The organism is Pseudomonas brassicacearum (genome assembly GCF_918698105.1).
Lineage (GTDB): Bacteria > Pseudomonadota > Gammaproteobacteria > Pseudomonadales > Pseudomonadaceae > Aquipseudomonas > Aquipseudomonas brassicacearum_F.
Map to the genome: position 1 here is coordinate 1 of NZ_CAKKMI010000028.1, position 57,671 is coordinate 57,671.

50 protein-coding genes, 2 tRNA genes and 1 other RNA gene (1 of these 53 running past the window's edge) are annotated in these 57,671 nt (G+C 57.9%); 39 read left to right on the forward strand and 14 right to left on the reverse strand.

Annotated features, from left to right (window positions below):
* The first annotated feature begins 180 nt into the window (after window positions 1-180).
* On the forward strand, window positions 181-1,662 hold the full coding sequence (locus LQ215_RS13290) for a leucine-rich repeat domain-containing protein (protein ID WP_230150397.1): 1,482 nt from the start codon (window positions 181-183) through the stop codon (window positions 1,660-1,662).
* A gap of 84 nt (window positions 1,663-1,746) precedes the next feature.
* On the opposite strand, the gene LQ215_RS13295 is transcribed toward LQ215_RS13290, so the two are convergent.
* Window positions 1,747-2,073 carry a DUF2388 domain-containing protein gene (locus LQ215_RS13295; protein WP_230150472.1) on the reverse strand — a complete coding sequence of 109 codons (327 nt, stop codon included), beginning with the start codon at window positions 2,071-2,073 and terminating at the stop codon, window positions 1,747-1,749.
* 432 nt (window positions 2,074-2,505) lie between these two features.
* Here LQ215_RS13295 and LQ215_RS13300 point away from each other — a divergent pair, with 432 nt between their 5' ends.
* The 5 genes from LQ215_RS13300 (at window position 2,506) to LQ215_RS13320 (ending at window position 9,811) form a co-directional block, all read left to right on the forward strand.
* Entirely contained in the window at window positions 2,506-2,649 is a 144-nt protein-coding gene (locus LQ215_RS13300) for a hypothetical protein (RefSeq protein ID WP_436839572.1), read from the forward strand.
* Window positions 2,650-2,843: 194 nt separating this feature from the next.
* Window positions 2,844-5,852 carry a type I restriction endonuclease subunit R gene (locus LQ215_RS13305; RefSeq protein ID WP_230150399.1) on the forward strand — a complete coding sequence of 1,003 codons (3,009 nt, stop codon included), beginning with the start codon at window positions 2,844-2,846 and terminating at the stop codon, window positions 5,850-5,852.
* Window positions 5,842-7,062, forward strand: coding sequence for a restriction endonuclease subunit S (locus tag LQ215_RS13310; RefSeq protein WP_230150401.1), 1,221 nt, complete (start codon window positions 5,842-5,844; stop codon window positions 7,060-7,062). Before LQ215_RS13305 ends, LQ215_RS13310 begins: the two co-directional genes overlap by 11 nt.
* Entirely contained in the window at window positions 7,062-8,186 is a 1,125-nt protein-coding gene (locus LQ215_RS13315) for an AAA family ATPase (protein ID WP_290369111.1), read from the forward strand. Before LQ215_RS13310 ends, LQ215_RS13315 begins: the two co-directional genes overlap by 1 nt.
* Before the next feature lie 5 nt (window positions 8,187-8,191).
* The gene (locus LQ215_RS13320; protein WP_230150403.1) at window positions 8,192-9,811 is read left to right on the forward strand and encodes a type I restriction-modification system subunit M; all 1,620 of its coding nucleotides are present in this window, start codon (window positions 8,192-8,194) and stop codon (window positions 9,809-9,811) included.
* Between the two features lie 323 nt (window positions 9,812-10,134).
* Here LQ215_RS13320 and LQ215_RS13325 read toward each other — a convergent pair whose 3' ends face one another.
* On the reverse strand, window positions 10,135-10,473 hold the full coding sequence (locus LQ215_RS13325; protein WP_230150477.1) for a hypothetical protein: 339 nt from the start codon (window positions 10,471-10,473) through the stop codon (window positions 10,135-10,137).
* A 535-nt stretch (window positions 10,474-11,008) separates the two neighbouring features.
* Between LQ215_RS13325 and LQ215_RS13330 the strand changes: the two genes are divergently transcribed.
* The 5 genes from LQ215_RS13330 (at window position 11,009) to LQ215_RS13350 (ending at window position 15,593) form a co-directional block, all read left to right on the forward strand.
* Entirely contained in the window at window positions 11,009-11,545 is a 537-nt protein-coding gene (locus LQ215_RS13330; RefSeq protein ID WP_230150405.1) for a LasR-specific antiactivator QslA, read from the forward strand.
* Window positions 11,546-12,616: 1,071 nt separating this feature from the next.
* Window positions 12,617-14,023: a YfjI family protein gene (locus LQ215_RS13335; RefSeq protein WP_230150407.1), complete on the forward strand. Its 1,407-nt coding sequence runs from the start codon at window positions 12,617-12,619 to the stop codon at window positions 14,021-14,023.
* Window positions 14,010-14,363, forward strand: a complete 354-nt coding sequence (locus LQ215_RS13340) for a hypothetical protein (protein WP_230150409.1) — start codon at window positions 14,010-14,012, stop codon at window positions 14,361-14,363. Before LQ215_RS13335 ends, LQ215_RS13340 begins: the two co-directional genes overlap by 14 nt.
* Entirely contained in the window at window positions 14,347-15,327 is a 981-nt protein-coding gene (locus tag LQ215_RS13345; protein WP_230150479.1) for an integrase domain-containing protein, read from the forward strand. Before LQ215_RS13340 ends, LQ215_RS13345 begins: the two co-directional genes overlap by 17 nt.
* Window positions 15,324-15,593 carry a hypothetical protein gene (locus tag LQ215_RS13350; protein ID WP_230150411.1) on the forward strand — a complete coding sequence of 90 codons (270 nt, stop codon included), beginning with the start codon at window positions 15,324-15,326 and terminating at the stop codon, window positions 15,591-15,593. The genes LQ215_RS13345 and LQ215_RS13350 overlap by 4 nt, the downstream gene beginning before the upstream one ends.
* A gap of 146 nt (window positions 15,594-15,739) precedes the next feature.
* Here LQ215_RS13350 and LQ215_RS13355 read toward each other — a convergent pair whose 3' ends face one another.
* The 8 genes from LQ215_RS13355 to LQ215_RS13390 form a co-directional block, all read right to left on the reverse strand.
* Window positions 15,740-16,996, reverse strand: a complete 1,257-nt coding sequence (locus LQ215_RS13355) for an integrase domain-containing protein (RefSeq protein WP_230150412.1) — start codon at window positions 16,994-16,996, stop codon at window positions 15,740-15,742.
* 187 nt (window positions 16,997-17,183) lie between these two features.
* Window positions 17,184-17,577, reverse strand: a transfer-messenger RNA (tmRNA) gene (ssrA, locus tag LQ215_RS13360).
* A 96-nt stretch (window positions 17,578-17,673) separates the two neighbouring features.
* Window positions 17,674-17,964, reverse strand: a complete 291-nt coding sequence (locus LQ215_RS13365) for a hypothetical protein (protein WP_230150414.1) — start codon at window positions 17,962-17,964, stop codon at window positions 17,674-17,676.
* A 99-nt stretch (window positions 17,965-18,063) separates the two neighbouring features.
* The gene (locus tag LQ215_RS13370) at window positions 18,064-20,931 is read right to left on the reverse strand and encodes an FAD-binding and (Fe-S)-binding domain-containing protein (RefSeq protein WP_230150416.1); all 2,868 of its coding nucleotides are present in this window, start codon (window positions 20,929-20,931) and stop codon (window positions 18,064-18,066) included.
* Window positions 20,928-21,599: a LutC/YkgG family protein gene (locus tag LQ215_RS13375; RefSeq protein WP_230150418.1), complete on the reverse strand. Its 672-nt coding sequence runs from the start codon at window positions 21,597-21,599 to the stop codon at window positions 20,928-20,930. Before LQ215_RS13375 ends, LQ215_RS13370 begins: the two co-directional genes overlap by 4 nt.
* The gene (locus LQ215_RS13380; protein WP_230150420.1) at window positions 21,596-23,050 is read right to left on the reverse strand and encodes a LutB/LldF family L-lactate oxidation iron-sulfur protein; all 1,455 of its coding nucleotides are present in this window, start codon (window positions 23,048-23,050) and stop codon (window positions 21,596-21,598) included. Before LQ215_RS13380 ends, LQ215_RS13375 begins: the two co-directional genes overlap by 4 nt.
* Window positions 23,047-23,871: a (Fe-S)-binding protein gene (locus LQ215_RS13385; protein WP_230150422.1), complete on the reverse strand. Its 825-nt coding sequence runs from the start codon at window positions 23,869-23,871 to the stop codon at window positions 23,047-23,049. The genes LQ215_RS13380 and LQ215_RS13385 overlap by 4 nt, the downstream gene beginning before the upstream one ends.
* A gap of 150 nt (window positions 23,872-24,021) precedes the next feature.
* Window positions 24,022-25,716 (reverse strand): lactate permease LctP family transporter, encoded by a 1,695-nt coding sequence (locus tag LQ215_RS13390; protein WP_060743082.1) that lies wholly within the window; start codon window positions 25,714-25,716, stop codon window positions 24,022-24,024.
* 262 nt (window positions 25,717-25,978) lie between these two features.
* Here LQ215_RS13390 and LQ215_RS13395 point away from each other — a divergent pair, with 262 nt between their 5' ends.
* Window positions 25,979-26,746, forward strand: coding sequence for an FCD domain-containing protein (locus tag LQ215_RS13395; RefSeq protein ID WP_230150424.1), 768 nt, complete (start codon window positions 25,979-25,981; stop codon window positions 26,744-26,746).
* Window positions 26,747-26,859: 113 nt separating this feature from the next.
* Here the strand turns inward: LQ215_RS13395 and smpB are convergent, their stop codons facing one another.
* Window positions 26,860-27,342 carry an SsrA-binding protein SmpB gene (gene smpB, locus LQ215_RS13400; RefSeq protein ID WP_025211771.1) on the reverse strand — a complete coding sequence of 161 codons (483 nt, stop codon included), beginning with the start codon at window positions 27,340-27,342 and terminating at the stop codon, window positions 26,860-26,862.
* A gap of 117 nt (window positions 27,343-27,459) precedes the next feature.
* Here smpB and LQ215_RS13405 point away from each other — a divergent pair, with 117 nt between their 5' ends.
* From LQ215_RS13405 to LQ215_RS13415, 3 genes are read left to right on the forward strand one after another with little or no spacing between them, the layout of a single operon-like run.
* Window positions 27,460-28,863: a sodium-dependent transporter gene (locus tag LQ215_RS13405; protein WP_230150425.1), complete on the forward strand. Its 1,404-nt coding sequence runs from the start codon at window positions 27,460-27,462 to the stop codon at window positions 28,861-28,863.
* 7 nt (window positions 28,864-28,870) lie between these two features.
* Window positions 28,871-29,314: a type II toxin-antitoxin system RatA family toxin gene (locus LQ215_RS13410; RefSeq protein ID WP_003197666.1), complete on the forward strand. Its 444-nt coding sequence runs from the start codon at window positions 28,871-28,873 to the stop codon at window positions 29,312-29,314.
* Entirely contained in the window at window positions 29,311-29,613 is a 303-nt protein-coding gene (locus tag LQ215_RS13415) for an RnfH family protein (RefSeq protein WP_230150436.1), read from the forward strand. Before LQ215_RS13410 ends, LQ215_RS13415 begins: the two co-directional genes overlap by 4 nt.
* A gap of 59 nt (window positions 29,614-29,672) precedes the next feature.
* Here the strand turns inward: LQ215_RS13415 and LQ215_RS13420 are convergent, their stop codons facing one another.
* On the reverse strand, window positions 29,673-30,200 hold the full coding sequence (locus LQ215_RS13420; protein ID WP_230150438.1) for an outer membrane protein assembly factor BamE: 528 nt from the start codon (window positions 30,198-30,200) through the stop codon (window positions 29,673-29,675).
* Window positions 30,201-30,297: 97 nt separating this feature from the next.
* Between LQ215_RS13420 and fur the strand changes: the two genes are divergently transcribed.
* Window positions 30,298-30,702: a ferric iron uptake transcriptional regulator gene (gene fur, locus LQ215_RS13425; RefSeq protein WP_230150441.1), complete on the forward strand. Its 405-nt coding sequence runs from the start codon at window positions 30,298-30,300 to the stop codon at window positions 30,700-30,702.
* A 75-nt stretch (window positions 30,703-30,777) separates the two neighbouring features.
* On the opposite strand, the gene recN is transcribed toward fur, so the two are convergent.
* Complete coding sequence (recN, locus tag LQ215_RS13430) at window positions 30,778-32,451, reverse strand: DNA repair protein RecN (protein WP_230150443.1); 1,674 nt, start codon at window positions 32,449-32,451, stop codon at window positions 30,778-30,780.
* 240 nt (window positions 32,452-32,691) lie between these two features.
* On the opposite strand from recN, the gene grpE reads away from it, so the two are divergent.
* The 8 genes from grpE to LQ215_RS13470 all read left to right on the forward strand — a co-directional run bounded on the left by grpE (window position 32,692) and on the right by LQ215_RS13470 (window position 43,171).
* Entirely contained in the window at window positions 32,692-33,258 is a 567-nt protein-coding gene (gene grpE / locus LQ215_RS13435) for a nucleotide exchange factor GrpE (RefSeq protein ID WP_013692249.1), read from the forward strand.
* A 101-nt stretch (window positions 33,259-33,359) separates the two neighbouring features.
* Window positions 33,360-35,276: a molecular chaperone DnaK gene (gene dnaK, locus LQ215_RS13440; protein ID WP_014336568.1), complete on the forward strand. Its 1,917-nt coding sequence runs from the start codon at window positions 33,360-33,362 to the stop codon at window positions 35,274-35,276.
* 323 nt (window positions 35,277-35,599) lie between these two features.
* Window positions 35,600-36,724 carry a molecular chaperone DnaJ gene (gene dnaJ, locus LQ215_RS13445; RefSeq protein ID WP_003197693.1) on the forward strand — a complete coding sequence of 375 codons (1,125 nt, stop codon included), beginning with the start codon at window positions 35,600-35,602 and terminating at the stop codon, window positions 36,722-36,724.
* 9 nt (window positions 36,725-36,733) lie between these two features.
* Window positions 36,734-37,540, forward strand: coding sequence for a 4-hydroxy-tetrahydrodipicolinate reductase (dapB, locus tag LQ215_RS13450; RefSeq protein WP_230150445.1), 807 nt, complete (start codon window positions 36,734-36,736; stop codon window positions 37,538-37,540).
* A gap of 255 nt (window positions 37,541-37,795) precedes the next feature.
* Window positions 37,796-38,932 (forward strand): glutamine-hydrolyzing carbamoyl-phosphate synthase small subunit, encoded by a 1,137-nt coding sequence (carA, locus tag LQ215_RS13455; protein ID WP_230150446.1) that lies wholly within the window; start codon window positions 37,796-37,798, stop codon window positions 38,930-38,932.
* Between the two features lie 105 nt (window positions 38,933-39,037).
* Window positions 39,038-42,259 (forward strand): carbamoyl-phosphate synthase large subunit, encoded by a 3,222-nt coding sequence (gene carB / locus LQ215_RS13460; protein WP_230150448.1) that lies wholly within the window; start codon window positions 39,038-39,040, stop codon window positions 42,257-42,259.
* Window positions 42,260-42,261: 2 nt separating this feature from the next.
* Window positions 42,262-42,738, forward strand: a complete 477-nt coding sequence (greA, locus tag LQ215_RS13465) for a transcription elongation factor GreA (protein WP_027911987.1) — start codon at window positions 42,262-42,264, stop codon at window positions 42,736-42,738.
* A gap of 28 nt (window positions 42,739-42,766) precedes the next feature.
* Window positions 42,767-43,171, forward strand: a complete 405-nt coding sequence (locus tag LQ215_RS13470) for an MFS transporter (RefSeq protein ID WP_230150450.1) — start codon at window positions 42,767-42,769, stop codon at window positions 43,169-43,171.
* A gap of 10 nt (window positions 43,172-43,181) precedes the next feature.
* On the opposite strand, the gene LQ215_RS13475 is transcribed toward LQ215_RS13470, so the two are convergent.
* Window positions 43,182-43,490, reverse strand: coding sequence for a YhbY family RNA-binding protein (locus LQ215_RS13475; protein WP_003197704.1), 309 nt, complete (start codon window positions 43,488-43,490; stop codon window positions 43,182-43,184).
* A gap of 105 nt (window positions 43,491-43,595) precedes the next feature.
* Here LQ215_RS13475 and rlmE point away from each other — a divergent pair, with 105 nt between their 5' ends.
* The 15 genes from rlmE to pnp all read left to right on the forward strand — a co-directional run.
* Window positions 43,596-44,228, forward strand: a complete 633-nt coding sequence (gene rlmE / locus LQ215_RS13480; protein ID WP_003177853.1) for a 23S rRNA (uridine(2552)-2'-O)-methyltransferase RlmE — start codon at window positions 43,596-43,598, stop codon at window positions 44,226-44,228.
* Window positions 44,229-44,428: 200 nt separating this feature from the next.
* Entirely contained in the window at window positions 44,429-46,339 is a 1,911-nt protein-coding gene (gene ftsH, locus LQ215_RS13485; RefSeq protein WP_013692252.1) for an ATP-dependent zinc metalloprotease FtsH, read from the forward strand.
* An 8-nt stretch (window positions 46,340-46,347) separates the two neighbouring features.
* On the forward strand, window positions 46,348-47,199 hold the full coding sequence (gene folP / locus LQ215_RS13490) for a dihydropteroate synthase (protein ID WP_230150452.1): 852 nt from the start codon (window positions 46,348-46,350) through the stop codon (window positions 47,197-47,199).
* A gap of 16 nt (window positions 47,200-47,215) precedes the next feature.
* Window positions 47,216-48,553 carry a phosphoglucosamine mutase gene (glmM, locus tag LQ215_RS13495; protein ID WP_230150454.1) on the forward strand — a complete coding sequence of 446 codons (1,338 nt, stop codon included), beginning with the start codon at window positions 47,216-47,218 and terminating at the stop codon, window positions 48,551-48,553.
* A gap of 66 nt (window positions 48,554-48,619) precedes the next feature.
* Entirely contained in the window at window positions 48,620-49,375 is a 756-nt protein-coding gene (gene tpiA, locus LQ215_RS13500) for a triose-phosphate isomerase (RefSeq protein ID WP_018612860.1), read from the forward strand.
* A 4-nt stretch (window positions 49,376-49,379) separates the two neighbouring features.
* On the forward strand, window positions 49,380-49,763 hold the full coding sequence (gene secG, locus LQ215_RS13505; protein WP_003197714.1) for a preprotein translocase subunit SecG: 384 nt from the start codon (window positions 49,380-49,382) through the stop codon (window positions 49,761-49,763).
* Window positions 49,764-49,784: 21 nt separating this feature from the next.
* Window positions 49,785-49,870: transfer RNA gene (locus tag LQ215_RS13510), tRNA-Leu, on the forward strand.
* 97 nt (window positions 49,871-49,967) lie between these two features.
* A tRNA-Met gene (locus tag LQ215_RS13515) sits at window positions 49,968-50,044 on the forward strand.
* Between the two features lie 140 nt (window positions 50,045-50,184).
* The gene (gene rimP / locus LQ215_RS13520) at window positions 50,185-50,643 is read left to right on the forward strand and encodes a ribosome maturation factor RimP (protein WP_013692254.1); all 459 of its coding nucleotides are present in this window, start codon (window positions 50,185-50,187) and stop codon (window positions 50,641-50,643) included.
* Between the two features lie 59 nt (window positions 50,644-50,702).
* Window positions 50,703-52,184: a transcription termination factor NusA gene (gene nusA, locus LQ215_RS13525; RefSeq protein ID WP_003177868.1), complete on the forward strand. Its 1,482-nt coding sequence runs from the start codon at window positions 50,703-50,705 to the stop codon at window positions 52,182-52,184.
* A gap of 27 nt (window positions 52,185-52,211) precedes the next feature.
* Window positions 52,212-54,731, forward strand: a complete 2,520-nt coding sequence (infB, locus tag LQ215_RS13530) for a translation initiation factor IF-2 (protein ID WP_230150455.1) — start codon at window positions 52,212-52,214, stop codon at window positions 54,729-54,731.
* 159 nt (window positions 54,732-54,890) lie between these two features.
* Complete coding sequence (gene rbfA / locus LQ215_RS13535) at window positions 54,891-55,292, forward strand: 30S ribosome-binding factor RbfA (protein ID WP_181287552.1); 402 nt, start codon at window positions 54,891-54,893, stop codon at window positions 55,290-55,292.
* A gap of 3 nt (window positions 55,293-55,295) precedes the next feature.
* A complete protein-coding gene (gene truB / locus LQ215_RS13540; protein WP_014336577.1) occupies window positions 55,296-56,213 on the forward strand; it encodes a tRNA pseudouridine(55) synthase TruB in 918 nt (305 codons plus the stop codon).
* Window positions 56,214-56,356: 143 nt separating this feature from the next.
* Complete coding sequence (rpsO, locus tag LQ215_RS13545) at window positions 56,357-56,626, forward strand: 30S ribosomal protein S15 (protein WP_003197723.1); 270 nt, start codon at window positions 56,357-56,359, stop codon at window positions 56,624-56,626.
* Between the two features lie 194 nt (window positions 56,627-56,820).
* Window positions 56,821-57,671 carry the 5' end (the start) of a polyribonucleotide nucleotidyltransferase gene (pnp, locus tag LQ215_RS13550; protein ID WP_003197725.1) on the forward strand. The gene runs 1,255 nt beyond the window's last position, so 851 of the gene's 2,106 nt are visible here — the first part of the coding sequence; it begins with the start codon at window positions 56,821-56,823; its stop codon lies beyond the right edge, outside the window.

A 57,671-nucleotide genomic window follows, 5' to 3' on the forward strand; every position in this document is an offset into this window, starting at 1 on the left:
GCTGCGCAGCGGCCCCGAGATTTTGCGGTCGCTGCGCAACCGAGCGGGAGCAAGCTCCCTCGCCACAGGGTGAAAGCGATATGGCGCTACCCAGCCCTGACAACCTCTTCAGCAAGACTCCTTTTTATGCTTCCCTAACGCTCATATTCCCCTTCAATCCCTTTCGCAGACTCCTAGATCGTGCCAACCCCCAACCGCACCGCTCTAATCACCCAACTCACCGCCAACCCCGATGACACCACCGCACGCGCATCGCTCTATCGCGATCTGCTCGATACCGGTGAGGCATCACTGGAAGGTTTGCGCATCGCGGCAGGCCTGTGCGATCCGGCTGCCAACGTGCTGATGGCTCAACTGAACACCACGCCCCATACAAACCGCCCCGGCCCTTTGCTGTCGCAACTGCGTGGCCTGCCGGTCGACCATTTGGAGTTGAACAACGCCGAGCCGCAGTGGTGTGACGCCCTAACCGGGCTGCCCTTGCGCACGCTGGTGCTCAACAGCCCGAGGTTTATCTGCGGCCCGCAGATGTGGCAACGTTTGCCCGCCAATGCCCTCGAAACCTTGGAGGTCAGTAATTTTTCCCGCGACGATAACGCCAATTGCCTCCCGTCGCCCGCACGCTTGCGTCGGCTGAAGTTGCAAACCTACGGCGAGGACTTCGACGACCGTTTCCTCCACCAACTGAGTGGCAGCCCGTTGCAGGAACTGTCGTTGAACCGTTGCGATGAGATGACCGACGACGGTCTTAAAGCACTGTCACACCTCAAGCTGCGCTCCCTGACCTTGCAACGCGTGGGCGAGCTGACGTCTCGTGGCATGGCGCACTTGGCAAGTCATCCCCTTGAGCAGTTGTCGCTCAGTGGCAGCGGCGCGATCCTCGACGATCCTTCCTGGCTTCGCGACCTGACGGGATTGCGCTCGCTGAGTCTGGATGACTGTTATGCAAGCGAGAGCGTGTTGCAGGCGATTCGGGGTCTGCCCCTGGAAAAGCTTGCGCTGCACTCTGCGTTCATCTGCGAAGACGATCTTGAAGTGCTGGAGGGAATGCCGCTCGCGGACTTGGACCTCAAGTGCCTACGGCAGGTGATCGAGCGGCTCGATGTGCTGCACGAGTTTCCGCTCAAGCGATTGGGGCTCTCCGACGTGCAAGGTGTCTGCGCCAGTACGTTGAGTGATCTGCGCGGGTTGGCGTTGGAGTCCCTGGACCTGTGCTTGAACGACATCACGTGGAAGGAGCTGAAACAACTGGCTGGCCTGCCGCTGAAGCGGCTCAATTTGAGCTTTTGCCAGGGCGTCGACGGTAAGGTCTTGCGCAAGCTCGTCGAGTTGGGATTGCCATTGGAGGAGCTTGAAATAAGCGGCTTGAACCTGCGCGATGCCGACCTGGCTTGTTTGCGGGACCTGCCCCTGCAGCGCCTGGGTCTGTATGACAGCCCTTGGCTGACTGACGCCGGGGTGGCCCATCTCGCGGGCATGCCGCTGCGGGACCTGACACTCGGCGCTGATCCAGGGGAATCGCGGATCACGTCGGCCGTGGTGCCGGTGTTGGAGCAACTGCCGCTGCAAACACTGTGGTTGCCCAACTGCGCGGGGATCGATGCAAACGGTTGGGACCGCTTGGCCAGGTTGCCAGCCTACGTGACAGGTCCGGGAATCTAACGCGCTGATGGGCAGTGCCCTAAACAACCAATCGGATTCGGTACAGGAAAAGGCATCGGCGATCACCGCCAAATGCCTTTTTTCTCATTCGCAAATCGCAATGGCCAAAGCCAGCTGCCTGTCCGACATCAGGGGCGGGCTGTAGGTCGCACGATAATACAAGACCGCCTGCTCGAACTGCGCACCACGAATCTCACCGTCAGAACCAATGAATGCAAGAGCATCAGTCTTGGCCGATTTGAAGAATTCGGGAATGTGGGATGTCAGTGCTGTCGTCCCTCCGATGAGCAGTAAAGGCGACAACGTAGCAACCGAGAGCGCTCTTTCCACCGGGTTGTCGATTTGACGGGCCGCGCTTTCCATACTGATCGAGGCCATCAAGCCGATAGCCAGCACCTTCCATGAGTCCATATTGTGCAGCTTCCTTTTTGCATCGTCAGTGCTTTTCCAGCGACGTAAATCAAACTCCAAACACAAACCTTCTGCTGAAATGATCGGAGTCCCGCCGTGTGGCATCGAGCTTTTTCGATGCCAAAGAAAAACCCCTGAAATTTTGATTTCAGGGGTTTTGTGTTGGTGGGCCGGGGTAATTTGAATTCGCTAAGTAAGCTATTGATTTATAAAATTAAGATCGATTATTATTTTTGGCTGGAATACCACTTGGAATACCACCTGGAATGCCGTGCGAAATTGGCCACCCGTTTGCATTCGATCTGACCATCGATTGCATCGCAGTTGACCAGCACACTTCGTAACCATGGTTGGCAGTTAACTGCGTATAGCTGCCGGTGACGACAGGCAGAAATCGGCCAGAAGTGGACGGTAGTCGTCCGCGACGAAGCCGTGCCTAACCGCTGCCTGGGCAGCGACATTCCCGCGGTAGGGCTGATCGACGGCTACGACAAAGACCGCACAGCCCTGCCCGAGCGCCACGGGATACTGCATCACAGCGTAGCGCGAGTCTGGACGGAGCGAGGCTTGGGCTAAACGTGCGCCCTAGGATGTGTTGAGCGAAGCGATACCCATCGGCAGCGATCGCGGCACAGCAAAAACAATGATGGGTATCACGCAGCTCAAATGATCCTACGAACTACGAACGCAGGCCCTTTCCAGCTAACATGTGGCGAATCACAATAGTCATGTTTTACTACGGGCCATATGAAGATCGCAGAGCACCATCAATGAGTGAGCAAAGAATCGAACAAGGCTTTATCGACAAGCTAGTTGAGCTCAAATACACCTACCGCCCAGATATCAGAGACCGCACCTCACTGGAGCGCAACTTTCGCGATAAATTCGAGGCACTCAACCGCGTTCGCCTCACTGATGGCGAATTCGCACGCCTGCTCGACGAGATCGTCACCCCTGATGTGTTTGCGGCGGCGCGCACCTTGCGCGAGCGTAATGCGTTCACCCGCGAAGACGGCACTCCTCTGAACTACACACTGGTCAACATCAAAGACTGGTGCAAAAACACCTTTGAGGTGGTTAACCAGCTACGCATCAACACCGACAACAGCCACCACCGCTTCGACGTCCTAATCCTTATCAATGGTGTTCCGTGCGTTCAAGTGGAACTCAAAACGCTGGGTATCAACCCGCGGCGCGCCATGGAGCAGATCGTCGAATACAAAAACGACCCCGGCAACGGCTACACCAAAACGCTGCTGTGCTTCCTGCAATTATTCATCGTCAGCAACCGCGACAACACCTACTACTTCGCCAATAATAGCGCCCGTCATTTCTCGTTTAACGCTGATGAGCGCTTCTTGCCCATATATCAGTTTGCTGACGAGGCAAATAAAAAGATCACCTACCTCGACAGCTTCGCCGAGACCTTCCTCGTCAAATGTACGCTTGGCCAAACACTTAGCCGCTACATGGTGCTCATTGCCAGCGAGCAAAAGCTCATGATGATGCGCCCGTACCAAGTCTATGCAGTCAAAGCCATCGTCGAGTGCATCCAGCAAAACTGCGGCAATGGCTATATCTGGCACACCACCGGCAGCGGCAAAACGCTCACGTCCTTCAAAGCCTCTACCTTGCTCAAGGACACCCCAGAGATCGAGAAATGTCTCTTTGTGGTGGACCGCAAAGACCTCGACCGCCAGACCCGTGAAGAATTCAACAAGTTCCAGGAAGGCTGCGTCGAAGAAAACACCAACACTGCTGCGCTGGTGCGCCGGCTGCTGTCCGAGGACTACGCTGACAAAGTTATCGTCACCACCATCCAGAAGCTCGGCCTCGCTTTGGATGAAAACAGTAGACGTAACAAGCAGCGCAAACGGAACGACCAGCTCACCTACAAAGAGCAGTTGGCCCCACTGCGCGACAAACGCATTGTGTTCATCTTCGATGAATGCCATCGCTCCCAGTTTGGCGAGAACCACAAAGCCATCAAGGAGTTCTTCCCCAAAGCCCAGCTCTTTGGCTTTACCGGCACGCCCATCTTCGAAGAAAACGCCTCACGCGTAAAAGTGGAAGACCAGCAGGCCTATTACCAAACCACAGAAGAGCTTTTTCAGAAGCAGTTGCACGCTTACACCATCACCCACGCTATTGAAGATGCCAACGTGCTCCGCTTCCATATCGATTACTTTAAACCAGAGGGCAAAAAAATGCCCAAGCCTGGGGAAGGTTTGGCCAAGCGAGCCGTAATCGAAGCCATCCTCGCTAAGCACGACATGGCCACCTCCCAGCGTCGTTTCAATGCCATTTTGGCTACGGCCAGCATCAACGACGCCATCGAATACCATAGCCTGTTTGCCGAGTTGCAACATGCCAAACAACTGGCCGAACCTGACTACCCGCTGCTGAATATCGCCTGTGTATTCTCGCCGCCAGCTGAAGGCAATGCGGACGTAAAGCAGATTCAGGAAGACCTGCCGCAAGAAAAGCAGGACAACGAAGAAGACCCAGAAAGCAAAAAAGCAGCGCTCAAAGCCATCCTGGGTAGCTACAACGCCCGTTATGGCAGCAACCACAGCATCAGCGAGTTCGACCTCTATTACCAAGACGTGCAAAAGCGCATCAAAGACCAACAGTGGCCCAATGCTGACCACCCACATACGCAGAAAATCGACATCACCATTGTGGTTGACATGCTGCTCACTGGCTTCGATTCCAAATACTTGAACACGCTCTACGTGGACAAAAAACTCAAGTACCACGGTTTGATCCAGGCGTTCTCGCGTACCAACCGCGTACTTAACAGCACCAAGCCCTATGGCAACATTCTTGACTTCCGCCAGCAGCAAGATGCTGTAGATATCGCGATTACCCGGTTCTCCGGCGAACAATCCGGCAAACAGGCCCGCGAAATCTGGCTAGTTGACAAGGCCCCCGCAGTTATTGAAAAACTACAGGCTGCCGTGCAAAAGCTTGATGACTTTATGCAATCGCAGGGCGTGGCCTGCGCACCGGAGGCCGTGAATAACCTAAAAGGAGACGATGCCCGCGCTGCTTTTATTAGCCACTTCAAGGAAGTGCAGCGTCTCAAAACCCAGCTTGACCAATATACCGACCTCACTGAAGACAACGCCGCTGCCATTGAGCACATCCTGCCCAAGGAAAACCTGCTTGGCTTTCGCGGTGCTTATTTGGAAACAGCCCAGCGCCTCAAGGCTCAGCAAGATAAGCACAGCAAAGACAAAGATGGCAAAGCCAATGCAGTTGACCAGCTCGATTTCGAGTTCGTGCTCTTCGCCTCCACCGTTATTGACTACGACTACATCGTGGGGCTGATGTCACGCTTCTCGCAGCAAGAGCCCAGCAAGCAGAAAATGAGCCGCGAACAGCTGATTGGCCTGATTCAGGCTGATGCCAAGTTTATCAACGAGCGCGAGGACATTGCCGCCTATATCGCTACTCTTAAGGCCGGTGAGGGGCTGAGCGAAACCGCTATCCGCGACGGCTATAGCCGCTTCAAGCAACACAAAGACACCGCCGAACTCGCTGCTATCGCAAACAAACACAACCTGGCCCCGGCAGCCTTACAAGGTTTTGTGGATGGAATTCTGCAACGCATGATCTTCGACGGTGACCAGCTAAGTGACCTGATGGCCCCGCTCGACCTCGGCTGGAAAGCACGCGCCCAAGCAGAGCTGGCGTTGATGAAAGAACTCCACGACCTACTTATTAAACGCGCCCAAGGCCGCGAAATATCAGGACTTAGCGCGTATGAGCAGTAAGACAAATACAACCAGTTCGATGGAAGACAGCACCCCCACGCTCGTGCCGAAACTGCGGTTTCCGGAGTTTCGGCAGGCAGAGGGCTGGAAGTTTATCCCTCTAAATCGCTTGGCGATTCGTGCTAAACAGAAAAATCGAGACGAAAAAATTGATCGTGTGCTAACCAATTCTGCTGAATTTGGTGTAGTAGATCAGAGAGATTTTTTTGATAAGGACATCGCTACGCAAGGAAAACTTGAGGGCTATTTTGTTGTTGGGCTGGGCTGCTACGTCTACAACCCTCGCATATCGTCAACAGCGCCAGTAGGCCCCATATCAAAGAACAAAATTGGCACAGGAGTGATGTCGCCGCTGTATACAGTCTTTAAATTCAAAGACGATAGGAACGATTTTTACGAACATTTTTTCAAGACTACCGGCTGGCACACCTATATGCGGCAGGCATCTAGCACTGGTGCACGCCACGATAGGATGGCCATATCAAGCAACGACTTTATGGCAATGCCTTTGCCTGTGTCGTCACCAGACGAACAACAAAAAATCGCTGATTGTCTGAATTCACTGGACGCATTGATAGTCGCTCAACGCAGCAAAGTGGACGTGCTCAAGACCCATAAAGAAGGGCTGCTGCAGAAGCTTTTCCCACGCGAAGGCGAAACCCAACCTAATCTGCGCTTTTCCGGCTTCCGAGAATCATGGATCGTAAATAAACTCGATAGTCTTTGCATCAGTATTTCATCGGGTCGAGATAAGCTCAATCCTGAAGGAGCTTTTGATCTTTACGGATCGACTAGTATCATCGGAAAAACGACAAGCCCAAGCTTTAGCGGCGAACGAATACTAATCGCCAGAGTTGGAGCAAATGCTGGTCTATTAACCAAAGCAAAAGGTTCGTTTGGCGTAACTGACAATACTATTGTGGTCAGCCTAAAACCTTCAATCAATATTGATTTTATCTTTTACTACCTGGAAAGCATCAATATAAACAGACTCATCTTCGGTTCGGGTCAGCCACTAATAACTGGAAGTATCTTAAAAAAACTGCCAATTCTGGTGCCGTCCGATCTGGAGCAACGAAAGATCTCTGCCTGCCTGTCATCACTTGGTGACCTGATCGTTACCCAAAGTCTTAAGCTTGAAGCCATAAAGGCCCACAAAATGGGCTTGATGCAGCAGCTCTTCCCATTATTTGCAGAGATCGACGTCTGATGCCTTCTTCTTTTGCTAATTTAACGAATTTAGCACTCCACTTACGAGATGCATTGAATACTAAAAAAATTGTTATTCTCTACGCTTTTAATGGCACTGGAAAAACACGTCTTTCTACAACATTCAAAGACCTTGGCAAGATTGATGGCGAGCCTGACACACTTTATTTCAACGCATTCACCGAGGACCTGTTTTACTGGGATAATGACCTTGAGGAAGACCGAGAGCGGAAGCTTAAAATAAACCGCAACTCGCGGTTCATCACCGCACTGTGGGAGCTGGAGATGGAAACGCGAATTCGCCCGTTTCTTGCTCGCTATGCGGACTTCGACTTCCGAATTGACACCGAAAATTGGGAAGTTGTCTTTTCTCGAAAAATACTTAATCCAAACTTCGATGAGAACGCAACCAACCCTCTAGAAGAACGCAACAAGATGGAAACTCATATTAAAATTTCCCGAGGTGAAGAAAATATCTTCATCTGGTGCTTCTTTCTCGCCGTTGTTCAGTTAGTGCTGGATGACACAGAATCTTATAGCTGGGTAAAGTACATTTATATCGACGATCCAATCTCCTCTCTCGACGAGCATAACGCAATAACCGTTGCCAATCATCTGGCGCAATTGTTAACCAAAACAGACAAGATGCCTAGAACAGTTATTTCATCGCACCATGTTCTCTTTTTTAACGTCCTAAGCAACGAACTGAAGAAGAAGGCCTATCGTCACTTTGTCAAAAAGGGGGCGGCACCAGAAAACTATATCCTTGAGGACACAACTAGCAAGCCATTTCTACACCACCTTGCGACACTGGCTGAACTTAATGAGTCAATTGCCACAGGTGCCATATATACGCACCACTTCAACATGCTGCGCCGCGTAATGGAGCAAACAGCGAATTTTTTCGACTTGAATAGCTGGGATGACTGCATCAAAATTGAGAATGATGACCAAGATAAAACTTTACACAAAAGAATCATTGATCTAATGAGTCATGGCGATTATTCGATATACGAGCCGAGGGAAATGATGGGCGAAAACAAAGAGCACTTCCAAAAAATCTTCAGAAACTTTATTGCCACTTACCCTTTTAACGAAGCGCTATTTTCCAGCGAAACGAATTAATCACTATGACCGAAAACCAAAAGAAACTCGGAAAAACCCTATGGGCCATTGCCGATCAATTGCGCGGAGCTATGGATGCGGATGATTTTCGCGACTATATGCTGTCCTTCCTTTTCCTTCGTTACCTCTCCGACAACTATGAAATAGCGGCGAAGAAGGAACTTGGAAAAGACTATCCAGAGTTGCCCACTGACGCCTTGCTAAAAACGGGGGCTGCGACTCCTCTTCAAGTCTGGTATGAGGAGAACAAGGCGGACATCCCTGCCTTCGAGAAGCAGATGCGCCGCAAAGTGCATTACGTCATAGAGCCGGCACATCTATGGAACAGCATCGCCAATATGGCACGCACTCAGGACGATGATCTGCTCACTACGCTGCAAGCGGGCTTTAAATACATCGAAACCGAGTCCTTTGAGAGCACCTTCCAAGGCCTTTTCTCGGAAATCGATCTGGGGTCCCCCAAGCTGGGCAGGAGCTATACGGACCGCAACACTAAGCTCTGCACCATCATCCAAAAGATCGCCGAGGGCCTAGCAGACTTTTCCACAGATAGTGATGCACTGGGCGATGCTTACGAATACCTGATCGGCCAGTTTGCCGCTGGTTCAGGCAAGAAGGCGGGCGAGTTCTACACCCCCCAACAAATTTCCGACATCCTTTCCGCCATAGTCACCCTTGACAGCCAAAACCCCAAAACCGGGCCCAAAAAGCGCTTGGAAAGTGTGTTGGACTTCGCCTGCGGTTCCGGCTCGCTGCTGCTTAACGTGCGCAAGCGCATGGGGCAGCATGGCATTGGCAAGATTTATGGCCAGGAAAAGAACATTACCACCTATAACTTGGCCCGCATGAACATGCTGCTGCACGGGGTGAAGGACACCGAGTTCGCGATTTACCATGGCGACACTTTGAGCAACGACTGGGGCATTTTACGCGAGCTAAACCCTGCTAAAAAACCCACGTTTGATGCCATTGTCGCTAACCCGCCCTTCAGCTACCGCTGGGACCCCACGGAAGCTCTGGCCGATGACGTGCGCTTCAAAAACCACGGACTAGCACCTAAATCGGCTGCCGACTTTGCCTTTCTGCTGCATGGCTTTCACTTTTTGAAAGACGAAGGCGTGATGGCCATCATCCTGCCCCACGGTGTGTTATTCCGTGGCGGTGCTGAAGAGCGCATCCGCACCAAACTGCTAAAAGACGGCCACATCGATACCGTGATCGGCTTGCCATCTAACCTGTTTTATTCCACAGGCATCCCTGTCTGCATTCTTGTGCTCAAGAAGTGCAAGCAACCGGACGACGTGTTGTTTATCAACGGCGCTGAACACTTCATCAAAGGTAAGCGCCAGAACCAACTGACCGATGAGAACATCGCCAAGATCATCGATACTTACCAGTTCCGTAAAGAGGAGCCCCGCTATGCTCGTAGGGTGGAGATGGGGGAGATTGAAAAGAACGGCTACAACCTGAATATTTCCCGCTACATCACTACCGCGAACGCAGAGACAGACATTAACCTACAAGCTGTGAATGACAAACTGGCTACATTAGAAGAAACCATTCAAGCGGCACGGGACAAACACAATGTGTTTCTGAAAGAGCTGGGCCTGCCATGCTTAATGTGAACCGCGAGACGACTCAACGAATTAGCACAACAAGGCACTAAATAGAGAATAATGCCTCGTTATGCGTCTACAAAGAACTGAAAGATTAAAAGGGGACGATTTATTTTTAGGGGCGACCGGCCGCTTTTGGCCGGTTTATGCCTATCGGTATTCTCGGCATCGGGGGAACGTTCAGTTAGGGACTATACTGCGAATCATACGGTACTGTAAAACTAGTGATAGCATCACCGTAACTGAGGTTTAAGTGATCAAGCGACACGAACTTGCCGGTTGGGCGACTCGCGGTAACAGCAAGCGATTCAATGCCAAATTAGAATGGCCGCTTACATCGACTTGACCGAAATAACCTCCACAAACTTGAATTTTTTTCTAGCCGTCATTTTAGCTTCTTGCTCCGCAACTAGGGTGCTCAGCGTATCGACCTCATGTACTTCCTCGTGCATTTTGTCTTCAAACTCATTTCCCACCCGCAGCGTGACTCTCAGCCTGGGCGTAAAGGCTTTTGAAGCTTTCTTTTTCTTCGCTGCCTTTACCGGTTGCACGGTCACGACATCCGGAACGGTGTCTTGCACGTGTGAGTTAATTGCCGGTGCCGGTGCCGGCGACTTAGACTCACTGAATAGCGCCCGGCGCATCTCTTCTTCCGTCAACTCTATATTCATATCATTTCTCAGAAGGGTGTTATGTACAGCCTGATCGATTCTATCAGTGTGGCCGGACTCGGCGGTAAATCGTCGTTGGGTCAGATCTGAGGTGATAGAAGGCCGCCAGATACCTGCGGGCATCAGCTTCTGACCGGCAGCCTTCGTTCGGACGCATATCTTATTGATACTGCATGCTTGTGTTGTCGCTGCTTCACATTTACGCTTTGTCCGTCGCGGTCAGTCCCGTGACCGGGTGTCAGAACCTGAATTGTTCGAGGCGCATGGCGCCATAGCCAGCAATTAAGTGCTTACAGAGGCTTAGCTGCCGCTTTTCTATGGCGGTCCGTGCGGGGCAGGCTTCGGCCTGGCCGGTTCCCTCGGACGCCGGTTTCTGACCCCCGTACGGTCCGCCACCCATTTCGTGTCAGAACGGCTGGGTGGACGGTTCCTTAACTGTCCGAGGAGATAAGGAAAATGCCCTGTCCCCCTTTTAAGCTCGTGCGCCACCCCGGCCGTTTGTTTTGTACTTCAAACTATCTCGGAGGATTCCGTGATGTTTGATCTCTCGCTTCTAATCGGCCTTCCCAAACCCAACACCATCGATACTGCATCGCTTACCCCTGAAGATGCCGCAGTTAAACTACGGCAGGCCGCCACGCTTCGGCTAAATGGAGCGCAGAGTATTCTGCTTCATTTTCCGCAGGACGTTGAGCTGGCTGTAGAACTGCTGGATGACGCGGCAGTGCTTTTCGACAAGGCCTTTCGATATTTGACTGGCATCCCGGCTCAGCGCGTTCATCAACAGATCGGTGAGTACGTCTCTGTTCCGTCCGTAGAAGGTTCGCCCGCGATTCAAACCCCCTGGGGTGATGAGTTCGCTCCGGCGATTAAGGATGGCGTTCGGTGTGCTGAGACCTGGCTTGAAGGCTCATCATTACCATTATGGTGGGCGCTGTCGCAGAATCGAAAACGTCATCGTCCAGGTGATTTTCAGGAAGCGTTCGAGGCCGGTTTTCTGCTGCGTTTGCAGCAGGCGCTGATCAACCTTCGTGAAGTCGCGGCATCCCGACCAATAAGTTTCGATGCTTGAGGCTGTATTTGACGTTTGAGACTTTGCTTTTCCCGCCAAACCCTCCGATCCAGCGATCTTTGATCGCGCCGATCGGAGGGTTCACCCGCTCTTTTTTGAAGCCACCTCGTCCCACCCTTCCATTTCAAATATGATTAGCGCCACGCCGTTGTTTATCCGTCATTAATTGCCCGTGATCTCTATCGAGTATCGCGTAGTGCCAGAGCGTCAGAACGGGGGTTGTCGTGGGGCTATGCTCGAGAGTTGGCGACAGCGGCGACAGCGGCGACAACACACATAGAACGTGACCTGGAGCATGGCGACAAAAGTGGCGACAGTCGCCAATTTTTTCACGCCTTGGTCGCGACGCTTGACCGCCTTTTCGAGTGGGTATAAAAATTGGCGCACGGATCGCTGTCGTTGACAGCACCTGCCCAGGTAGTCAGAACCTTTAAGGCTACGCCACTTGTGTGGTGGTTCTCCCGAAGTGCGATTAGCGTCCGGCGGCTCGCACGGTCACTCCCCAAGAGTGAAGGATGCCTACTCGACTTATCTGTCCACTGCGGCAGACGATAGACCCTCCTCGCTGCGCTGCAGCAACCTGACCTCTCGACGCACTTCGCTGCGCCAGACTGCGCCCGTCTCTTTCTTCCGGAAAGAGACGGACGCTCCTACCGCTGCTGCAGCCCAACTCGTACAAGGCTTTGCGGCATTCCCCCTCGTGACAGTCGGCCAGACAAATCCGATTCGTCGCAATCCGCAACGACACAGGCGCCGGTGCCGCAGCCTATGGAAAGACTGCACCTGACTGACAGTCAGGCATGCCCCAGGTGTCGATGTTGTTGCCTTCTCCCGCTCAGGATCTCCAGGTGTCGAACTCGTCAGTCGGCACAGCCTCCACCCGCCCGCATCTTCGGATGCGTCTAAGGAGGTCAGATTCATGGGGTCATGCCCTTGCTCCCGGTCGTAAGGAGCCGTTCGTTCCACGTCAGTGAACACCTCACAGGCTGCAGGGGCCTTGATCCCTGATAACACTCAACTTCCGTGGCGGGACTACGTGAGGACAACCAGCAATGAACGAGGAGAGGGCCCATGCAGCAGTTAGATCCGAAGCTTGAACTACCGCAACCACCTCGACCGCTGATTGAGTCGAATCCCGTGGCCCAGCCTTATCCGGTGCAGGCACTGGGTGGGATTCTTGGGCCTGCGGTAGAGCGAATGGCCGAGGTCATCGGCGTGCCCCAGGCACTGGCCGCGCAATCAGTGTTGGGTGCCTCGGCGCTGGCCACTCAAGGTCATGCGGGCTTACAGCATGACGGGAGAAATTACCCCCTGTCGCTGTACCTGATCACGGTGGCCGCGTCAGGTGATCGCAAGACCGCCGCAGACCGATGTGCATTGCTGCCGGCACGGCAATGGGAGCGTGAACAGTGGCAGCACTATCGCGAACAACTTGCCCGGTACCGTGCCGCACAGCGACAGGCGCAGCGTATCAAGCCTGGCGATCCTGAGCCCGCAAACGGAATGTCGCTCGAAGCGGAGCCCTCAGCCCCTAGACTGATCACCACGGACCCGACTATCGAGGCCCTGATCAAGGGGCTCTGTCATGACCTGCCTAGCATGGGTCTGTTCTGTGATGAGGGTGGACAATTCCTCGGCAGCAGCACCATGAGTCGGGATAACCGTTTGAAAGCGGTCACGACCTTGTCGTCACTCTGGGATGGCAGCCCGATAGATCGCGCGCGTTCCATGGTTGGTGAAAGCTTGCGAGCCTATGACCGACGCTTGAGCCTGCACCTGATGCTGCAACCGTATTTGGCCATGCAGTTACTCAGTGACCCGTTGCTGCAGGGGCAAGGCATTCTAGGGCGCTGCTTGATGACCTGGCCCACCAGTCTAGCCGGGCAACGTAGCTACCAGGCTGTCGACTTGTCCAAAGACGCTGTCCTCAAGCGATATCATCACCGCCTTTCGGCTCTGTTTTATCAGCCTTGGTCACTTTCCGCTGACGGAGCCTTGCAACTGTCAAAGCTGAGCCTCAGTCCGCTCGCGCGTCGTCGCTGGATTGATTTGCATGATGCTATCGAAGCTCAACTGGGTGAGTTTGGCGAGCTGGCCAGCGTGCGGCCCAGCGGTTCGAAGGCCGCCGACAACCTTTTGCGCGTCGCCGGCATTTTGGCCGTTGTGGAGGAGAGCAGTGTCGTGGAGGTCGACCATATCCAGCGGGCCTCGGCCTTAGTTGGCTACTACCTCACCGAGATCCAGCGCCTGACCGAGCAGGAGCCGGTGTGCAGGGTAAAGGAAGAGGCGGACCGGCTGTTGCGCTGGCTGCAGGTCAAGGATTGGAAGCGCTTCAGTATTCGAGATCTGAATCGCAACGGTCCCCGCTTTGCCCGCAAGAGCAGTCGTCATGCCGCAAAGCTGCTGGTCGAGTTGATTGATCATCAGTGGTTGATCTCCGACGGCCACACCTTCGAGGTGCGCCATGTTCAATCTTGATGAAGCGCTGCGCAACCATCTGGCTCAACGCGAAAAGGAGCCGAAAGGGCGATTTGTCGCCGGTACTGTCGCCACTTTGTCGCCACGCTCAAAGGCAGGCAAGGCAGGGGTTGTCGCCGGTGTCGCCGGTGTCGCCACCCTCCATAGAACTATCACCTCGACGACCTCCATTATCCAATGGTTGGAAGAGCAGGGCGCGCATCTTTACGTCACCGACAACACGCTGTGTTTTCGCCCGACTGATTGGGCTCAGTTCGCGATCGTAAGTGCGCACTGGCGAGCTTTTTTGCATGATCTCGCAGCAGCCGATCAGGAACAGAAAAATGGCTCGGGTCGGTAAGCGAGCAGGGCGCAATTTCGGCTTCGGTCGCCAGCTCAGCTATGCCGGACCGCAAGCACTGAAAGACCTGTTTGGCGACGGCCATTTTGCTACCGTCAAAGCCCATAGTGATCGCTGGCAGGCTTTCGTGCGTTGGTGTCTATCCGAGGAAGGGCCGAGGCTCAATGATGCGCGACAGATCGACCGCGAAGTCCTAATGCGGTACGCCGTCCACGTGCGGGAGCAGGTTGATCAGGGCAACGTCGGCATCGCTACCGCGCAGAACCGACTGTCCAGCGTGAACCGAACGATGGCTGCGCTGCGCGGTGATCAATACGTCAAAATCCCGAGTCCAAGCAAGGCGCTTGGCTTGCAACGCTCAAGCGTGCGTAGTGAGGCGCCACAAGGCCAAGACCGTGTGAAGGTCAGGCTGATTGCGCAAGCGCTGTCAGAGCGACAGCAACTGAGGGTGAGTGCCATTGTGCTCCTCGCTCGGGAGACCGGCATGCGCCTGCGTGAAGCGATCTTGGCGGACTTGCCCCGGCTGCAACTTGAGGCTCGGCAACTGGGCAAGATCAATATCCAGGACGGCACCAAAGGCGGTCGATCAGGCGCATCGGCACCGCGTTGGATTGCGGTCACGGATCAAGTTCGTGGCGCCCTCGACAGGGCCAGCGAGGCCTCACCCAAGGGCAGTCGGAATCTGCTAACACCTGATGAAAGCTACAAAGATTTCTTACAGACAATCGTACGACCGGCGCGGGACATCATGCATGAGCATGGATTGAAAGGCTTTCATGAACTGCGGGCGGCTTACGCCTGTGAGCGCTATGAACAACTGACCGGCTTCTCCGCGCCCATCAATGGCGGTCGTGGTCAACGAGAGGATCGAGCACTCGATCAGCGTGCACGTCAGCAGATCAGCCACGAGTTGGGGCATAACCGCATCGACGTGGTGAGTGCCTACATCGGAGGTCGTCGATGAAGTCCGAGTTCGATATGGCGTTGTTTCTGAGCCCCGTGCTCAAAGGTGCGCATGCCACGCGGCAGCGGCATATCAGGCAGGCAGAAAGGATGCACGAGGCGATTCGTGAACGTTGGAGTTGTGCGACCCCTTGGTCCTGGAAGAAAAAGCACGCCAGGTGGTTTTTTGAGCACTACCTGCGTAGCTCAGCACCAGCGACCATCTATTACTATCAGTTAACAGCAGGGCTGATCCGCCGCAGAAAGGCGCAACTCGTGGTTGTCTGATAGATCTTTAAGCGTGAGCCCCTAAGTATGGGAATGCGGAGCCTTCCCATACTTAGGGGCTTGCCCGAAGAAGCGCAGGCATGCGGCTGATTTAGCGACAGTCGCCACTTCAGTCGCCCTGCTGCACGGCACGAATTGTCGCCTGCTCAGCGTATCGGCACGACGTTACGGTCCCTGGTTTGATTGATGGCGGATGCCGACAGGCTGCCGGTGGCTGCCTTCTGGATATGTTCACTCCACCAGGCCATCATCGGACGCCGGCGTTCGATGTAATCCGCCCGGTTGTAGGCGCTTCGAACTTCGTCTTTATCGACATGCGCCAGCGCGACTTCGATTAGCTCCGGATCCCATCCATGCTCATTCAAAATTGTGCTGGCCATGGAGCGCATGCCGTGGCTGACTAAGCGGTCCTGAAAGCCCATTCGTTTCAATGCCATGTTGGCTGTCTGGCTATTCGCGTGGGTGCGCGGATTTCTATCTGACGGGAACACATATTCCCTGTGGCCGCTATGGGGCTTAAGCGTCTCCAATAACGAGAGTGCATGTTCGGTCAGCGGGATTGTGTGCGGACGACGCTTTTTCATTCGCTCCGGAGGGATGGTCCAGATGCGTTTTTCGAAGTCTATGTCTTCCCATCGGGTACTCGCCGCTTCGGCAGGGCGGGTCATAGTGTGTAGCTGCCATTCGATCAGGCAGCGGGTTGTCCGCTTTATGCTGGCGTTCGCGATTTCCATCATGAGCTCCGGAAGCTCATCTGGTGGTAGCGCTGCCATGTTCTCTTTCTTAGGTTTCTTGAACACCGCTCGAATGCCGCTGAGAGGGTTGGCAAAAATCATTCCGGAATTGACCCCGTAGGTCATGATCTCGTTAAGGCGCTGGCTCACTCGCTTAACTGTCTCGAGGCTACCTTTGGCCTCAATCGGACGAAGGAGCTTGATGACCATTGGGGCGCTGACTTCGGAGAGAGGCGTTGATTTCATGCTCGGAAAAACATGCAGTGTGAGGGAGCGCCAAATGTCTTCGGCATACGCCGGCGTGACGGAGTCCTTCTTCAGCTCGAACCAGGCGGTGGCCACGTTCTCGAAGGTGTGTTCCGTTTCCGCTCGTTTGGCTTCCTGTAGCTCATTGCGCTGAGCTTTTGGATCGATGCCCTGTGCAAGCAGCTCTCTGGCCTCAACGGTTTTCTTCCTCGCTTGCGCAAGAGAAACCTCGGGATAAGAGCCGAGTGCCATGTTGATTCGATTTTTGGTGACGGGATGCCGGTAGTTGAAATTCCACTGCATCGAGCGATTGACCCTGACTCGCAGTTGGAGCCCGTCGCCATCCGTGAGGACGTAATCCTTGTCTTTCGGTTTGACCGCCTTGAGTTGGCGGTCGGAGAGGCGGGTGGTTTGAGCGCACATGAGAAGTACTCCATGACACCTTTTGGTATTCCCAAGATTAGCGCCGGGGAGCCGGGAATACCATTGGGAATACCAAACTGCCTGGAACTCAAAAAGCCTGGAAAGCCTCCCGTGGCCCTGAAACCCCCGTATTTACTGGATTTCAGGCACAAAAAAAGACGTCCGTGGACGTCTTTAGATGATCAAATGGTGGAGCCGGGGGGATTTGAACCCCCGTCCGCCAGTACTCCGCTGTCGGTACTACATGCTTAGCCGTGTCTATTAAGTTAACCCTCAGCGACCCGACGGGCAGGGTGCTTTGGGCGAGTTGTGTAAGTTTTAGCCGCTTCGTCCACAACGTACTGCACGGCGATTCTGTTCTATATGACAATCACTTTGGGTTTACAGACATCCCCTGATGATTGCTGGACCCGAAGGTACCAGAAGGGAAGGGCTAAGGCTGCTTACGCAGCGAGAGCGTATTCCCCGTAGGTTTCGTCATTGGCAACTATAGGAAGTTGCAACAGTGGATTTACGAGTTCTGTTACCAACTCGGCATGCACCTAAAGTTTCGCAACCGGCGTCGAATCCTAAACGGCCCCGAACCTGTCGCTCCGTGAAGCTGGAGGAGCGGCAGGCATTTGCAGTGTACGCCAATCCGCGTCAGAGGCCAACCCGAAGGTTGGCCGGACGCGACATTACTGCTGATCGCCTTTGGTGTTGTTCTGCACTTTCTGAAGAGCTTGGGTGGTCAGCGAGATGCATTCCTTCGTGCCTTGCTCGGTACCTTTGGCCTTGGCAGCGGTGGCCTGTTGGACAGTGGCATCGATGTCAGATTTCATGCTTTCACTCATTTGCTCGCTGCTGACCTTGGCGTCCTTGATTTTTTGCAGGTTGACTTGGCAAAGGTCTGCCTGGTCATTTGCAAACACCGGAGAGGCCAACATCGCAGCGGAAATGAACAAGCCAGCAAGTGCGGTGTGCTTCATGTGAATCTCCTTTAACGTCTGGTCTCGGTGCTGGCCGTAGGGTCACAGACAGGGCCGAGCATAAGGGAGGACCCAGCGGAGCTGGGCCTATCCAAGTGACTACAGCGACGCGCAGGAATTCGATTTTTCTTCGAGCCCCGTGGCTAGGTCTTCACCGTTGACGGGTTTGGGGCGGGTGACACGGTCTACCAGATACACCAGCCCGTGGTAGTCAATTGCGCCGTGTTGGGTAAGACCGATCTCACAGGTGCGGCTGGTGGAAATCCCTTCGCTGCAATGCTGTACCGCGTCCTTCAGTGAGCGCAACGAGTGGGCGTTCAGCTCTGGCGTGGAGAAGCCCTTGTCGCCGGCGAAACCGCAACAATGGATGCCTTCCGGGATGACCACGTGTTTACTGCACTTGCGCGCCAGGTCGATCAGCGCCTGGCTTTCGCCAAGGTGCTGCGTGCTGCACGTGACGTGCACCGCGATGGGAGCCTCCTGGGGAATGAAGTCGAGCCGATCCATCAAGTGGGTACGGATGAAGCGCACCGGGTCATACAGGTCCAGGCGCACGTCGCCGAGGTCCTGGACCAGCCGCAATGTGCAGGGGCTGGTGTCACAGTAGATAGGGTCGAGCCCGCCGCGACTGGCGTGCAGCAGGGCGCCGATCAGTTCCTGGCGCTTGTGCTCGGCCTGTTCGGTGTAGCCTTTGGAAGCAAAGGGTTGGCCGCAGCAGAGGCTGTCCACATTGTCTGGAAAAACCACCTGATAACCGGCTTTTTCCAGCAGCCGTTGGGTTTTTTCGTACAACGACATCTGCTCTTTATCCGCTGCCGCCGGGCCCATGACCCGCGACACGCACGCCGCCAGGTACACGACTCTCGGCCGTTCGTCCGACACGGCGGGACTGAACCGGATGGCTTTTTCCGGCTGGGGCATGGCGTTGGTCCACTGTGGCACCTGGCCCTTGGACAGGCGCGTCAATGAGGCCGACAGTTTCGCCAGGCGGGGCGCGCCCAGCAGCATGCGTGCACCTTTGGCGACGTGCAGGGCGAAGCGGGCGCCTTGCAATGTGGTGGCGAAATTTCCTTCAATCCAGCTGGCGGTTTTCGTCTTCGTCGCGTCACGGCTGCGCAATTTTTTCACCAGTTCGCCGGTATTGATGCCTACCGGGCAACGTTGTGCACACAGGCCCGTGGCGGCGCAGGTATCGATGCCCTGATATTGGTAGGCACGTTCCAGTTCGGTGGTGTCCGTGCCGGCGCGTTTTTTCGCTTGGATATCCCGCCAGATCACGATGCGCTGGCGCGGGCTCAAGGTCAGGTCCTTGGACGGACACACCGGCTCGCAGAAACCGCACTCGATGCACTTATCCACAATCTCATCGGCGGCCGGCAGCGGTTTGAGGTGCTTGAGGTGGATCTGCGGGTCTTCGCTGAGCACCACGTCCGGGTTGAGAATGCCGTTGGGATCGAGCAGGCGCTTGAGCTGCCACATCAACTGATAGGCGTCACTGCCCCATTCCAGCTCGACGAACGGCGCCATGTTGCGCCCGGTGCCGTGTTCGGCTTTGAGCGAGCCGCCGAATTCCACCGCCACCAACTGCGCCACGTCGTCCATGAACGCCTGGTAGCGTGCGACTTCTTCAGGGTTGTTGAAGCCTTGGGTGAAGACAAAGTGCAGATTGCCTTCCAGCGCGTGTCCGAAAAGGATCGCTTCGTCGTAGTGATGTTTGTCGAACAGCTCGATCAGGCGGTTCACACCAATGGCCAGTTGCTCCACCGGAAAGGTCACGTCTTCGATGATCACCGTGGTCCCGGTCTTGCGTACCGCACCGACGGCTGGAAAGGTGTCTTTGCGGATCGCCCAGAGCCGGGCGTTTTCCCGTGGGTCCTCGGTAAAGTCGACCTGTTTTTCAACTCGGAAGCCGGCCAGCGAGGCCATGATCCGGGCCAGTTGCTCTTGCAGTAAAGATGAAGAGGCAGCGCGGGATTCGATGAGCAAGGCGCAGGCATTGATCGACAAATGCTGTACGAAATCCGGCATGCCCGGTTTGTCCTGCACCGAGCGCAGGCTGCGGCGGTCCAGCAGCTCCACGGCCGAGACGGGCTGGCTTTTCAGCACGGTGACGGCGTTGCAGCAGGTTTCCACATCGGGGAAGACGATCAGGGCCGAGGCTTTGTTCGGGTGGTCGATGACGGTGTTGTAGGTCACCGCACTGATGAAGCCGAGGGTGCCTTCGGAGCCGACCAGCAGGTGGCTCAAGATATCCACAGGCTCATCGAAGTCCACCAGGGCATTGAGTGACAGGCCGGTGGTATTTTTCAGACGGTATTTATGCCGGATTCGCGCAGCCAGTTCAGTGTTGGCGCGGGTCTCGCGGCCCAGAGTTGCCAGGCGTTCCAGCAGTTCGCCATGGCTTGTACGAAAAGCCGCAACGCTGCTGTCGTCTTCGGTATCCAGGCGCGTGCCGTCGGCCAGTACCAAACGGATGCCGGCCAGGGTGTGATAGGTGTTCTGCGCGGTACCGCAGCACATGCCGCTGGCATTGTTGGCGACGATGCCGCCGATTTTGCAGGCGTTGATCGACGCCGGATCTGGGCCGATCTTGCGCCCGAACGGCGCCAGCCAGGCGTTGGCCTGGGCGCCGATCACGCCGGGCTGCAAACGAATCTGCGTACCTTGATCGCGAATTTCGCGCCCGTTCCAGTTATCCCCCAGCACAATCAGCACCGAGTCGCTGATGGCTTGCCCGGACAGGCTGGTGCCAGCGGCGCGGAACGTGACCGGAACCTGGTCGCGCTGGGCCAGTTTCAGCAGGGCAATCACTTCATCTTCGGATTCGACGCGCACCACCAGTTTCGGAATCAGCCGATAGAAACTGGCGTCGGTACCGAAGGCCAAAGTCGACAGCGGATCGTCGAAACGGCGTTTCTGCGGGATCAGTTGTTGGACGTCGTGTAGGAAAGGAGCTGGAAGGGTCATTGGTCCTCCAGAATCAAGACCACCAGATCCTTCGGACCATGGGCGCCGTAGGCCAGGACTTGTTCGATGTCGGCGGTTTTCGACGGGCCCGATACCAGCAGGGCGTTGGTGGGCATGCCTTGGGCCCATTTGAATTCCTGCTGCACTTCATAGAAGTTGTCACGGATTTCGCTGGCCTTGAGCAGGGCGAAATGCACCGGTGGCACCAGGCTCATCAGTCGCGGCTCTTCCCGGGTTGGCCAGAGAATCAGGCTACCGGTGGCGGCGATGGCGCCAAGGGTTCCGGTCAGGCTGGCGGGGGTGTCGTTGAACAACTCGGCCTTCCACTCTTCTACCGGGCGGTCGTAGGCCTTGAGGGTTGGTAGGTCCGGATTGTTCGCCCAGAACTGTGTGATTTTTTCCCCGTGTGCGGTGGTCGGGGCGATGAGCAGGCTCGGCAATTGACGGTCGCGCAGCAATTGCGCGAGCAGGGCCGGCCAGCCTTCGTCGGACGTCAGGTGGATTTCGGTGTGCACCGCCTCCATCAGCTTGCGCAATTGCGCGATACGTTCTTCGGGCGCATAGCGGTAGGTCTGCGTCACCAGCTCGACGTCGAAGTTGTCGGCAACGGGCGTGGCGCCGGTTAGGCTTTTACGCAGCTTGGCGAGGATATTGTCCTTGGCGCTCATCGGCGGTCTCCCTGGTTCAGGTGTTCGCGGGCCAGGTCATGCAATGAGCGGGCGGCGGGTTTGGGGGCGCTGTGGTTCTGGGTCCATGGGCCGACGTTGTTGGGCGTCAGGGCGCGCAGGCGCGTGGCGAGGAACCCGAACAGCCGATACAACCGTGGCGAACTGTTGAGCCGAGCCCAGGCATTCCAGATGAAGCGTTCCTTGGGCGAGTATTTGCTGCCCTGGCCGCGCATCACCTGATGGGGGCTGTCCGGCGCCTTGACGTTTTCTTCCCGTAGCCGCCGCAGCAAGGCCGGGATCGGAATCTTCACCGGACACACTTCACCGCAGGCGCCGCACAGCGAAGACGCGCTGGGGTGGTCCGGCACTTTGGCCAGGCCGACCATGTGCGGCGTGATGATTTTTCCGATAGGTCCCGGGTAAACCTCGCCGTAGGCATGGCCGCCGATTCGGGTATAGACCGGGCAATGATTCATACAGGCGCCGCAGCGAATGCAGTTCAGCGTCTGGCGCAGTTCGCTGTCGGCAAACGCCTGGCTGCGACCGTTGTCGAGCAGGACCAGGTGGACTTCCTGGGGGCCGTCCAGTTCCTCAGCCTTGCGCGGGCCGGAGATCATGTTGACGTAGGTGGTGATCGGCTGGCCCAGGGCCGAGCGGGTCAGCAGCGACAGCAGCGGCACGACGTCGCGCAGGTTCTCGACGACTTTTTCGATGCCGGTCACGGCAATGTGCACCGGCGGCACGGTGGTGGACATCCGCCCGTTGCCTTCGTTTTCCACCAGCAGCAGCGTGCCGGTTTCAGCGACGGCGAAGTTGACGCCGGAGACACCGATATCGGCCTCGAAGAATTTCTGCCGCAATACCTTGCGACCGATCTGAATGAGTTGGTCAACGTCCTTGGTGTACTCCACGCCGAGTTTGTCGTGGAACAAGGACGCGACCTGACCGGCATTCTTGTGGATCGCCGGCATAATGATGTGTGAAGGCTTCTCGTGGTCGAGCTGGACGATGTATTCCCCCATGTCGGACTCAAGACATTCAATGTCCCGAGCCTCGAGGAAATGGTTCATCTCCATCTCTTCGCTGACCATCGATTTGCCCTTGATCACTTGCCGCGCCTCGTGAGCGCGGATGATCGAGAGGACGATGCCATTGGCTTCGTCCACCGTTTCCGCCCAGTGCACATGCACACCGTTGCGGGTCAGGTTGCTTTCAAGTTGCTCGAGCAGGTCGGGCAACTTCGATAACGCACGGGCGCGGACGGCATTGCCCAGCACACGCAGGTGTTCTCTTTCGTGGGCATCGCTGAAGGACGCTGCCCGCTTGGTCATCAGTGAATCCATCGCTGTGCGAAAGTTGTTTCGCAGTTGCGTGTCGTCCAGGGCCTTGTGGGCGCGGGCGCGAAAATCTTCCTGCACCTCAACGGTCGGAATCAGCGTCGGCGTGCTCATGCGACACCTCCGCTACGCTGCCAGAGGAAGCTCGCCAGGTGCTGGCCGCGCAGCGTCTCCTGCTGTTTTTCCAGTGCGCCATTGATGTTCATCAGGCAGCCACAATCGGCACTGATGACCTTGTGCGCGCCGGATTCCTTCAGCGCTCGGGTCTTGTCGGCCACCATCGCGCCGGAAATATCCGGCATGCGAACGCTGAACGTCCCACCAAAACCACAGCATTCGCTTTCGTGGCTGTGGTCGACTCGTTCCACATTGCGCAACTGCGCCAACAACGCGCGGCCGTGCAGGTGGGTGTTCATTTCACGCCGTGCCGAGCAGGACGTGTGCAGCGCGACTTTCACCGGCTCGCCGCTGTCGTTCAACTGCACCTTGCAGACAAACAGCAGGAATTCGGCCAGTTCATAGGTCCGGGCCGCCAGGGCCTGGACCTGTTTGAGCGTCTCGGGCTCGTCCTTGAACAGGTCGGCGTAATGCTCGCGCAGCATGCCGGCGCAGGAGCCCGAGGGCACCACCACCGGATAGTTTTCGGCAAACAAGGCCAACTGCGCCCGCGCCACCGTCCGCGCCTGCTCGGTGTAGCCCGAGGTGTAGGCCGGTTGGCCGCAGCAACTTTGCCCTTGCGGGTAGTCCACCCGGATTCCTTCGCGCTCCAGCAGATGAATCGCATCCATCCCGGCTTCGGGATAGAACAGGTCCACCACGCACGTGCCGAACAGGTAGACCCTTTGCGGTTTCTCGCTGGGGTACTGCCGAGGCTCGGGCAATGGCGGGGCGACACGGGTCGCGTTCGGCACGGCGTTGTAAAAAAGCTCGCTCATCAGGCGTGTCTCCGGGTGGTCCCGGTTATCCGTCTGCTGAGGCTGCTGAATATAGACAAGAAATCTTTCAGCAGCCTTGCAGACCCGGTGGTGAATAGCAGACGCCGAATCACGGTTCGGCGTCGGTTTTTTCAGTGTTGCGTGTAGGACTTAATGAACCAGCATGCCGGTAAACCAGTAGGCCTGGGCCAACGTGATCAGGCCGACAATCGTTGCAAAGAATAGGCTGTGTTTGAGGGTGAAACGGAACAGATCCGATTCCTTGCCCACCAGGCCGGTCGCGGCGCAGGCCACTGCGATCGATTGTGGCGAGATCATTTTGCCGGTCACGCCGCCGCTGGTGTTGGCCGCGACGAGCAAGGTGTCGTTGACGCCGATCTGGTGCGCGGTGGTGGCTTGCAGCGAGCTGAACAGCGCATTGGACGACGTATCGGAACCGGTCAGGAACACCCCCAGCCAACCCAGGAACGGCGAGAAGAACGGGAACGCCGCGCCCGTGCCGGCCAGCACCAGGGCCATGGTCGACGACATGCCCGAGTAGTTGGTGACGAAGGCGAATGCCAGCACCATGCCGATGGACAGGATCGGCCAGCGCAGCTCGAAAAGGGTCTCTTTAAAAGTGGTAAGACCAGTTTTGATGTTGATCTTCAGCACCAGCATCGAGATCAATGCGGAGAAGAAAATCGCCGTGCCGGTGGCGGAGATCGGATCAAGCTTGAACACGGCCGGAATGGCAGTGGGGTTGATCACGATGGGCGCGACCTTGATCACCATCTGGTCCAGGTGCGGGATGGCGAAGTTGAACACCCAGCCATACATCGAGCCGCCAGCGGCGAACATCGCCTTGAACGGCTTGAGGGTCCAGATCGTCACCAATACGGTCAGGATCAGGAACGGCGACCAGGCCTTGATGATTTCCCCCAGGCTGTAGGGCGAAGCCACGGTGCTGCGCGGTTGGCCGAAACCGCCGACGCTGGCGGTGACCGTTGCGCTGGAGGTGGCGCCGGCAATCTGGGCGCCAGCGGTGCGCTTGGGCTGCCAGACTTTCAGGAACAGCGTCAGGGAAATCAGGCTGGCCAGGGCGGAGGTGATGTCCGGCAGTTCCGGGCCAATGAAGTTGGAGGTGAAGTACTGGGTGATGGCGAAGCTCAGGCCTGCCACCAGTGCTGCTGGCCAGGTTTCCCGCACGCCGCGCAGGCCGTCCATCATGAACACCAGCCAGAACGGTACGAACAACGACAGCAGTGGCAGCTGGCGACCGGTCATGGCGCCAATCTTGAAGGCGTCGATCCCGGTGACCTGACCGGCCACGATGATCGGAATGCCCAGCGCGCCGAACGCGACCGGAGCGGTGTTGGCGATCAGGCACAGGCCGGCGGCGTACAGGGGGTTGAAGCCCAGGCCGACCAGCAGGGCGGCAGTGATCGCCACCGGAGCACCGAAACCGGCGGCACCTTCCAGGAATGCGCCGAAGCAAAAGCCGATCAACAGCACTTGCAGGCGTTGGTCATCGGTAATCGACAGCACCGAACTGCGAATCACCTCGAACTGGCCGCTCTTGACCGTCAGTTTGTAGAGGAAGACGGCGGCGACGATGATCCAGGCGATGGGCCACAGGCCGTAGGCAAAGCCATAGCCGGCGGCAGCAAAGGCCATGTCAGCGGGCATATTGAACGCGAAAATTGCCACGGCAATCGCCAGCGCCAAGGTGATGCTGCCGGCCACATGCCCCTTGAGGCGAAACACCGCCAGGGCCAGGAAGAAAAATACGATGGGAATAACGGCCGCGAGTGCGGACAAGCCGAGGCTGCCGAGCGGACTGTAGAGCTGTTGCCAGGTTTGCATAATGGGTGGGCCCCTAATTGTTGTTGGTCAGGCACTGCCAGCGGTCTTGGTTAATTGGTAATACCAATTTACAATCGCTGTTGGCTAGGGTAAAAGCCTTGGCTGTCATGTGTCAATTTGCCGCCCTGAAACTTTCGTCGAATGAGCGGTGCAGAGGGCATCTGATCCGGTGGTGCAAACGGCTTTTGATGGGTGTAGACAAGACCCGGATGGGCCAGAATAGAGAGCCCGGCGAGCCGTCGGGATCGTGGAGAATTGAGTTATGGGGTTTGATCAGATTCGTCAGCGCCGTTTGTCTGACGATATTGTCGAGCGGCTTGAAGGCATGATCCTTGAGGGCACGCTCAAGTCCGGTGAGCGGCTGCCGGCCGAACGGACCCTGGCCGAACAGTTCGGTGTGTCACGCCCTTCGTTGCGCGAGGCAATCCAGAAACTGGCGGCCAAAGGCTTGTTGGTCAGTCGCCAGGGCGGCGGCAACTATGTGGTGGAGTCGCTGGGCTCGACGTTCAGTGATCCGCTGCTGCAGCTTCTGGAAAGCAATCCCGAAGCGCAGCGTGACTTGCTGGAGTTCCGTCACACCTTGGAAGCGTCCTGTGCTTATTACGCGGCGCAGCGGGCCACGGATGTAGATCGCGAGCGGCTGACGGCGGCCTTCGACGAGCTGCAGGACTGTTACTCGCGCCACGACGAGGTGAGCCGGGCGGAGGAGGGCGCGGCGGATGCCCGGTTTCACCTGGCGATCGCCGAGGCCAGTCATAACGCGGTGTTGCTGCACACCATCCGCGGCTTGTTCGACCTGCTCAAGCGCAACGTGGTGACCAACATCGGCGGCATGTACAAGCAGCGCAGTGAAACCCGCGACATGCTGATCAGCCAGCACCGGGAGTTGTACCAGGCCATCATGGGCGGGCACGCGGAACAGGCGCGGGAAGTGTCCAGCCGGCATATCTTGTATGTGCAGGAGGTTCTGGAGGAGGTGCGTCAGGAAGTGCAGCGCGTGGCGCGGGCGGAGCGGCGTAAAGGCAAGTAGCGCACGAACCCTGTGGGGGCGAGCCTGCTCGCGATGGCGGCCTGTCTGACACATCAATGTCGCATGTGTCATCGTCATCGCGAGCAAGCTCGGCTCCCACAGTCGATCCCGGGCTAGTCTTCCTTGCCCTTGTTGCGCACCGCGCGCTGCAGCTCGCGGCCGGCATCACGTTCGCGCTCGGTATCGCGCTTGTCGTACTCCTTCTTGCCCTTGCCCAGGGCAATCTCGCACTTGATCAAATGCTTGCTCCAGTACAACGACGTGCAGACGCAGGCGTAGCCCTTCTGCTGAACGGAGGCGAAGAGCTTTTCCAGCTCGCGTCTGTTGAGCAGCAGTTTGCGCGAACGCGTCGGGTCGGCAATCACGTGGGTGCTGGCGGTGGTCAGCGGCGTGATATGGCTGCCCAGCAGCCAGGCCTCGCCGTCCTTGAGCAGCACGTAGCTGTCGACCAGTTGTGCCTTGCCGGCACGCAAGCTCTTTACTTCCCAGCCGGCCAGGACCATGCCAGCCTCGAAACGCTGTTCGATGAAGTAATCGTGTCGCGCCTTTTTGTTTTGCGCGATGGTCCCTGTGGGGTGTTTCTTCTGTTTAGCCATAGGGGCGGCATTATAGGCAGTTGCGTGCGTGTCGGCTACGGTGAAGCTGCGTGCTTGAGCACGTTGAGTGAATCCCGGACAATGCGGCCTCTTTTTTAACGCTTGGGCGTGATCACGATGTCGACAGACAAGGTTTCTGTCCACGGCAGTTGGGCTAGCCGGTGGGTCTTTATATTCGCTGCAACCGGCTCCGCGGTGGGACTGGGCAGTATCTGGAAATTCCCTTACATGGTTGGCGTCTACGGTGGCGGTGCCTTCGTACTGATGTTCCTGGCGTGCATTGCACTGATCGGCGCGCCGGTGATGTTGGCCGAAACCCTGATCGGTCGTCGGGCCCGGCAAAGCCCGGCCAATGCCTTGAAAGTGTTGGCCGTGACGGCGGGGCACTCGCCCAAATGGTCGTGGGGTGCCTTCGCCGGAATGATCACGGCGCTGTTGATCCTGTCTTTCTATAGCGTGGTCGGCGGCTGGTCCCTGGACTACATCATCGACATGGGGCGTGGGGATTTTCAGGGTGTGACGCCTGATCAGGTGGGCGCCTACTTCGGCAATGTGATTGCCGATCCTTGGAGGCTGACCCTCTGGCACACGATTTTCATGGTGCTTTCAGCGGTGGTGATTGCCCGGGGCGTGGTCGCCGGGCTTGAGCGCAGCCTGCGGATCATGATGCCGTTGCTGTTCGTGATGATCCTGGTGCTGCTGGGCTACAGCATGACTACCGGGCATTTCATGGCAGGCGTGCATTTCATGTTCGACTTCCAGCCGGAGAAAGTCCTGGATGGCTTGCTGCCGGCCATGGGGCATGCGTTTTTCTCCCTGAGCGTCGGGGTCGGCTCGATCATGATCTATGGCGCCTACATGCCCAAGAATGCCTCCCTGACCCGGACCGTTGTCGGCGTCGCGCTGTTGGATACCTTCGTGTCGCTGTTGGCGGGGTTGGCATTGTTTCCGATTGTGTTCGCCGCCGGCCTGAACCCCAGTGAGGGGCCGGGGCTGATGTTTGTCAGCCTGCCTTTTGCATTTGGCAACATGGCGTTCGGCCAGGTGATGGGCGTGGTGTTTTTCCTTCTGGTGGCCATCGCAGCCTGGAGTTCGGCCATCTCCCTGTTGGAGCCCATGGTGGCTTACCTGGTTGAACGGACCCGGCTCAGTCGTGCCTGGGTGACCTTTTGGCTAGCCTTTACCTGCTGGTTTGTCGGTTTGGGGACGGTGTTTTCCTTCAATATATGGAAGCAGGCGAAGTTTTTCGTGAACGAAGACGGGCTGTTCCATCTCTACCAGTGGGGCGCAACCGGAGGGCTGGATTTCTTCGGCGTGATTGATTTCTTCACCTCACGGATCATGCTGCCATTGGGTGGTTTGTGTTTCGTAGTGTTTGCAGGGTGGATCATGGGACGTGAAGCGGTGCGTGATGAGTTGTCGCTGCGCAGCCCGGTATTGTTTGGTTTGAGCCTGTTCTTGATGCGCTACGTGGCGCCCATTGGCATTCTTGTAGTGTTTGCCGCCCAGCTGTGGAAGTGACGCTCACATGACGACACATATTCAACGCTCGGCCTTGCTGCCCTACCCGGCGCAGGCGCTGTACGACCTGGTCAACGACGTGGCGAGCTACCCGCAGTTCTTGCCGTGGTGCTCGTCGGCCGAGGTGCTGGAGAGTTCTGAAACCCACATGCGCGCCAGCCTCAACATTGCCAAGAGCGGTTTGAGCCAACGCTTCGTCACGCGCAATACGTTGGTGCCGGGACAGTCCATCGAGATGAACCTGGAAGAAGGGCCTTTCAACCAGCTCCACGGTGTCTGGGTGTTCAAGCCTCTGGGTGAAAAGGCCTGCAAGATCAGCCTGGACCTGTCGTTCGACTACGCCGGCCCTCTGGTGCGAGCGACGCTGGGGCCGCTGTTCAATCAGGCCGCCAATACCCTGGTCGACGCGTTCTGCCAGCGGGCCAAGCAGAATGCAGAGCTCAAGCGTTGATTGAGATAGAAGTGGTGTATGCCTCGGCGGAGCGTCAAATCCTGCGCACCTGCGTCGTGCAGGAAGGCGTCAGTGTTCGCGCCGCGCTGGTGGCTTCGGGCATTGCCGATGTGTTTCCAGAGCTGGATCTGGCGACTTGCCCGGTGGGGATTTTTGGCAAGCTGGTCGCCGATCCAGAGCGCCAGGTGGTGCAGGCGGCTGATCGACTGGAGATTTATCGCCCGTTGCTGGCCGATCCGAAAGAGATTCGGCGACTGCGCGCGGCCAAGGCTGCCCAGGCGCGCCAATCGGAGCCATGACCTGGCTTGAATCACAGGCAATAAAAAACCCGGCACGCCGGGTTTTTTTATGTCGCGATTTATTGCGGCGAGGTATCCAGGGGCTCTGGCGTCGGGACGGGTACGGTCTCGACCTGGTCCACGTCCTTCTGGATCTGGTCCAGCAACGAACCTGGCTTGACCGGTTTCTCCGGTTTCGGCTTTTCGGCATTCTGGGCCGGGTCGGTAACGGTGGTGTCGCTATCCTTGCCCAGGATGGCTTCGTCACGGCTCACGCCCGGCATGAAATCGCCTGACAGGCTGACGAGTTGGTCATTGGGGCTAAAGATAACGCTGATGCGTTCCTGTTGGCGCTCACCGCCGCCTGGCTGCAAGCTGTACAGGTAATCCCAGCGATCGGCATGGAACGTGTCGGTCAGCAGGGGGTTACCCATGATAAACCGTACTTGCCGGCGGGTCATTCCCGGGCGCAACTGGTCTATCATGTCCTGCGTGACGACATTGCCCTGCTGGATGTCGATTTTGTAAACCCCGGGGAATGAACAACCGGCGAGTGCGAGCAGTCCCACAAAGGTGAAACTGGTTAGCAAGAGCTTGGTGTTTTGCATCGGTGGGCGACTTCCACTATCTTGGCTGGGACAACGTAAACGCCGATCATACCCGCATTAAGAGAAGCTGCGAAGCAGCATCGCGAGAAAGCTGACCATGGTTGAAAATAGCGAACTACGCAAAGCCGGCCTCAAAGTGACCCTGCCACGGGTCAAGATTCTACAAATGCTCGATTCCGCCGAGCAGCGTCATATGAGTGCCGAAGACGTCTACAAGGCGCTTATGGAGGCTGGCGAGGACGTTGGTCTGGCCACGGTTTACCGTGTCCTGACTCAGTTCGAGGCTGCGGGTCTTGTGGCTCGTCATAATTTCGATGGCGGTCATGCGGTCTTTGAATTGGCTGACGGGGAGCACCACGATCACATGGTGGACGTGGATACCCGTGAGGTCATTGAGTTCATCAGTCCGGAAATCGAAGCACTGCAAAAAGAAATTGCTGAAAAGTATGGCTTCGAGCTGATCGATCACCATCTCGTCTTGCATGTACGCAAGAGGAAGTAAGCTCGTTGTGTGAGCCCACAGCTCCCAAACGAAAGAAGGCGACCCTAGGGTCGCCTTCTTGCTATGCGGCTTTTGTCAGGTTTTTACGGTGACGACCATTTTTTTCGCGTGGGCCAGCGACTCCTTGGTCAGGTCGATGCCTCCGAGCATCCGGGCCACTTCTTCCACGCGCTCGTTTTTGTTGAGCTTGGACACGGCAGTACGAGTGGCATCCTCGCCGCGTACCTTGTGCACAAATAGGTGCTGGTGTCCCTGGGCGGCGACCTGGGGCAGGTGAGTCACCGTCAGCACCTGGCCACGCTCCCCCAGCCGGCGCAGCAATTGGCCGACAATTTCCGCGGTTGGGCCACCGATGCCCACGTCCACTTCGTCGAATACCAGCGTCGGTACACGAGAGGTCTGCGCGGTGATGACCTGGATGGCCAGGCTGATCCGTGACAGTTCACCGCCGGACGCGACTTTGGCCAGGGCCTTGAGCGGTTGCCCGGGGTTGGCACTGACCAGCAGTTCCACTTGCTCCAGGCCATTGGGTTGGAGCTCGTCGCCGGCGTTGGGGCGCAATTCGATGGTGAAGCGCCCGCCGGGCATGCCCAAGCGCTGGATTTCCTGCTCCACGGCGCTGGCCAGCCCTGTTGCGGCGTGCTGCCGCAGTTCACTGAGTTCCTTGGCCTTCTCCTGATAATGACGGGCATAAGAGGCCAGTTCATCCCCGAGGCGTTCGATGGATTCATCGTTGGCGTTCAGGGTTTCCAGTTCTTCCAGCAGGCGCTGCTGGAGTTCGGCAACATCGGTCGGTTGGATGCGATGCTTGCGCGCCAGTGTATAGATGGTGTCCAGACGCTCTTCCAGGTACTGCAGGCGAGCCGGGTCGGCATCGAAATGATCGAGGAACCGGTTCAGCTCACCGACGGCTTCTTCGACCTGGATCTGCGCGCTGGTCAGCAGGTTGGTCGCCTCGTTCAGGGCGCCCACCGAATTGTTCACGCTGGAGAGTCGATTCAAGCTCGCGGTCAGTGCATTGAGCACATTGCCTGAATCGCTCTCGCTGCATTGTTCGACCACTTGCCGGCAAATACTCAGCAGGGTTTCGGCGTTGGTCAGGTTCTTGTGTTCCTGCTCCAGTTCTTCCAGTTCATTTTCACCCAGGGCCAGGTTCTCGAGTTCTTCGAGCTGGTAGCTCAATAACTGGTGACGGGCACGTTGTTCGTCGCCGGAATTGGAGAGTCGATCCAGTTCCTGGCGGGTCTGGCGCCAGCGTTGGGCCGCCAGTTGGACCTGTCGGGCCAGGTCGGTGGCGCCGGCGTATTCATCCAGCAAGCGGCGATGGGTGTCGGTCTTGAGCAGGGATTGGTGTTCATGCTGGCTGTGAATGTCGATCAGCAGCTCGCCGAGGGCCTTGAGGTCGCCCAGGGGGCAGGGCGTGCCGTTGATGTAGCCTCGGGAGCGGCCTTCGGCGGTGATGACGCGGCGCAGGATGCACAGGCCGTCGGTGTCCAGGTCGCGTTCGGCCAGCCAGGCGCTGGCCTCGGGAATGTCGACCAGGTCGAAGGTCGCCAGGATGTCGGCCTTGTCCGCTCCGGGGCGTACCACGCCACTGTCGGCGCGGTCGCCCAGCGTCAGGCCCAGGGCATCGAGCATGATCGACTTGCCTGCGCCGGTTTCACCGGTGATCACACTCATGCCTCGATCGAGTTCGAGGTCGAGGTGTTCGACGATGGCGTAGTTGTGTACGGACAGGTGCACCAGCATAAGGCCGCTCCCAGGCTTTAGGTCTGGTTATTTATACAGTGTTTTGTTTCGGCCTGACAATGCCCTCGCTTAGCTCGATTTGCTTGGATAAAGGATTTTCTTAGCGCTGGGGGGAATGGTTATGCAGCTGTTTTTTGTAAGGTTAATTCGTCGGATGGCCCTTGAAGCTGCAAAACCCGACCCCATATACCGGGCAGAAGCGCGAGTTGAGCTCGCGGACGAAGTTGAGAGGAGAAATCTATGGCTGACGAACAGACGCAGGACACGCAAAATCTAGACGCCAATCAGGCTTCCCAGGATTCCGGTGAAGACCTGGCGGCGCGTGTACAAGTGCTCGAGGAGCAACTGGCCGGTGCGCAGGATCAGGCGTTGCGTGTAGCAGCCGACCTGCAGAATGTCCGCCGTCGCGCCGAGCAAGATGTAGAGAAGGCTCATAAATTCGCCCTGGAGCGTTTCGCCGGCGACCTGCTGCCGATCATCGACAGCCTGGAGCGTGGCCTGGAGCTGTCCAACCCGGATGACGAGAACATCCGTCCGATGCGTGAAGGCATCGAGCTGACGCTGAAGATGTTCCAGGACACCCTCAAGCGTTATCAGCTCGAAACCCTTGATCCGCACGGCGAACCCTTCAACGCCGAGCATCACCAGGCCATGGCGATGCAGGAAAGTGCCGACGTCGAGCCAAACAGCGTGCTGAAGGTTTTCCAGAAGGGCTACCTGCTCAATGGTCGCCTGCTGCGCCCGGCCATGGTCGTGGTCAGCAAGACGCCAGCGCCGGTTTCGCCTTCTATTGATGAGCAGGCTTGAAATCGGTCGTAGCGGCCCCATCTATAAGTCAAGCGTTTAAGTGCTACCGCAGTTAGCCACCACTGCTGCGGCAACAAAATCCAAGTTCCGGGAGAGTTAACATGGGCAAGATTATCGGTATCGACCTGGGGACCACCAACTCGTGCGTCTCCGTGCTGGAAAACGGCAAGGCCAAAGTCATCGAAAACGCTGAAGGCGCGCGTACCACGCCGTCGATCATCGCTTACGCCAATGATGGCGAGATTCTGGTTGGCCAGTCGGCCAAGCGTCAGGCAGTGACCAATCCGCATAACACCCTGTACGCGGTGAAGCGTCTGATCGGTCGCAAGTTCGACGAAGAAGTCGTCCAGAAAGACATCAAGATGGTGCCTTACAAGATCGCCAAGGCTGACAACGGCGACGCCTGGGTTGAAGTGAACGGCCAGAAAATGGCGCCGCCACAGATCTCGGCTGAAATCCTCAAGAAAATGAAGAAAACCGCCGAAGACTACCTCGGCGAAGCGGTGACTGAGGCGGTCATTACTGTTCCTGCCTATTTCAACGACAGCCAGCGCCAGGCGACCAAAGACGCCGGCCGCATCGCGGGCCTGGACGTAAAACGTATCATCAACGAACCGACTGCGGCCGCTCTGGCCTACGGTATGGACAAGGCCAAGGGCGATCACACCGTGATCGTTTATGACCTGGGTGGCGGTACCTTCGACGTTTCCGTGATCGAGATCGCTGAAGTTGACGGCGAGCACCAGTTCGAAGTGCTGGCAACCAACGGTGACACGTTCCTCGGTGGTGAAGACTTCGACATCCGCCTGATCGACTATCTCGTCGATGAGTTCAAGAAAGAAAGCGGCATGAACCTCAAGGGTGACCCGCTGGCCATGCAGCGCCTGAAAGAAGCCGCTGAAAAAGCCAAGATCGAACTGTCCTCGAGCCAGTCGACCGACGTGAACCTGCCGTACATCACTGCAGACGCCACCGGTCCTAAGCACTTGAACGTGAAAATCTCCCGCGCCAAGCTCGAAGCGCTGGTGGAAGACCTGGTTCAGCGCACCATCGAACCTTGCCGCATCGCCATGAAAGACGCCGGTATCGACGTTGGTTCGATCAACGACGTGATCCTGGTGGGCGGTCAGACCCGTATGCCACTGGTTCAGAAGCTGGTCACCGATTTCTTCGGTAAAGAAGCACGTAAAGACGTCAACCCTGACGAAGCTGTTGCCATGGGTGCTGCTATCCAGGGCGCGGTATTGGCTGGTGACGTGAAAGACGTTCTGCTGCTCGACGTCAGCCCGCTGACCCTGGGTATCGAAACCATGGGCGGCGTAATGACCGCGCTGATCGAGAAAAACACCACGATTCCTACCAAGAAATCGCAAGTGTTCTCGACGGCCGATGACAACCAGGGCGCAGTGACTATTCACGTACTGCAAGGTGAGCGTAAGCAAGCCGCACAGAACAAGTCCCTGGGCAAGTTCGACCTGGCCGAGATTCCACCAGCACCACGTGGCGTGCCACAAATCGAAGTGACCTTCGACATCGACGCCAACGGCATCCTGCACGTCGGCGCGAAAGACAAGGCCACCGGCAAGACCCAGTCGATCGTGATCAAGGCCAACTCCGGTCTGTCCGAGGAAGAAATTCAGCAGATGGTTCGCGATGCTGAAGTCAATGCCGAGGAAGACCGCAAGTTCGAAGAGCTGGCCAGCGCTCGCAACCAGGGCGATGCCTTGGTGCACTCGACTCGCAAAATGATCGCTGATGCTGGCGAAAAAGTGACCGCGGAAGAGAAAACCGCCATCGAAGCGGCCGTGGTTGCCCTGGAAGCTGCCGTCAAAGGCGACGACAAGGCGGCCATCGAGGCGAAGATCGAGGAGCTGTCCAAGGTCTCCGCGCCAGTGGCTCAGAAGATGTACGCCGAACAGGCTCAGCCTGCAGAAGGCGCGGCTGCGCAGGGCGAATCGGCCGAGAAAGCCGACGACGTCGTTGACGCCGAGTTCGAAGAAGTGAAAGACCACAAGTAATCGCTTGTTGGTCGGCCGGTTGACTGCATTTGTGCGGTGGCTGGTAGGATGTCGCCGCGCGGGAGCTTGCTCCCGCGTTGGCGTGTCTGGAGCCAATGAATTTTTACAGCATGCGACAACGCTCGGATGCTGGCGGTGTGATCGGGAATGCTCCTGCTTTCCGAACGACATACACCGCGTTTTGGCCGGGTCCCTGGCTGAAATATTTAAAGACCAGGATCGTTGAATCGACGTGAGTTGGGTCCGGGCCTGTATTGGGGCTCAACGAGTTTGGCAAGGTTCAGGAGAGGTTTGCCGGACGTCCTATAAGAGTGCAAAGACTAATGGCAAAGCGTGACTTTTACGAAGTATTGGGTGTCGAGCGGGGGGCCAGCGAGGCAGACCTGAAAAAGGCCTATCGTCGCCTGGCGATGAAGCACCACCCGGACCGTAATCCCGGTGACAAAGCGTCGGAAGAGATGTTCAAGGAGGCCAACGAGGCCTACGAAGTGCTGTCCGATTCGAGCAAGCGCGCGGCTTACGACCAGTACGGTCATGCCGGCGTCGACCCAAGCATGGGTGGCGGCGGTGCCGGTTTCGGCGGCCAGAACTTCTCCGATATTTTCGGTGATGTGTTCAGCGATTTCTTCGGTGGCGGTCGCGGCGGTGCCCGTGGCGGCGCCCAGCGTGGCAGCGACCTGCGCTACACCCTGGAGTTGAACCTGGAAGAGGCGGTGCGCGGGACTACCGTCAATATCCGCGTTCCAACGCTGGTCAATTGCAAGCCATGCGATGGTTCGGGTGCCAAGAAAGGCTCCTCGCCCGTGACATGCCCAACCTGCGGCGGCATCGGCCAGGTCCGCATGCAGCAGGGCTTCTTCTCGGTGCAGCAGACCTGCCCGCGTTGCCATGGCCAAGGCAAGATCATTTCCGATCCGTGCGACTCTTGCCACGGCGAAGGGCGTGTCGAAGAATACAAGACGCTGTCGGTCAAAGTGCCGGCGGGTGTCGACACCGGTGACCGCATTCGCCTGTCCGGCGAAGGCGAGGCGGGTGCCCAGGGCGGCCCGACCGGCGACCTGTATGTGGTTATCAACGTGCGCGAGCATGCGATTTTCCAGCGCGACGGCAAGCATCTGTTCTGCGAAGTGCCGATCAGCTTCGTCGATGCGGCCTTGGGTGGCGAGCTTGAGATCCCGACCCTCGACGGTCGCGTCAAGCTGAAAATCCCCGAGGGCACGCAGACCGGCAAGCAGTTCCGGATTCGTGGCAAAGGCGTCGCGCCAGTGCGTGGCGGTGGTGCGGGTGACCTGATGTGCCGCGTGGCGGTGGAGACTCCGGTCAACCTGGGTCGGCGTCAGCGTGAACTGTTGGAAGAGTTCCGCAACTCGCTGGCGGATGACAACAGCCACTCCCCGAAAACCACCGGTTGGTTCGAAGGCGTGAAGCGCTTCTTCGGCGACCTGTAAGGAGTTCGCATGCGACGTATAGCTGTGATGGGCGCTGCGGGGCGCATGGGCAAGGCGCTGGTAGAGGCGGTGCAGCAACGCTCGCCGCTCTCCGGCCTGACGGCGGCCATCGTTCGGCCCGACAGCACGCTGGTAGGCGCGGATGCGGGCGAGTTGGCCTCGCTGGGGCGTATCGGTGTGCCGATGTCCGGCGGCCTGGAGAAAGTGCTCGACGAGTTCGATGTGCTGATCGATTTCACCTTGCCCGAAGTGATGCTGAAAAACCTCGCGATCTGCCGCAAGCACGGCAAGGCCATGGTGATCGGCACGACGGGGCTGGACGCTGCGCAAAAGCAGTTGCTGGCCGATGCGGGCAAGGACATTGCGATCGTGTTCGCCGCGAACTTCAGCGTGGGCGTGAACCTGTCGTTGAAGCTGCTGGACATGGCGGCCAGGGTCTTGGGTGACGATGCGGATATCGAAATCATCGAGGCGCATCACCGGCACAAGATCGACGCGCCTTCGGGAACCGCCTTGCGCATGGGTGAGGTGATTGCCGATGCACTGGGTCGCGATCTGCAGGAAGTGGCCGTGTATGGGCGCCAGGGGCACACCGGTGCGCGTGAGCGCAGCACCATCGGTTTTGCCACGGTGCGCGGCGGTGATGTGGTGGGCGACCACACCGTGCTGTTCGCCACTGAAGGCGAGCGCCTGGAGATCACCCACAAGGCGTCGAGCCGGATGACGTTCGCCAAGGGTGCTGTACGTGCCGCGCTGTGGTTGGATGGCCGCGAGCCTGGTTTGTACGACATGCAGGACGTTCTCGACCTGCGTTGATGCCCTTCAGTGCGGGGTTCGGGTTATACTGAGCCCCGTATTACACCGCTTCGCGACGGCCTGTCGCATTCCCCTGCCTTTAAGGCTCATTAGCGGTGGACCAAAAAAGCCTTTTTCTGTAAGCTACAGCTTTAGTGTGTCCACTAAAAGCGCGCAGAATAATTCAGTGAAGAAGCGGGGTGACGTGTCCATACGTCACTCCGCTTTTTTACAACCTGCGATCGCCCTTTCAGGCTTTATTTACGGGAGGTCTTCTTGACTAAGCCAGCCATACTCGCCCTTGCTGATGGCAGCATTTTTCGCGGCGAAGCCATTGGAGCCGACGGTCAGACCGTTGGTGAGGTGGTGTTTAACACCGCAATGACCGGCTATCAGGAAATTCTTACCGATCCTTCCTACGCCCAACAAATCGTTACCCTGACTTACCCGCACATCGGCAACACCGGCACCACGCCGGAAGATGCCGAGTCTGATCGTGTCTGGTCCGCCGGCCTGGTCATCCGTGACTTGCCGCTGGTAGCGAGCAACTGGCGTAGCACGATGTCCCTGTCCGATTACCTGAAAGCCAACAACGTCGTGGCGATCGCCGGTATCGACACCCGTCGCCTGACCCGCATCCTTCGGGAAAAAGGCGCGCAAAACGGCTGCATCATGGCCGGCGACAACATTTGCGAAGAAGCCGCCATCGCCGCTGCCCAGGGCTTCCCAGGCCTCAAGGGCATGGACCTGGCGAAAGTCGTCAGCACCAAGAAACAGTACGAGTGGCGCTCCACGGTCTGGGACCTGAAGACCGACAGTCACGCGACGATCGAGGCTTCCGAGCTGCCTTACCACGTGGTGGCCTACGACTACGGCGTCAAGTTGAACATCCTGCGCATGCTGGTCGAGCGTGGTTGCCGCGTCACCGTGGTGCCGGCCCAAACCCCGGCTGCCGACGTCCTGGCCCTCAAGCCCGACGGCGTGTTCCTGTCCAACGGCCCGGGTGACCCTGAGCCTTGCGACTACGCGATCCAGGCGATCAAGGACGTGCTGGAAACCGAGATCCCGGTATTCGGCATCTGCCTGGGTCACCAGCTGTTGGCCCTCGCTTCGGGCGCCAAGACCTTGAAGATGGGCCACGGCCACCACGGTGCCAACCACCCCGTGCAGGACCTGGATACCGGCGTGGTAATGATCACCAGCCAGAACCACGGTTTTGCGGTGGACGAAGCCACCCTGCCGGCCAACGTGCGCGCGATTCACAAGTCGCTGTTCGACGGCACGCTGCAAGGTATCGAGCGTACCGACAAGAGCGCGTTCAGCTTCCAGGGCCACCCTGAAGCCAGCCCGGGCCCGAACGATGTGGCTCCGCTGTTCGATCGCTTCATCAACGAGATGGCCAAGCGACGCTGACCGCGAGAAGCCCGAGGGCGGCCCCGAGCGCGGTGGCCCCTTCGGGCGCTTCAAAGATTGTTCGACGGCCTAGCCGACTGACCTGCGGATTTGAGTGACAAACCCATGCCAAAACGTACAGACATAAAAAGCATCCTGATTCTCGGCGCTGGCCCGATCGTGATCGGCCAGGCCTGCGAATTCGACTACTCCGGCGCCCAGGCCTGTAAAGCCCTGCGCGAAGAGGGCTACCGCGTCATCCTGGTGAACTCCAACCCGGCCACCATCATGACCGACCCGGCCATGGCCGACGCCACCTACATCGAGCCGATCAAGTGGCAGACCGTTGCCAAGATCATCGAGAAGGAGCGTCCGGACGCGCTGCTGCCGACCATGGGCGGCCAGACCGCGCTGAACTGCGCGCTGGACCTGGAGCGCGAAGGCGTCCTGGAGAAGTTCGGCGTGGAAATGATCGGTGCCAACGCCGACACCATCGACAAGGCCGAAGACCGTTCGCGCTTCGACAAGGCGATGAAATCCATCGGCCTGGACTGCCCACGCTCGGGCATCGCCCACAGCATGGAAGAGGCAAACGCCGTCCTGGAACGCCTCGGCTTCCCGTGCATCATCCGTCCGTCCTTCACCATGGGCGGCACCGGTGGCGGCATCGCCTACAACCGTGAAGAGTTCGAAGAAATCTGCGACCGTGGTCTCGACTTGTCGCCGACCAAGGAACTGCTGATCGACGAATCCCTGATCGGCTGGAAAGAATATGAAATGGAAGTTGTCCGCGACAAAAAGGACAACTGCATCATCGTCTGCTCCATCGAAAACTTCGACCCGATGGGCGTGCACACCGGTGACTCGATCACCGTCGCACCCGCCCAGACCCTGACCGACAAGGAATACCAGATCCTGCGTAACGCCTCCCTGGCGGTCCTGCGTGAGATCGGTGTGGAAACCGGCGGCTCCAACGTCCAGTTCGGCATCTGCCCGAACACCGGTCGCATGGTGGTCATCGAGATGAACCCGCGGGTATCCCGTTCGTCGGCCCTGGCTTCCAAGGCCACCGGTTTCCCGATTGCCAAGGTCGCTGCCAAGCTGGCCGTGGGCTACACCCTGGACGAGCTGTCGAACGACATCACCGGCGGCAAGACCCCGGCGTCCTTCGAGCCGTCCATCGACTACGTCGTCACCAAGCTGCCACGCTTTGCCTTCGAGAAGTTCGCCAAGGCCGATGCCCGTCTGACCACTCAAATGAAGTCGGTCGGTGAAGTCATGGCCATCGGCCGGACCTTCCAGGAGTCCCTGCAGAAAGCCCTTCGCGGCCTGGAAGTGGGCGTCTGCGGTCTCGATCCGAAGCTGGACCTGGCCGACCCGGAAAGCATGAGCGTGCTCAAGCGCGAGCTGACCGTGCCGGGCGCCGAGCGTATCTGGTACGTGGCCGATGCCTTCCGTGCCGGCATGACCGTCGAGCAGATCTTCGGCATGAACATGATCGACCCTTGGTTCCTGGTGCAGATCGAAGATCTGATCAAGGAAGAAGAGAAGGTCAAGACCCTGGGCATGTCCAGCATCGACCGCGACACCATGTTCCGCCTCAAGCGCAAAGGCTTCTCCGACATGCGCCTAGCCAAGCTGCTGGGTGTGACCGAGAAGAGCCTGCGCGCGCATCGCCACAAGCTGGAAGTGTTCCCGGTCTACAAGCGCGTCGACACCTGTGCCGCCGAGTTCGCCACCGACACCGCCTACCTGTACTCCACGTACGAAGAAGAGTGCGAAGCCGCACCATCGACTCGCGACAAGATCATGATCCTGGGTGGCGGTCCTAACCGGATCGGCCAGGGCATCGAGTTCGACTACTGCTGCGTACACGCGGCACTGGCCCTGCGCGACGACGGTTACGAGACCATCATGGTCAACTGCAACCCGGAAACCGTGTCCACCGACTACGACACCTCCGATCGCCTGTATTTCGAGCCAGTGACCCTGGAAGACGTGCTGGAAATCGTCCGCGTCGAGAAGCCCAAAGGCGTGATCGTCCAGTACGGCGGCCAGACTCCGCTGAAACTGGCGCGTGCCCTTGAAGCCGCCGGCGTACCGATCATCGGCACCAGCCCGGATGCGATCGACCGCGCCGAAGACCGTGAGCGCTTCCAGCAGATGGTCGAGCGCCTGAACCTGCGCCAGCCGCCAAACGCCACCGTGCGCAGCGAAGACGAAGCGATTCGTGCCGCCGCCAAGATCGGTTACCCGCTGGTGGTGCGTCCGTCCTATGTACTGGGCGGCCGTGCGATGGAAATCGTCTACCAAGAAGACGAGCTCAAGCGCTACCTGCGTGAAGCGGTCCAGGTCTCCAACGACAGCCCGGTGCTGCTGGATCACTTCCTCAACTGCGCCATCGAAATGGACGTGGACGCGGTCAGCGACGGCAAGGACGTGGTGATTGGCGCGATCATGCAGCACATCGAACAAGCGGGCGTTCACTCCGGTGACTCCGCTTGCTCGCTGCCGCCTTACTCGCTGCCGGCGCACATCCAGGACGAGATGCGCGAGCAGGTCAAGAAAATGGCCCTGGAACTGGGCGTTATCGGCCTGATGAACGTCCAGCTGGCCCTGCAGGGCGAAGACATCTACGTCATCGAAGTCAACCCGCGCGCTTCCCGGACCGTACCGTTCGTCTCCAAGTGCATCGGTGTTTCCCTGGCGATGATCGCTGCCCGGGTCATGGCTGGCAAAACCCTGAAGGAACTGAATTTCACCAAGGAAATCATTCCGAACTTCTACAGCGTGAAAGAGGCGGTGTTCCCGTTCGCCAAGTTCCCTGGCGTCGACCCGATCCTCGGCCCTGAGATGAAGTCCACCGGTGAAGTGATGGGTGTGGGCGATACCTTCGGTGAAGCCTTCGCCAAGGCCCAGATGGGCGCCAGCGAAGTGTTGCCGACCGGCGGCACGGCGTTCATCAGCGTGCGTGATGACGACAAGCCACTGGTTGCAGGCGTAGCCCGTGATCTGATCAACTTGGGCTTCGAAGTGGTCGCCACTGCCGGTACTGCCAAGCTGATCGAAGCGGCAGGCCTGAAAGTGCGCCGCGTGAACAAGGTGACCGAAGGGCGTCCGCACGTGGTCGACATGATCAAGAATGACGAAGTCACGCTGATCATCAACACCACCGAAGGTCGTCAGTCGATCGCCGATTCCTACTCCATTCGTCGCAATGCGCTGCAGCACAAGATCTACTGCACCACGACCATTGCTGCGGGCGAAGCGATCTGCGAAGCGCTCAAGTTCGGTCCCGAGAAGACCGTGCGTCGCTTGCAGGATCTACATGCAGGATTGAAGGCATGAGCATAACCAAGTACCCGATGACTGTTCAGGGCGCGAAGGCCCTGGAAGAAGAACACGCTTTCCTGACCAAGGTCGAGCGCCCGCGCTTGAGCCAGGCGATTGGTGAAGCGCGTGAGCTGGGCGATCTCAAGGAAAACGCCGAATACCACGCTGCCCGAGAGGAGCAGGGGATGGTCGAGGCGCGTGTCCGTGATATCGAAGGGCGCATGCAGAATGCGGTGATCATCGATGTCACGACGATTCCGCACACCGGCAAGGTGATCTTTGGCACTACTGTGGAAATCGCCAACGTCGAGACCGATGAAAGCGTCACTTACCAGATCGTTGGTGAGGATGAGGCAGATATCAAGCTCGGCAAGATCTCCGTTGGTTCGCCCATCGCTCGCGCCTTGATTGCCAAGGAAGAGGGCGATGTGGTGGTGGTGAAGACGCCTGGTGGTGTCATTGAGTATGAGATTGTCGAAGTCCGTCACATCTGAACGAAGGCGCCCGCTGCGAGCGGGCGCCATGATCTGGCAGCTCACCCAGATGTTGTGGGTGGGCGGCGTCTGGTTGTTGCACGTCGGTTTACTGCCGGTGCTGGGGCGAGTCGGACTGGCACCGCTGCTCATCGATGAAATCGCAGGCATGCTGACGGCGCTGCTGGTGGGTTTTTCCGCAGCGTGCGTGTTGTTTCAGGCTTTAGTGCTGGTTCAGGCCGAGGGCCTTGCCAGTCTATGGCGTGACATTCGTGGGCAATTGTTGCTCATGTCGCTGTACGCGTGCGGGATGTTCTTTGCGGTGCGTCTCGGCTGGCCGGATGCGAGCCAGTGGCAGGCATTCAGTTACCTGGTGCTGGGTTTTTCCGGATTGGTGCTGGTGTTGCAACCGGTTCCCGGGTGGAGCGGCAGGGTGTGCGAGGCACACCCTTGACCCTTTGACATCACTTGAAGCGGTGAACGTTCGACAGTTGCTTGTTGACGCTGAAGTTCTTGCGATAAATCAGCGCCATCTTGCCGATGACCTGCACCAGGTCGGCCTTGCCGGTCTTGCAAAGTTCGGCAACGGCAGCCAGGCGGGCTTCGCGGTCGAGGATGTTGAGCTTGATCTTGATCAGCTCGTGATCGCTCAAGGCGCGTTCCAGCTCGGCGAGTACACCTTCAGTCAAGCCGTTGTCAGCCACAGTCAAAACCGGTTTCAGATGGTGGCCAATGGATTTGTATTGTTTCTTCTGCTCTTGAGTGAGCGGCATAATCTGACCCCTGCGTCTGATCTTGTAAAAAGCGGCGGCCAGTTTACCCGAGCAAGTCCGGGACCGCCCACTTAATCACGACCCGTTTTATTTTTGAGGTGGCCCGTGGCCCGTTCCAAGACAAGTCTTAAATGGCTGCAAGAGCATTTCAACGACCCATTCGTGAAAATGGCGCAAAAAGACGGGTATCGTTCCCGTGCCAGCTACAAGCTGCTGGAGATTCAGGAAAGGGACCGTTTGATCCGTCCAGGCATGAGCGTGATCGACTTGGGCGCCGCCCCGGGTGGCTGGTCCCAAGTGACCAGTCGTCTGATTGGTGGGCAAGGCACGCTGATCGCTTCCGATATCCTGGAAATGGACAGCATCCCGGATGTGACCTTCATTCAGGGCGACTTTACCGAGGACGCCGTACTGGCGCAGATCCTTGAAGCGGTTGGAAAAAACGAGGTGGACCTTGTGATTTCCGATATGGCCCCCAATATGAGTGGATTGGCATCTGTTGATATGCCGCGATCGATGTTCCTGTGCGAGTTGGCACTGGATCTTGCGACTCGGGTGTTGAAACCAGGTGGTGATTTTTTGATCAAGGTCTTCCAGGGTGAAGGCTTCGACGAATACCACAAGAGCGTGCGCAAGCAGTTCGAGAAGGTCACGACGCGCAAGCCGAAATCTTCGCGTGATCGCTCCCGTGAGCAGTACCTGCTGGGCCGTGGTTTCCGTGGTCGCAGTGAGGAATAAGAGGTTTTTCGACCGGGGCGATAGGTTTTTCGTATTTCGTCCCGTGAGCATTAGCGAATATTGTGTAGAAAGTGTTTCACAAAGGGTTACAGACGGCGCCTGCCAGAGTCGTAGGTAATGTAGTAAGTTAGGCCGGTGAATATCATGCGAAGCGCGCGCCAGTAGCGGAGCTTGCTTCAGAGGGTAGTTAATTGAACGATATGGCAAAGAATCTGATCCTGTGGTTGATCATCGCCGCTGTCCTTGTGACCGTGATGAACAACTTCTCCAGCCCTAATGAGCCGCAGACCCTCAACTATTCCGACTTCATCCAGCAGGTCAAGGATGGCAAGGTCGAGCGCGTAGCCGTTGATGGCTATGTGATTACCGGTAAGCGCACCGATGGCGACAGTTTCAAGACCATTCGTCCGGCAATCCAGGACAATGGCCTGATCGGCGACCTGGTGGACAACCATGTCGTGGTCGAGGGCAAGCAGCCTGAGCAGCAAAGCATCTGGACCCAGCTCCTGGTCGCCAGCTTCCCGATCCTGGTGATCATCGCCGTGTTCATGTTCTTCATGCGCCAGATGCAGGGGGGCGGTGGAGGCAAGGGCGGGCCGATGAGCTTTGGCAAGAGCAAGGCCCGGCTGCTTTCCGAAGACCAGGTGAAAACCACCCTGGCCGACGTCGCGGGTTGCGACGAAGCCAAGGAAGAAGTGGGCGAGCTGGTCGAGTTCCTGCGTGATCCGGGCAAGTTCCAGCGCCTGGGCGGCCGTATCCCGCGCGGTGTATTGATGGTAGGCCCGCCAGGTACCGGTAAAACCTTGCTGGCCAAGGCGATTGCCGGTGAAGCCAAGGTGCCGTTCTTCACGATTTCCGGTTCCGACTTCGTCGAGATGTTCGTCGGCGTGGGCGCCAGTCGTGTTCGCGACATGTTCGAGCAGGCCAAGAAACACGCGCCATGCATCATCTTCATCGACGAAATCGACGCCGTCGGTCGCCATCGTGGCGCCGGCATGGGTGGCGGTCACGACGAGCGTGAACAGACCCTCAACCAGTTGCTGGTCGAGATGGACGGTTTCGAAATGAACGACGGCATCATCGTGATCGCCGCCACCAACCGTCCCGACGTGCTCGACCCCGCGCTGTTGCGTCCAGGTCGTTTCGACCGCCAGGTCGTGGTAGGGCTGCCGGATATCCGCGGCCGTGAGCAGATCCTCAAGGTTCATATGCGCAAGGTGCCAATGGGTGACGACGTCGCCCCGGCAGTCATCGCGCGTGGTACGCCGGGCTTTTCCGGTGCCGACCTTGCGAACCTGGTCAACGAAGCGTCGCTGTTCGCTGCTCGTACCGGCAAGCGCGTCGTGGAAATGAAGGAATTCGAGCTGGCCAAGGACAAGATCATGATGGGCGCAGAGCGCAAATCCATGGTCATGTCGGAGAAAGAAAAGCAGAACACTGCGTATCACGAGGCGGGTCACGCGATCGTCGGTCGTGTCGTGCCCGAGCATGATCCGGTCTACAAGGTCTCGATCATTCCGCGCGGTCGGGCCCTGGGCGTGACCATGTTCCTGCCGGAAGAGGATCGCTACAGTCTGTCCAAGCGTGCATTGATCAGCCAGATCTGTTCGTTGTACGGCGGCCGTATCGCTGAAGAGATGACGCTGGGCTTCGACGGTGTGACCACTGGCGCGTCCAACGACATCATGCGGGCCAGTCAGATCGCCCGGAATATGGTCACCAAGTGGGGCCTGTCCGAGAAGCTGGGGCCACTGATGTATGCCGAAGAAGAGGGCGAAGTATTCCTCGGTCGTGGCGGCGGTGGCCAGCATGCAAGCTTCTCCGGCGAAACGGCCAAGCTGATCGATTCCGAAGTGCGCAGCATCATCGACCAGTGCTACGGCACAGCCCGGCAGATTCTCACGGACAACCGTGACAAGCTCGATGCCATGGCCGATGCCCTGATGAAGTACGAAACCATCGATGCCGAGCAGATCGACGACATCATGGCGGGTCGCGTGCCGCGCGAGCCTCGTGACTGGTCGGGTGGTACGGGCACCTCCGGGACACCTCCGGCTGTACAGGGTGAGCGCCCGGAAACACCGATTGGCGGTCCGGCCGCTGATGTCTAAGGCTTGAAATGACTTCTGTTCAGTCCTCGACCCGGTTGCCTTGCGGCAACCGGGTTCTTGATTTGGCCCATGCGCATGTCATGGGCATTCTCAATGTCACGCCTGATTCCTTTTCCGATGGTGGTCGATTCAGCCAGCTCGATGCTGCGCTGCGGCATGCCGAGGCCATGGTGGCCGCGGGCGCAACGCTGATCGATGTGGGGGGCGAATCGACCCGGCCAGGCGCACGTGCGGTCTCGCCTACCGAAGAACTGGAGCGAGTGGCGCCGATTGTCGAGCGTATCCATCGCGAACTTGATGTCATTATCTCGGTTGATACGTCCACGCCTGCGGTCATGCGTGAGACTGCGCGACTGGGGGCGGGCCTGATCAATGATGTTCGGTCCTTGCAGCGCGATGGTGCCCTGGACGCTGCGGCGGCCACCGGGCTGCCGGTGTGCCTGATGCATATGCTCGGCGAGCCGGGGACCATGCAGGATGACCCGCGCTATGATGATGTGACCAGGGAGGTGGGTGAATTCCTGGTAGGGCGCCTGGACCAGTGTGCCGCCGCGGGCATTCCCGCCGAGCGGATCATTCTTGACCCCGGGTTCGGCTTTGCCAAGACCCTGGCTCACAACCTGAGCCTGTTCAAGCATATGGAAGCCTTGCATGCCTTGGGTCGGCCCCTGTTGGTTGGGGTTTCGCGAAAGAGCATGATAGGCAATGCCCTGGGCCGCCCGGTGGGTGAGCGCCTGTATGGCGGTCTCGCCCTTGCGGCCTTGGCCCTTACCAAAGGTGCACGCATATTGCGCGTGCACGATGTAGCCGAAACGATGGATGTCGTGCGGATGATCGCAGCTGTGGATTCAGCCGAATAAGAATGACGGAGCACTTATGAGCAAGAAATACTTTGGCACCGACGGTATTCGTGGTCGGGTCGGCGAATACCCTATTACCCCTGATTTCATGCTCAAGCTCGGTTGGGCGGCCGGCATGGCGTTCCGCAAAATGGGCGCTTGCAAGGTGCTGGTCGGCAAGGACACGCGAATTTCCGGCTACATGTTCGAATCGGCACTCGAAGCCGGCCTGACATCGGCGGGCGCCGATGTGATGCTGCTGGGCCCGATGCCGACGCCAGCCATTGCCTACCTGACGCGTACGTTCCAGGCCCAGGCAGGCATCGTGATCAGTGCTTCGCATAACCCTCATGATGACAACGGCATCAAGTTCTTCTCCGGCCAGGGTACCAAGCTCCCGGATGATATCGAGCTGATGATCGAAGAGCTGCTGGACACGCCGATGACTGTGGTTGAGTCGAGCAAGATCGGCAAAGTGTCGCGGATCAACGATGCGTCGGGTCGCTACATCGAGTTCTGCAAAGGCAGTGTGCCGACCGGTACCAGTTTTTCCGGCCTGAAAATCGTCGTCGATTGCGCCCATGGGGCAACCTATAAAGTTGCGCCGAGCGTATTTCGCGAGCTGGGTGCCGAGGTGGTAGTGCTTTCCGCCCAGCCTAATGGCCTGAACATCAACCATAACTGTGGCTCCACCCATACCGAGGCGTTGCAGGCTGCGGTGCTGGCTGAGCAGGCGGATCTCGGCATCGCCTTCGATGGCGACGGTGATCGGGTCCTGATGGTCGATCACACCGGCACGGTTGTCGACGGTGACGAGTTGCTGTTCATTATCGCTCGTGACCTGCATGGGCGCGGCAAGCTGCAGGGCGGCGTGGTCGGTACGTTGATGAGCAACCTCGGGCTTGAACTGGCCCTGGCGGACCTGGATATCCCGTTCGTGCGGGCCAATGTGGGTGACCGCTACGTGATCTCGGAACTGCTGGAGCGCAACTGGGTGATCGGGGGTGAGAACTCCGGCCACATCGTGTGCTTTGACCATACCACCACCGGGGATGCGATCATCGCGGCCCTGCAAGTGTTGATGGCGCTCAAGGCGCGTAACGAAGGGCTTGCACAGTCGCGCCAGGCGTTGCGTAAATGCCCGCAAGTGTTGATCAATGTGCGTTTTGGTGGCGGTGTAAATCCTCTCGAACATGCACAGGTCAAGCAGGCCAGTGAGCGTGTGACGCAAGCGATGGCGGGGCGTGGGCGCGTGTTGTTGCGCAAGTCCGGCACCGAGCCTTTGGTGCGCGTCATGGTTGAAGGAGAGGATGAAGCGCAAGTTCGCGGTTATGCCGAAGAGCTGGCAAAACTGGTTACTGAAGTTTCTGCCTGAATTCGGCTTGCCAGCCATGGAACGGTTGGGTAACATCTGCGCCCACTTTGACCGACGAGGTACAGCATGCGTCGCCCTATGGTAGCTGGTAACTGGAAGATGCACGGTACCCGCGCCAGCGTCGCTGAGCTGATCAATGGCCTTCGTCATCTGGCCTTGCCAAGCGGTGTTGATGTCGCGGTATTCCCGCCTTGCCTGTATATCAACCAAGTGGTTGATGGCTTGAAAGGCAAATCGATTTCGGTCGGTGCGCAGAATTCTGCGGTGGAATCCATGCAAGGTGCGCTGACCGGCGAGATTGCGCCGAGTCAGTTGGTGGATGCAGGTTGCTCCCTGGTTTTGGTCGGGCACTCCGAGCGCCGCCAGATCATGGGCGAGCAGGACAAGACCCTGATCCGCAAGTTTGCTGCGGCCCAGGCCTGCGGTCTGATTCCGGTGTTGTGCGTAGGGGAAACCCTTGAGCAACGTGAGGCCGGCAAGACCCTTGAAGTTGTCGGGCGTCAGCTGGGCAGCATCATCGAAGACCTGGGTGTCGGTGCTTTTGCAAAGGCAGTCATTGCTTACGAGCCGGTCTGGGCCATTGGCACCGGACTGACTGCTTCGCCGCAACAGGCGCAGGATGTGCACGCAGCCATCCGCGCACAGTTGGCGGCAGAGAATTCTGAAGTGGCACGAGGTGTGCGGCTTCTATACGGCGGCAGCGTGAAGGCGGCCAATGCGGTCGAACTGTTCGGCATGCCGGATATCGATGGGGGGCTCATTGGTGGAGCGTCCCTGAATGCAGATGAGTTCGGTGCGATTTGTCGCGCCGCGGGAAACTGAAAAAATGCTGGAAACAGTCGTAGTCGTTTTTCATCTGCTGGGTGCACTGGGCGTAGTTGCTCTCGTATTGCTGCAGCAGGGTAAAGGTGCGGATGCTGGTGCGTCTTTCGGTGCAGGTGCTTCAAATACTGTGTTCGGAAGCCAAGGTTCCTCTACCTTTCTTAGTAAATTTACTGCTATACTTGCCGCCGGTTTCTTCATGACCAGCTTAGGGTTAGGTTACTTTGCTAAAGAGAAAGCTCATGAGCTGACTCAAGTAGGTTTGCCAAACCCAGCGGTACTGGAAGCGCCAAAGCAACAACCGGCTTCTGATGATGTCCCGGTGCTTCAAGAGCAAAAGTCGGCCAACCCGGCGACTGACGTACCTCCAGCTCAAGAGCAGAAGTAAGAAGGTTTCAAACGCTGTATTGCCGAGGTGGTGGAATTGGTAGACACGCAACCTTGAGGTGGTTGTGCCCATAGGGTGTAGGGGTTCGAGTCCCCTTCTCGGTACCAATTATCAGGAGAGCCCGCGATTGCGGGCTTTCTTGTAGGTGGAAGGGTTACATTGACCCTGTAAGGGATCGGTCGTATACTTCCGCCCCAGCTTTGTCGCGGGATGGAGCAGTCTGGTAGCTCGTCGGGCTCATAACCCGAAGGTCGTCGGTTCAAATCCGGCTCCCGCAACCAGTTTCAGGGGCCCCTTCCAAGGGGCTTTTTGTTAGCTGGACACTTTATAACGCCGCTGTTCGACGGCGTTTCAGGGATGGGCGATTCGCCCATTTTTTTTTATTTGCACAGCATGCACAAACATGCACGAGGGGGTTCAGGTGTCGAGCAAGCTAGAACAGTTGCAGGCCTTGTTGGCCCCGGTGGTCGTGGCCCTTGGCTATGAATGCTGGGGTATTGAGTTCTCGGCTCAAGGTCGCCACTCACTGTTGCGCGTTTATATCGATAAGGAAGGCGGCGTGTTGGTGGATGATTGCGCCATCGTCAGCCGTCAGATCAGCGGTGTACTGGATGTCGAAGATCCAATCACCTCCGAATACACCCTTGAAGTTTCCTCGCCTGGCATGGAACGCCCTCTGTTCACCCTTGAACAGTTTGCTTCGTTTGCCGGTGAACAAGTGAAGATCAAGCTGCGCTCGCCTTTCGAAGGTCGACGCAACTTCCAAGGCCTTCTGCGCGGTGTAGAAGAGCAGGACGTCGTGGTGCAGGTAGATGACCATGAGTTCCTGTTGCCGATCGATATGATCGACAAGGCCAACATTATTCCCAGTTTTGACTGATACGTGCCAGATACTGCGGATCCCGCGGATCCAATGGCTTGCGAAAGGCGAGGCGTACGATGAGCAAAGAAGTACTGCTGGTTGTTGAGTCGGTATCCAATGAAAAGGGCGTACCGGCTAACGTTATTTTTGAAGCGCTGGAGCTGGCTCTGGCCACTGCTACCAAGAAGCGGTTTGAAGACGAAGTTGATTTGCGTGTGGAAATCAATCGCCACACCGGTGCCTACGAGACTTTCCGTCGCTGGACGGTCGTCGAGGAAGCCGACCTGGATGATCCGGCTATCGAAACCTGGCCGAGCAAGGTTGCAGAAACGCACCCGGGCGCCAAGGTCGGTGATGTAGTAGAAGAAAAAATCGAATCCATTGAGTTCGGTCGCATCGCTGCACAGACTGCCAAGCAGGTTATTGTGCAGAAAGTTCGCGAAGCCGAGCGCGCGCAAGTCGTCGACGCTTATCGCGAGCGCCTGGGGGAAATCATCTCCGGCACCGTGAAAAAAGTGACCCGGGACAACGTGATCGTCGACCTGGGCAACAACGCCGAAGCGTTGCTGGCTCGCGAAGACATCATCTCTCGCGAAACTTTCCGGGTCGGCGTGCGTTTGCGTGCGCTGCTCAAGGAAATCCGCACCGAGAACCGCGGCCCGCAGCTGATCCTGTCGCGTACCGCGCCGGAAATGCTGATCGAGTTGTTCCGCATCGAAGTGCCGGAAATTGCTGAAGGCCTGATCGAAGTAATGGCCGCCTCCCGTGATCCGGGTTCGCGTGCCAAGATCGCGGTCCGCTCCAAGGACAAGCGCATCGACCCGCAAGGTGCCTGCATCGGCATGCGTGGTTCGCGTGTCCAGGCCGTATCCGGCGAGTTGGGCGGCGAGCGTGTGGACATCGTCCTGTGGGACGACAACCCTGCTCAGTTCGTGATCAATGCCATGTCGCCTGCTGAAGTGGCGGCAATTATCGTCGACGAAGATGCCCACGCCATGGACATCGCCGTTGGCGCAGACAATCTGGCTCAGGCCATCGGTCGCGGTGGTCAGAACGTGCGTCTGGCCAGCCAATTGACTGGCTGGACCCTGAACGTGATGACCGAATCGGACATCCAGGCTAAACAGCAAGCTGAAACCGGCGACATCCTGCGCAACTTCATCGAAGAGCTTGAAGTCGATGAAGAGCTGGCACAGGTGCTGGTGGATGAAGGCTTTACCAGCCTGGAAGAGATTGCCTACGTACCGGTGGAGGAAATGCTCAACATCGACGGCTTTGACGAGGAGATCGTCAACGAGCTTCGCGCTCGGGCCAAGGATCGTTTGTTGACCAAAGCCATCGCTACTGAGGAAAAGCTGGCAGACGCCCATCCGGCCGAAGACCTGCTCTCGCTTGAGGGCATGGACAAGGATTTGGCGATGGAACTGGCGGTGCGCGGCGTAATTACCCGCGAAGACCTGGCCGAGCAGTCTATTGACGATCTGCTCGACATCGACGGCATTGACGATGATCGTGCCGGCAAGTTGATCATGGCCGCCCGAGCCCACTGGTTCGAGTAATTAGGCGCGGCCTGAGGAGAGAAGTGCATGACGCAAGTCACGGTGAAACAACTGGCCGATGAGGTCAAAACACCGGTAGAGCGCCTGTTGCAGCAGATGCGTGAGGCAGGTCTGCCGCACACCGCCGCCGAGGAACATGTGACCGACAGTGAGAAGCAGTCCCTGCTGACTCACCTGAAGAGCAGTCACAAGGCGAAAGTGGAAGAACCGCGCAAGATCACTCTGCAGCGTAAAACCACCAGCACCCTGCGTGTTGCCGGTAGCAAAAGCATCAGCGTTGAAGTACGCAAGAAGAAAGTCTTCGTACAGCGCAGCCCGGAAGAAATCGAAGCCGAGCGCAAACGCGAACTGGAAGAACGTCGCGCAGTAGAAAATGCTGCTCGTCAGAAGGCTGAAGAAGAAGCCAAGCGTCGCGCCGAAGAAGAAGCGCGTCGCCAGCCTGCTGCTGCGCAAGCCGCTCCGGCAGAAGCCGTCGAGGCTGTTGCCCCGGTAGCCGAACCTGTGCGCGAAGCCGCTCCAGTCGTGGCTGCGGCGCCTGCTCCAGCCGATACCCGCAAGCGCGACGAACAGCGTCGTCCGGACAAACCACGTGCCGACGACAACCGTCGTGGCAGTGGCGATGGCGAGCGCAAGAACGCACCTCATCGTGCTTCGGTCAAGGAAAAGGCACCAGCGCCACGCGTTGCGCCACGTACCACCGACGAAGAAAGCGATGGCTTCCGTCGTGGCGGTCGCGGCAAGGCCAAGCTGAAGAAACGCAACGCCCACGGTTTCCAGAGCCCTACCGGCCCTGTCGTGCGTGAAGTGAAGATCGGCGAGACCATCACTGTGGGCGATCTGGCCCAGCAGATGTCGGTCAAGGCTGCTGAAATCATCAAGTTCATGTTCAAGCTGGGTACGCCAGCCACCATCAACCAGGTACTGGACCAGGAAACTGCCCAACTGGTTGCTGAAGAGCTGGGCCACAAAGTGACCCTGGTCAGCGACACCGCCCTGGAAGATTCCCTGGCCGAGTCCCTGAAGTTTGAAGGTGAGGCGGTTTCCCGTGCACCGGTCGTGACCGTAATGGGCCACGTCGACCACGGTAAAACGTCCCTGCTCGACTATATTCGTCGTGCGAAGGTTGCGGCAGGTGAGGCTGGCGGTATTACCCAGCACATCGGCGCCTACCACGTTGAAACCGACCGCGGCATGGTGACGTTCCTCGACACCCCGGGTCACGCCGCGTTTACCGCAATGCGTGCCCGTGGTGCCAAGGCGACCGACATCGTGATCCTGGTGGTTGCAGCGGACGACGGCGTGATGCCGCAAACCATCGAAGCCGTTCAGCATGCCAAGGCAGCTGGCGTGCCGCTGGTGGTTGCGGTGAACAAGATCGACAAGCCGGGCGCCGATCTCGATCGCATCCGTAGCGAACTGTCGGTTCACGGCGTGACTTCCGAAGAGTGGGGTGGCGACACTCCATTCGTACCGGTCTCGGCGAAGATGGGTACCGGCGTTGACGAACTGCTCGAAGCCGTTCTGTTGCAAGCCGAGGTCCTGGAATTGACCGCTACGCCTTCGGCTCCTGGCCGTGGTGTGGTTGTTGAATCGCGCCTCGACAAGGGCCGTGGCCCGGTTGCGACCGTCCTGGTTCAAGACGGTACCCTGCGCCAAGGCGACATGGTGCTGGTCGGCTCGAACTACGGCCGCGTGCGCGCCATGCTCGACGAGAACGGCAAGTCCATCAAGGAAGCTGGTCCGGCTATCCCGGTCGAGATCCTCGGCCTGGACGGCACCCCGGACGCTGGCGACGAGATGAGCGTTGTGGCTGACGAGAAGAAAGCCCGTGAAGTGGCTCTGTTCCGTCAAGGCAAGTTCCGTGAAGTCAAACTGGCTCGTGCTCACGCTGGCAAGCTGGAAAACATCTTCGAGAACATGGGTCAGGAAGAGAAGAAGACGCTCAACATCGTCCTCAAATCCGACGTCCGTGGTTCGCTGGAAGCGTTGAACGGCGCCTTGAACGGCCTGGGTAACGACGAAGTGCAAGTGCGTGTGGTCGGTGGCGGTGTCGGTGGTATCACCGAATCCGACGCCAACCTGGCACTGGCCTCCAACGCTGTACTGTTCGGCTTCAACGTGCGTGCCGATGCCGGCGCTCGCAAGATCGTCGAGCAGGAAGGCCTGGATATGCGTTACTACAACGTGATCTACGACATTATCGAAGACGTCAAGAAAGCATTGACCGGTATGCTGGGCAGTGACGTCCGGGAGAACATCCTGGGTGTGGCCGAAGTTCGCGACGTGTTCCGTTCGCCGAAGTTTGGTGCCATTGCCGGTTGCATGGTGATCGAGGGTGTTGTCCACCGTAACCGTCCGATCCGTGTACTGCGTGAAGACATCGTGATCTTCGAAGGCGAGCTGGAATCCCTGCGCCGCTTCAAGGATGACGCTTCCGAAGTACGTGCCGGTATGGAATGCGGTATTGGCGTCAAGAGCTACAACGACGTCAAGGTCGGCGACAAGATCGAAGTCTTCGAGAAGGTCCAGGTTGCTCGCAGCCTCTAACTCGCGCACTTCAAGAGCCGAGCCGGGTAGCCGCATCAACATGCGCTACCTGGTTGGCGGACTCTAAACGCAACGCCCGGTCTGGCTTTTGCCAGGCCGGGCGTTTGCCGCTTTCAGACCTTGCGGGTTTCACCGTGGGGCAGTAACAGGTAACAAGACATGGCAAAAGAATACAGCCGTACCCAACGAATCGGCGATCAGATGCAGCGTGAGCTGGCCCAGCTGATCCGTCGCGAAGTCAAAGACCCGCGCGTCGGCCTGGTCACCATTACCGCAGTGGAAGTCAGCCGTGACGTCGGTCATGCCAAGATTTTCATCACCGTGATGGGCCAGGACAGCGCCGAAGAAATTGCCCAGAGCATCAAGGTGCTCAACTCGGCCGCCGGCTTCCTGCGTATGCAGCTGGCCCGCGAGATGAAGCTGCGCAGCGTCCCACAGTTGCACTTCCACTACGACGAAAGCGTCGTGCGGGGTGCGCATCTGTCGGCCCTGATCGAACGCGCCGTGGCTGAAGACAGCCAGCACCCGGCTGCGGCTGAACCCGAAGACACCAAGGAGTAATCGGTGGCTCAGGTCAAACGTATCCGTCGTAACGTCAGCGGTATCATCCTGCTCGACAAGCCGCTGGGGTTCACCTCCAACGCGGCGTTGCAGAAGGTTCGCTGGCTGCTCAATGCTGAAAAGGCCGGGCATACCGGTAGCCTCGATCCGCTGGCCACCGGCGTGTTGCCGTTGTGCTTTGGCGAGGCGACCAAGTTTTCCCAGTACCTGCTCGATTCCGACAAGGGCTATGAGACCCTGGCGCAACTGGGCAAGACCACCACCACGGCGGATGCCGAAGGTGAGGTCTTGCTGGAACGCCCGGTGACCGTTGGTCAGGCGGATATCGAAGCGGTGTTGCCGAAATTTCGCGGGCAAATCAGCCAGATACCGCCGATGTACTCGGCTCTGAAGCGTGATGGCCAGCCGTTGTATAAACTGGCCCGTGCAGGCGAAGTAGTGGAGCGTGAACCGCGTTCTGTTACTATTGCGCGCTTGGAATTGCTGGCCTTTGACGGTAATACTGCGCGGCTGGCAGTGGACTGCAGCAAAGGCACCTATATCCGCACCCTGGTGGAGGATATCGGTGAACAGCTCGGCTGTGGCGCGTACGTGGCAGAATTGCGACGGACCCAGGCCGGGCCTTTCACGTTGGCCCAGACGGTCACGCTGGAAGAGCTTGAAGCGGTACATGCCGAAGGCGGCAACGAAGCGGTCGATCGTTTCCTGATGCCATCGGACAGCGGGTTGCTGGATTGGCCGCTGTTGCAGTTCTCGGAACACAGCGCGTTCTACTGGCTCAACGGCCAGCCGGTACGCGCCCCGGATGCGCCGAAATTCGGCATGGTCCGGGTACAGGATCACAATGGTCGCTTCATCGGTATCGGTGAAGTGAGCGAAGACGGGCGTATTGCGCCGCGTCGACTGATTCGGTCGGAATGACCGGAACCAGCCTGTGTAACAGCAGGCTGGCGAGTGTGGCTGTTAACAGGCACGGTCACTACTCATTTATAGATACAGGGATTTGTCCCTGGCCTGTTGAAGCTGTTTCCTTGAAACAGTTTCCTGACTAAAAGGATTGCCTCATGGCTCTCGACGTTCAAGAAAAAGCTCAAATCGTAGCTGACTACCAGCAAGCTGTTGGTGACACTGGTTCGCCAGAAGTGCAAGTTGCACTGCTGACCCACAACATCAACAAACTGCAAGGTCACTTCAAGGCCAACGGTAAAGATCACCACTCCCGTCGTGGTCTGATCCGCATGGTAAACCAGCGTCGTAAGCTGCTGGACTACCTGAAAGGCAAGGACGTGAGCCGTTACAGCGCTCTGATCGCTCGCCTGGGTCTGCGTCGCTAATCAGCGATTGCGCTAGAGGTTGGTGGTCTGTCGTACGTCAGTGGGTTTCCCGCTGGCGCATGGCAGGCTCCCAGCCTCAAGTTTTATCTGGATACACGTTTTACCCTGGACAGACGTCGGGCCGATTCCCGTCACTGCCCAAGAATTTCGCAAGAAGACAAGTTCCCCAAGAGCCACAAAGAAGGTAGGACACCGTGAACCCGGTAATCAAAAAATTCCAATTCGGTCAGTCGACCGTTACCCTCGAGACTGGCCGCATCGCCCGTCAGGCCTCCGGCGCAGTGCTGGTCACCGTTGACGACGACGTCAGCGTATTGGTGACCGTTGTCGGTGCCAAGCAAGCCGATCCAGGCAAGGGCTTCTTCCCTCTGTCTGTTCACTACCAGGAAAAGACTTACGCTGCCGGTAAGATCCCTGGCGGTTTCTTCAAGCGCGAAGGCCGTCCTTCCGAGAAAGAAACCCTGACTTCCCGACTGATCGACCGTCCGATCCGTCCACTGTTCCCAGAAGGCTTCATGAACGAAGTGCAGGTTGTCTGCACCGTCGTGTCCACCAGCAAGAAAACCGATCCGGACATCGCTGCGATGATCGGTACCTCGGCTGCCCTGGCGATCTCCGGCATTCCTTTCGATGGCCCGATCGGCGCTGCCCGCGTCGCGTTCCACGAAAGCACCGGCTACCTGCTGAACCCAACCTACGAGCAACTGAAAGCCTCGAGCCTGGACATGGTCGTGGCCGGTACCTCTGAAGCCGTGCTGATGGTTGAATCCGAAGCCAAGGAACTGACCGAAGACCAGATGCTGGGCGCCGTGCTGTTCGCCCACGACGAGTTCCAGGTGGTGATCAACGCCGTCAAGGAACTGGCCGCCGAAGCCGCCAAGCCAACCTGGACCTGGGCTCCGCAAGCCGAAGCCACCGAGCTGCTGGGCGCGATCCGTGCCGAGTTCGGCGAAGCGATCTCCCAGGCCTACACCATCACCGTCAAGGCCGACCGTTATGCACGCCTGGGCGAGCTGAAGGACCAGGTTGTTGCCAAGCTGTCCGG

Coding starts and splice junctions, on each gene's coding strand:
- LQ215_RS13295 (WP_230150472.1), bottom strand. CDS start 2,073: ATGGACTCATGGAAGGTGCTGGCTATCGGCTTGATGGCCTCGATCAGT.
- LQ215_RS13305 (WP_230150399.1), top strand. CDS start 2,844: ATGAGTGAGCAAAGAATCGAACAAGGCTTTATCGACAAGCTAGTTGAG.
- LQ215_RS13310 (WP_230150401.1), top strand. CDS start 5,842: ATGAGCAGTAAGACAAATACAACCAGTTCGATGGAAGACAGCACCCCC.
- LQ215_RS13315 (WP_290369111.1), top strand. CDS start 7,062: ATGCCTTCTTCTTTTGCTAATTTAACGAATTTAGCACTCCACTTACGA.
- LQ215_RS13320 (WP_230150403.1), top strand. CDS start 8,192: ATGACCGAAAACCAAAAGAAACTCGGAAAAACCCTATGGGCCATTGCC.
- LQ215_RS13325 (WP_230150477.1), bottom strand. CDS start 10,473: ATGAATATAGAGTTGACGGAAGAAGAGATGCGCCGGGCGCTATTCAGT.
- LQ215_RS13330 (WP_230150405.1), top strand. CDS start 11,009: ATGTTTGATCTCTCGCTTCTAATCGGCCTTCCCAAACCCAACACCATC.
- LQ215_RS13335 (WP_230150407.1), top strand. CDS start 12,617: ATGCAGCAGTTAGATCCGAAGCTTGAACTACCGCAACCACCTCGACCG.
- LQ215_RS13340 (WP_230150409.1), top strand. CDS start 14,010: ATGTTCAATCTTGATGAAGCGCTGCGCAACCATCTGGCTCAACGCGAA.
- LQ215_RS13345 (WP_230150479.1), top strand. CDS start 14,347: ATGGCTCGGGTCGGTAAGCGAGCAGGGCGCAATTTCGGCTTCGGTCGC.
- LQ215_RS13350 (WP_230150411.1), top strand. CDS start 15,324: ATGAAGTCCGAGTTCGATATGGCGTTGTTTCTGAGCCCCGTGCTCAAA.
- LQ215_RS13355 (WP_230150412.1), bottom strand. CDS start 16,996: ATGTGCGCTCAAACCACCCGCCTCTCCGACCGCCAACTCAAGGCGGTC.
- LQ215_RS13365 (WP_230150414.1), bottom strand. CDS start 17,964: ATGAAGCACACCGCACTTGCTGGCTTGTTCATTTCCGCTGCGATGTTG.
- LQ215_RS13370 (WP_230150416.1), bottom strand. CDS start 20,931: ATGACCCTTCCAGCTCCTTTCCTACACGACGTCCAACAACTGATCCCG.
- LQ215_RS13375 (WP_230150418.1), bottom strand. CDS start 21,599: ATGAGCGCCAAGGACAATATCCTCGCCAAGCTGCGTAAAAGCCTAACC.
- LQ215_RS13380 (WP_230150420.1), bottom strand. CDS start 23,050: ATGAGCACGCCGACGCTGATTCCGACCGTTGAGGTGCAGGAAGATTTT.
- LQ215_RS13385 (WP_230150422.1), bottom strand. CDS start 23,871: ATGAGCGAGCTTTTTTACAACGCCGTGCCGAACGCGACCCGTGTCGCC.
- LQ215_RS13390 (WP_060743082.1), bottom strand. CDS start 25,716: ATGCAAACCTGGCAACAGCTCTACAGTCCGCTCGGCAGCCTCGGCTTG.
- LQ215_RS13395 (WP_230150424.1), top strand. CDS start 25,979: ATGGGGTTTGATCAGATTCGTCAGCGCCGTTTGTCTGACGATATTGTC.
- smpB (WP_025211771.1), bottom strand. CDS start 27,342: ATGGCTAAACAGAAGAAACACCCCACAGGGACCATCGCGCAAAACAAA.
- LQ215_RS13405 (WP_230150425.1), top strand. CDS start 27,460: ATGTCGACAGACAAGGTTTCTGTCCACGGCAGTTGGGCTAGCCGGTGG.
- LQ215_RS13410 (WP_003197666.1), top strand. CDS start 28,871: ATGACGACACATATTCAACGCTCGGCCTTGCTGCCCTACCCGGCGCAG.
- LQ215_RS13420 (WP_230150438.1), bottom strand. CDS start 30,200: ATGCAAAACACCAAGCTCTTGCTAACCAGTTTCACCTTTGTGGGACTG.
- fur (WP_230150441.1), top strand. CDS start 30,298: ATGGTTGAAAATAGCGAACTACGCAAAGCCGGCCTCAAAGTGACCCTG.
- recN (WP_230150443.1), bottom strand. CDS start 32,451: ATGCTGGTGCACCTGTCCGTACACAACTACGCCATCGTCGAACACCTC.
- grpE (WP_013692249.1), top strand. CDS start 32,692: ATGGCTGACGAACAGACGCAGGACACGCAAAATCTAGACGCCAATCAG.
- dnaK (WP_014336568.1), top strand. CDS start 33,360: ATGGGCAAGATTATCGGTATCGACCTGGGGACCACCAACTCGTGCGTC.
- dnaJ (WP_003197693.1), top strand. CDS start 35,600: ATGGCAAAGCGTGACTTTTACGAAGTATTGGGTGTCGAGCGGGGGGCC.
- dapB (WP_230150445.1), top strand. CDS start 36,734: ATGCGACGTATAGCTGTGATGGGCGCTGCGGGGCGCATGGGCAAGGCG.
- carB (WP_230150448.1), top strand. CDS start 39,038: ATGCCAAAACGTACAGACATAAAAAGCATCCTGATTCTCGGCGCTGGC.
- LQ215_RS13470 (WP_230150450.1), top strand. CDS start 42,767: ATGATCTGGCAGCTCACCCAGATGTTGTGGGTGGGCGGCGTCTGGTTG.
- LQ215_RS13475 (WP_003197704.1), bottom strand. CDS start 43,490: ATGCCGCTCACTCAAGAGCAGAAGAAACAATACAAATCCATTGGCCAC.
- ftsH (WP_013692252.1), top strand. CDS start 44,429: ATGGCAAAGAATCTGATCCTGTGGTTGATCATCGCCGCTGTCCTTGTG.
- folP (WP_230150452.1), top strand. CDS start 46,348: ATGACTTCTGTTCAGTCCTCGACCCGGTTGCCTTGCGGCAACCGGGTT.
- glmM (WP_230150454.1), top strand. CDS start 47,216: ATGAGCAAGAAATACTTTGGCACCGACGGTATTCGTGGTCGGGTCGGC.
- tpiA (WP_018612860.1), top strand. CDS start 48,620: ATGCGTCGCCCTATGGTAGCTGGTAACTGGAAGATGCACGGTACCCGC.
- secG (WP_003197714.1), top strand. CDS start 49,380: ATGCTGGAAACAGTCGTAGTCGTTTTTCATCTGCTGGGTGCACTGGGC.
- nusA (WP_003177868.1), top strand. CDS start 50,703: ATGAGCAAAGAAGTACTGCTGGTTGTTGAGTCGGTATCCAATGAAAAG.
- infB (WP_230150455.1), top strand. CDS start 52,212: ATGACGCAAGTCACGGTGAAACAACTGGCCGATGAGGTCAAAACACCG.
- rbfA (WP_181287552.1), top strand. CDS start 54,891: ATGGCAAAAGAATACAGCCGTACCCAACGAATCGGCGATCAGATGCAG.
- rpsO (WP_003197723.1), top strand. CDS start 56,357: ATGGCTCTCGACGTTCAAGAAAAAGCTCAAATCGTAGCTGACTACCAG.